Source organism: Granulicella sibirica, from assembly GCF_004115155.1.
Classification (GTDB): domain Bacteria; phylum Acidobacteriota; class Terriglobia; order Terriglobales; family Acidobacteriaceae; genus Edaphobacter; species Edaphobacter sibiricus.
Window position 1 is genome coordinate 801,866 of record NZ_RDSM01000003.1, and the last position, 57,671, is coordinate 859,536.

Below are 57,671 nucleotides of genomic sequence, written 5' to 3' on the forward strand. Positions count from 1 at the left end.
ACCGCCTCAACCTCAAGGACGAGGTCGTCTCCATCAATCGCGTCACCAAGGTCGTCAAGGGCGGTAAGAACATGTCCTTCGCCGCGCTCGTCGTCGTCGGGGATCCCGGCGAAGGCGTCGTCGGCTACGGCTCCGGCAAGGCGAAGGAAGTCCCCCAGGCTATCCGCAAGGGGATTGAAGCCGCCAAGAAGAACCTGCACAAGGTCAACCTCACCGACACCACGATCCCGCACCAGGTGCTCGGTCACTTCGGAGCCGGTTCGGTCATGCTGAAGCCCGCCCCCGAAGGTACCGGAATCATCGCCGGTAAGACGGTTCGCGCCGTCATGACCTCGGCCGGTGTGCAGAACGTTCTCACCAAGTCGCTCGGTTCCGCGAACCCGCACAACGTCATCAAGGCCACGTTCGACGCTCTCATCCAGCTTCGCAACAAGGCCGAAGTCGCCGCCCTGCGCGGTAAGTCGGTCGACGAGCTCTAAGCTCTCGGCGCACACTTTTCGCCCAGATTGTATCAAGGAGCCCCATCATGGCAGACATCGCCAAAATCAAGCTGCAGTACTTCCGCTCCGTCATCTGCACGCCCGTCAAGCACAAGCTCGTCGTCAAGGGCCTCGGCTTCACGCGCCTCAATCAGATCGTCGAGCGCGAAGACACCCCCTCGATCCGTGGAATGGTGGCCAAGGTGCCCCATCTCGTACGCGTCGTCAACTAAGTACCACCCACCATATGCGAGTCGGCTGCTCATAACCGCCGGCGTTTAGCGAGGACATCATGGCAATTCGTAATCTCTCCAATCTCCGCGCCCCCAAGAAGGCGAACGAAAACAAGAAGCGTATCGGCCGCGGTATGGGCTCAGGCATGGGTAAGACCTCGACCCGTGGTCACAAGGGTCAGGGCTCCCGCTCGGGTTCGTCCCTCATGCGCGGCTTCGAAGGCGGCCAGATGCCCCTTCACCGCCGTCTTCCCAAGCGCGGCTTCACCAACATCTTCCGCGTCGAGTACCAGGTGCTCGGTCTAGACCGCATCGCCGAAGTGATCGCCGAGACGGGTGACAGCTCCGAGCTGACCCTCGACCGCATCATCTCGCTCGGTCTGCTCCGCAAGAAGAACGCCCTGATCAAGGTGCTCAACAACGGCGAGATCACCACCGCGATCACCGTGCACGCGCACAAGTTTTCGAAGACAGCCAAGGAAGCCATCGAGAAGGCTGGCGGCCAGGCCATCGTCATCGCGTAAACTGTTCTGAACGAAACAATGTCTGAAGCCAGTACGGGTCTCCCGTACTGGCCTTTCTCATCCGAATTCCAGCCGGTTCAGCCGACCAGAGGTCCCCTTCTCCGATGTTTGAGAAAATTGCCAACATCTTCCGCATCCCGGACCTACGCAACCGAGTCCTCTTCACCCTCGGCCTGCTTGCCGTCTACCGCCTCGGTGCGCACATCCCCACCCCAGGTATCAACGCCGACCTGCTCGCCCAGTTCTTCAACCAGAACTCCGGCTCCGCGCTCGGCCTCGTCGACCTCTTCTCAGGCGGAAACCTCCGCAAGCTGACCGTCTTCGCGCTCGGCATCATGCCCTACATCACCGCCTCCATCATCTTCCAGCTGCTTACGGTCATCTATGAGCCGCTCGCGAAGCTGCAGAAGGAAGGCGAGATGGGCCGCCGCAAGATCACCCAGTGGACCCGTTACGTCACGGTTCTCCTCGCGATCGTTCAGTCCTTCGCCATCGCCCTCACGCTGACCAACACCAGCACCGGTCAGTCGATGGTGACGATCAACAAGTACGAGTTCATCCCGATGTGCGTCATCACCCTGACCACCGGGACGGCGTTCATCATGTGGCTCGGCGAGCAGATTACCGAACGCGGCATCGGCAACGGCATGTCGCTGTTGATCTTCACCGGTATCGTCGTCGGCCTCCCTAAGGGCATCGCCGAACTCTACGACAAGGCCACCACAAGCGCATGGGGCGGACTCACCCCGATCATCCTCGTGCTTCTCATCGTCGCCATGGTGGGTGTCGTAGCCTTCATCATCTTTGTCGAGCGCTCTGAACGCCGCATCCCGGTCCAATACGCCAAGCGCGTCGTCGGGCGCAAGATGATGGGCGGTCAATCGACTCACCTTCCGCTCAAGGTCAACTCGGGCGGAGTCATGCCGGTCATCTTCGCCAGCTCGATCCTTTCGGCCCCCCTTCTGTTCGCCGGCATGAGCTTCTTCGGTAGTGGCCCGCTCAAGGACACCCGCTTCTTCGGCCCGATCCTTCAGGGCCTCGCACCCGGTGAGCCCTGGTACGAGCTCCTCTACATCGTCGCCATCATCTTCTTCGCCTACTTCTACATCTCGATCGTCTTCCGTCCAGACGACATCGCGGACAACATGCGGAAGTACGGCGGCTTCATTCCTGGCATTCGTCCCGGCAAGCGCACGTCGGACTTCATCAACGACGTCCTGACGCGCATTACGCTCGTCGGAGCGATTTACCTGATCATCATCTCGATTATTCCGACGATCCTGATAAGTGGTATTCACTTCAACCACCTTTGGCTCATCGGACCCGTCTTCGACCGGCTCCCGACCTGGACGACGCAGGGTCTCGGCGTGAATTTCTACTTCGGAGGCACGTCGCTCCTGATCGTGGTCGGCGTTGCAATGGACACCGTGAACCAGATCGAATCGCAGCTCATCATGCGCCACTATGACGGCTTCTCTCCAAAGAGCGGCCGCATCCGCGGACGCCGCAGTTGGTAGTTGTAACCGCCGATTCGTGGATCGTTCAGGATTCGCAAATCATCGGAAATCTGAACCGTTTTGCTTAAGGGCACGGCTTTAGCCGTGCCACTTGAGCGTTTAGAGCACAGGGGGCTTTAGCCACCTGAGGTACGCTCTCCAAAACCCCACAGGACCCCGGAACGTTGACCAGCACACACAACACGGTATTAGAGCCCTTCGCCCCCGGACCAGTCCTTCTCCTCGGAGCTCCTGGCGTCGGCAAAGGCACGCAGGCCAAGCAGCTCATGGCCGCCTTCGGAATCCCTCAGATCTCCACCGGCGACCTCTTCCGCGCGCACCTCAAGAACCACACTCCCCTCGGCATCCTCGCGGAAGGCCTGATGAAGCAGGGAAAGCTCGTTCCCGATGACCTCGTCAACCAGATGGTCGCCGAGCGTCTTACGCATCCCGATACGCACAGCGGCTACATCCTCGACGGCTTCCCCCGCACCCTCGCTCAGGCCGAATGGCTCGACAGCAGCCTTTCCGCCTCGAACGACGCCGTCCCCGTCGTCGCCATCAGTATCAGCGTCGACGACACTCAACTCCTCCAGCGCATCACCGGCCGCCGCATCTCGCCAGCCGGCCGCATCTACAACATCTACTCGAATCCGCCGAGAGTTCCTGGGCACTGCGACGTCGATGGGACGCTCCTTACCCAGCGCACCGACGACACCGAAGAGGTCTTTCACGAGCGTATGCGCACCTTCCGCGCCCAGACGGCGCCGGTCATCGACCACTACAGGGCCCAGGGCCGCTTCGAAGAGGTAGATGGCTCGCTCGCGGTCGAAGAGGTCACGGCCGCCATCCACGGAACGCTTATTCGCCTCCGCGCTGCGGCTCAGCAGGAGAAGGCGTAGCTATGGCCATCATGATCAAGTCGCCAGGTGAGATCGAGAAGATGCGCCACTCCGGCCGTCTCCTCCGCCAGGTCCACGACTATATCGCTCCCTACGTTGTAGCCGGAGCATCCACCATGGACCTCGAACTGGCCGCCATGCGCAAGATCGACGAGTTCAAAGCCATCGCCGCCTTCAAGGGCTACCACGGCTTCCCCGCCGCGCTGTGCACCTCGCTCAACGAAGAAGTCGTTCATGGCATGCCGAACGAGAAGCGCGTCCTCAAAGACGGTGACATCCTCTCGATCGACTGCGGCCTTATCGTCGACGGCTTCTACTCCGACGCCGCCGTCACCTACGCCATCGGCAAACCCACACCCGCCGTACGCAAGCTCCTCGATGTCACCAAGGCTTCCCTCGAACAAGCCATTCAGGAAGCCCAGGTCGGAGGGCGCCTTGGCGACATCTCCGCTGCCGTTCAGGAGATGTGTGAGGCCGAGGGTTTTGGTGTAGTCAAGGAGTTCGTCGGACACGGTATCGGCAAGAACATGCACGAGGATCCGCAGGTTCCGAACTACGGGCCTCGCGGTAAGGGCCCACGCCTGAAAGCCGGCATGGTTCTGGCCATTGAGCCGATGATTAATCTGGGCAAGCCTGAGGTTCGCGTCCTGGCTGACGGATGGACCGCGGTCACCGTGGATGGGAGTTACAGTGCTCATTTCGAGCATACCGTCGCGATCACCGATAAAGGCCCGCAGGTTCTTACGCGTTAGTGCGTCATGGCATAAACGACGTAGTTTGTTCCGATTCTCAGGGCTAAATCCGAGAATTTGAGTGGATATCTTGGATTATCCGACCATTCCCAGGCGTCTCCGATGTCGGAGTTGAGGGAGATGGCTACCATGATGCGGCCTTTGTCGTCGTAGATTCCTTCCCAGCGGGCGACTCGTCCGTCTTTCTTGAAGCCGGTGCTGAGGTGTTCAGCTCCGGGGATCTGATATCGGTCATCAAGATCAAAGACGGTGTGGAAGATAGTGTCTTCGTTTGGGATGTCGACGATGTCGCGATCGGGGAAGACGACCTTCATGCTCTTTTCGAAAAAGGCTTGTTCTTCGTGGCCGTGGAAGTCGTCGGCCATGAAAAACCCTCCGCGGAGCAGATAATCCCGTAGTTTTGCTGCCTGTTTGTCGGTTAATCCCCATTCTCCAACCTGGACGGCGTAGAGCCAGGGCCAGTTGTAGATTTCGTCTCCGTCGTCGAGGTTGACGGATTGCTCTACGGAACGGGCGTCGATTCGGGTGAGGCGGCGGATGGCTGCGGCTAGCTTGCGGTCGGCGGCGGGGAAGTCCTGGGTCCATAGGGAGAGGCCTTCGCGCCAGTCTCCGTCGAAGCGGCCGCGGTAGCCGTCGAGGGGGCCGGGAGGGTACATGAGGCGGGCGAAGGTCCACTCGGCCTTGTGATTCCAATCGGGTGGAAGTGGCATGTTTTCATAACCTTCCACCGATGGATACGAATGGAACGGGCGTTGCGCGTAGAGGACGCCGACGATGATTCCGGTCAAGGCGAGAGCGTAGACGGATCGTTTCAGAGAGGTCATGGGCCAGCTTCCCACGTTCTGGTATGAGGCTAGCATGGAGGGCTTCCGAGAGTGCAGGTGCCTTTCGGCCGGACTCATTTGATGGCATTTACCTGCGATTCCTGGTCTTTGTGGTGAGTTTCAGGGTTTCTTCCCATGGTTTTTGGTTTTGATAGCGGTCGCGTAGGGTTCCTAACGAAAAACCGAGACGCATTTAAGCAGGAAAGTGTGGATAGGATGTGGGGCGTTGTACGGTAAGTGTGGTCAGTGACGGTACGTCCAGCAGGTCAGCGGCGCTTAAGGGCTTCGAGTTCGTCGAGGGTGCGAGGCCAATCCTTGCCGAGGAGGCGGGAGAGGCTCCGGTCGGCCAGGACTTTACCACCGGTCTGACAGTTCGGGCAGTAGTTGGTTTCGTTGTCGGCATAGCGGATCCGTTGGATAGGGCTACCGCAGATGGGGCAGGGCTGGTTGAATCGACCGTGGACGGCCATGTCCTTGCGAAAGGCGGTGACCTTTTCGGGGAAGGCGGCGCCAGCTTCCTTCGTGAGGCGGTCGACCCAGAGGTGCATGGTGGCGCGAGTAGCTGTGAAGAGGCGATCCCACTCCCCGGGGGTGAGCTTGTGGGTTTGGAGGATGGGCGAGAGGCGGGCAGCGTGGAGTATCTCGTCTGAGTATGCGTTGCCGATGCCTGAGAGGATGCGGGGGTCGGTAAGGGCTCGCTTGAGGGTGCGGTTTTCGATGGTGAGGGCGGCGCGGAACGATTCGAGGTCGAGAGAGAAGATATCGAGTCCGCCGGGATCGACAGATGCGGCATCCTCGCGGGTGGCGAAGACGTGGAGGGATGCGCGGCGTTTGGATCCAGCTTCGGTGAGAACCAGCGAACCGGAAGGAAAGTCAAAGGCGGCGAGCATGTTCCGGCCGGCGAGCTTTGCGCCGGGCTGCCGCCAGTGGAGACGTCCGGCGATCATGAGATGGAGGACGAGCCACTTCCCGTCATCGAAGCCGATGGCGATCCGTTTGCCGATGCGGTCGAGGGCGAGAACGGTGTGGCCTTCGACGGACTCAAAGGGGGGTTGGACGGTGCGGAGGAGGAAGGGGCTGGCGAGGCGGACCTTGAGAACCGTCTCGCCCAGAACGCGATCGGAAAGAGCGGTGAGATAGGCCGTAATGTCTGGTAGTTCCGGCATGGCGATAGGATACTAGCGAACGCGGAGCGTACCCCGGCGCTTTGCCTGGTCGATGACTGACGCGATCGGATGCATCGGGTATATAGGGACAGAGAAAATTCAATGGCGCTCACGAACACGCAACTTCAGGCAGTCTTCGACAACATGAGGGAAGGGATTTTCGTCCTGGATCGAGATCACAACGTTGTCCAGATGAACCATTCGGCCGCCAGCATCTTCGGTTTATCTGGACAAACGCTCTCCAACGAGATTGCCGAAGAGATCTTTGAGGTCTATCTTCCGGACGGCAGTCTGCTGCCCCGGACGGAATGGGCGGGGGCAATTGCACTGGAGGGACGCTTTCTTCAGAACTATGAGGTTCTGGTTCGGCGGAAGGATACAGGCTTATTGGTCGCCACCGAGGTCAGCTTGGCTCCAATCAGGAATGAGGCTGGTGAAACCGAGCTCATCGTCGTCTGCCACCGCGATGTCTCTGAACGTCGAGATGCGGATCATGCAAAGGCGCGGCTCGCTGCAATCGTCGAGTCTTCGGAAGACGCGATCATCGGCAAGGATACGCAAGGCATTGTGACGAGCTGGAACCTGGGAGCGGAGAGAACGTTCGGGTATACCGCAGACGAGATGGTGGGGCAGTCGGTTCGCCGACTCATTCCTCCCGAATTGCAGCACGAGGAAGACCTGATTCTGAGCCGAATTCGTGACGGCCAGACGGTCCGGCATATTGAGACGCGACGGGTCAAGAAGAACGGCGAGCTGATCGATATCTCGCTGACCACGTCCCCGATCCGCGATACCTCCGGGCGGCTGATTGGCGCCTCCAAGGTGGCCAGGGATATTACCGAGAAGAAAAGACTTGAGAATCAACTTCACCAGAGTCAAAAGCTTGAAGCCGTGGGCCAATTGACTGGCGGCATCGCTCACGACTTCAACAACCTGCTGGCGGTCATCCTGGGGAACCTGGATTTATTGGAACGGCTCGTTTCGAACGATCCAGCGGCACTGAAGCGCGTCAAGACCGCGCAGAAAGCATCGATTCGCGGTGCGGACCTGACACGGCGCCTGCTTGCTTTCTCGAGCGATGGTGAGCTGCAACCTCGACCTACCTCCTTGAATGAAGCAGTGCACACGATCGTGGAACTAGCGGCACGAGGAATCGGTGCCGACATCGTTGTCACGACCCATCTCGACGCGTCCATGCCTTCTGTTCTCGTCGATGTCTCGGGGCTGGAGAATGCGTTATTGAACCTTATGGTGAATGCGCGCGATGCGATGCCGAACGGAGGTTCCCTGCATATCACCTCCGAGCTTCGTGAGATCACTGACGGCCATGCCTCCGTGCAAGCGGGGGATCTGAAGCCCGGGCGATATGCGGGCATCTCCGTCTCTGACTCAGGGGTGGGTATGTCGCACGAGGTGCTGGCCCGGGCTCTCGAGCCTTTCTTTACGACCAAGAAAAGAGGAAAGGGAACGGGCCTTGGACTAGCGATGGTTTACGGCTTTGTGAAGCAGTCCGGAGGCGCGGTCAGGATATACAGCGAGCCCGGTTTTGGAACGACAGTGACCTTCTTCCTGCCCCTGGCGCAGCAAGGGTTTGAAGCGTGGCAACGGACTGTTTCTCCTATGGAAGACGTGAAGCATACAGGAACGGTGCTAGTCGTCGACGACGAGGCAGACCTGGTCGAGATCGCCGTGGCTTACCTAGAAGAGATGGGTTGCCAGGTGCACGTCGCGGCGGATGGTGTGGCTGCTCTTGACGTTCTGGCTCAACACAGGGAGATCGAACTGGTTATCACGGACGTGGTCATGCCGGGCGACGTGAATGGAATTGAACTTGGCCGTAGGATCGGTCTTCTTTATCCGGATACAAGAGTGCTCTATTGCTCAGGATTCCCCGCGGATGCCCTCGCGGAGCGGACGATGTCCGTGAATGGCCCGCTTTTGCGGAAGCCGTATCAGAAGAGCGAGTTCCGCACGGCCGTCAACAGAGCTTTTGAATCTGGAGCCGAAGCAGGTGGGGATTAGCGCCCGCGATGCATGATGCGTGTGCGGAGCGAGTCGACTTTACGCCGCGGAGTGAGAGCGGTGTCTGTCGGTTAGCCGACAGATAGAGCACTGCCCGAGTGCTACACTTCGCGTGTCTTCTCTCGAACCGGTGAGGCGGTTGCGAGACCTTCCTCTGTTATCCAAGGATCGATATTGGTTCAAAACGCAGAGAACAGCCAATGACTAATCTGCCGAGAATCGTCCTGTTGCTTAGGGACGACGGGGAACGCGCACTGGTGAGGGCACTCGCGGAGCAGTGCGGTTTTGACCCAGTAGAACGCCGGGGGCGTTTCTCCGATTCTTCTCGTCAAACAGATGAAGCTGACGAAGCCGGCAGGGGCCGGCGGTCCGGCAGGACTCTCGGCGAGCGAGCTGACTTCCTGATCACGGACGACGCTTCCGACCTGGATCCTTTGGTAGAGCGCCCGGCGCATCGGACTTTTTTTCGTGATGTCCTGCCCCTGATGGTTCTTGTCAGCGATCAAGAGGCGATGCTGCCCGTGCCTCTCGATGACGCCGACGACAGGTGGTTCTGTGTTCTTCGGCGGCCTTTGTCGAGTGAGGCCCTGGGAGTACAGCTTCGACAGATGATTCGATCCGCGCGGGTGATGGAGAACCGTTACAGGTCCGCCGTGGACGAACTCCATCGCATTCGCCGGATCTTTGATTCTGTTCCAGTCGGCATCAGCATTGCGGATGCCACGCTTCCGGACGAACCGCTGGTGTACGTCAACTCCGCCTTTGAAAAGATGACCGGTTACAGGGCTGCCGAAGTCTATGGGCGAAACTGCAGGTTCCTTCAGGGCTCGCTGAGGGGGCAGACTGGCGCGCTGGAGATTCGCGAGGCAATTGCAGAAAAGCGCGAGACTCGTGCCCTGCTAAAGAACTATCGGAAGGACGGTATCTCGTTCTGGAATGATGTTCTGCTTTCCCCGTTCTTCGATACATCGGGCCAGTTGACCCACTTTGTGGGCATTCAAAACGATGTAACGCAGGAAGTCGATGCGAAGGCCTCGCTGAAGCACATGGAGCGTGACCTGGAAGAGACCCAACTCCAGCTTCAGGCGATTTTGGATACGATGCACGACGCTGTCGTGGTGCTGGACCGTGGTCAGAATATCGTGAAGATGAACGAGTCCGCGGCGCGCTTTCTCGGATTGTCCGAGCGAACGCTCTCGAGCAAGAACGTCGAGGACACCTTCGAAGCTTATCTGCCGGATGGAAGCTTGCTTCCGCGGGACGAGTGGCCGAGCGCGCTCGCGCTCAAGGGACACTTTGTCCAGGATTCCGGAATCGTGATCGTGAGAAAGGATACGGGGAAGAGCATCCTCGCTGAGGTCAGCACGGCTCCGATCCTGAATCAAGCTGGCGAGCCATACCTGGTGACCGTCTACTACCGGGACGTGACGGAGCAGAGCGACATCGTTCGGGCACATACCCGCCTCGCCGCCATCGTGGAATCGTCGGACGACGCGATCATCAGCAAGGATCTGCATGGCCTGGTGACAAGCTGGAACTCCGGCGCGGAGAAGATCTTCGGTTACACGGCCGGAGAGATCCTTGGGCAGTCGATCCGCCTCGTGATCCCTGCGGATCTTCAACGGGAGGAGGACGAGATCCTGGAAGGTATTCGCAGGGGCGACACGGTCGAGCATATCGAGACGCGGAGGAGAACGAAGAGTGGCGATATCATCCATCTTTCGCTGACGATTTCGCCGATCCGTGACGCGAACGGCAAGGTGATCGGCGCGTCGAAGATCGGGCGGGACATTACGGAAAGAAGGCGGCTCGAGAGCCAGTTGCACCAGAGCCAGAAGCTCGAAGCGGTCGGCCAGCTCACGGGCGGCGTGGCGCACGACTTCAACAACCTTCTTGGCGTGATCGTGGGGAATCTGGATTTGCTTGAGCGGTTGGTTCCGGACAATGCAGGCGCTCTGAAGCGCGTGCGAACGGCCCAGAAGGCCGCGGAGCGCGGCGCGGATCTGACCCGACGGCTTCTTGCCTTCTCACGCAGAGACGAGCTCAGGCCAACCCCGGCGTCGCTCAATGAATCGGTGCACAACGTCATCGCACTTTCGGCGCGCCTGATCGGACCTGAGATCAAGATCAAAAGCCATCTCGATCCGTCTCTGCCCGCCATCTTCGTCGATGCCGCGGCGCTCGAAAGTGCACTGCTGAATCTTTTCCTGAACGCGCGTGATGCGATGCCAAATGGAGGATCACTGAACATTATGTCGGAGCTACGCCAGGTGAGGGCGAGCTCTATCCCCGTGCAGGCAGGCGATCTTCAGGCCGGGAGTTATGCGGGGATCTCGATTTCCGATACCGGCTCCGGTATGTCGAAGGAGGTGTTGGAACGCGCCTTCGAACCTTTTTTCACGACAAAGAAGAGAGATCAGGGTACGGGACTTGGGTTGGCCATGGTGTACGGCTTCGTGAAGCAATCCGGTGGTACGATTCGGATCTACAGTGAGCCAGGATTCGGGACGACGGTGACTTTCTTTCTGCCCCTTGCCGAGACGATCCCGGAGCCTGTGGTGGTGCCGACCCGGCTGGCGAAGCGCAACTCAGTTGGAGTGGTGCTTGTGGTCGATGACGAATTGGACCTGCTGGAGATCGCCGCGGCTTATCTCGATGGAATGGAGTGCACGCACTTTGAGGCTGTGGATGGCGCCAGTGCACTGGAGCGGATCGCGCTTCACCCGGAGATCGAGCTTGTGGTGACGGACGTTATTATGCCGGGAGGCATGAATGGGTTTGAGCTGGCGGAGAAGATCCTCCAAGTACGCCCCGAGATGAAGATTATTTATTGCTCCGGCTTTCCGGAGGATGCGCTGGCAGAACGGCGATCGCCGCTGATGGGCGCGCCTGTGCTGCGAAAACCTTATCAGCATGTGGAGTTCGAAGAGGCAGTGCGCGAGGCGTTCGCGAGGGAAGAACCGGCGTGACGCGGCACCCATGATGAGATGGATGATGTAAAACGTGCAGTACATTTTCCCAGAGGTGAAGATGGCACCCATGCAGAGAATTCTCGTCATCGACGATGATTATGACTTAGGCCAATTCGTTGCCGAAGGCGCCCAGGCGATGGGAATGGAGTGTGCGGCGACAACGAGCGCAGGGGCCTTTCTCGACGGTCTGAACCCAGAGACGACCCTCATCTTTCTTGACCTTGTGATGCCCGAGATGGACGGCATCGAGTTACTGCGGGTTCTGAGCCAGAAGCGTTGCAACGCCGGCATTGTGCTGATGAGCGGAGCGGATCGACGGATTATCCAGACTGCGGAGGAGTGGGCCGAGGATCTTGGGTTATCGATTGTCGGGCAGTTGCAGAAGCCGTTCCGGCTCGCCGAACTGGAAGTGATGCTGAAGAGGCATCTGGAACTCGGGAGAAGAATCGTGACGGAGCCGGCGGCGCACATCTTCGTTGGCGAGGCTGACCTGCGACGGGCGGTAGAGCGGGACGAGTTCGTCATTCATTTCCAGCCGCAGATCGAGATCAAGACGGGCGACGTCGTTGGCGTGGAAGCCCTCGTTCGCTGGCAGCATCCGGACTTTGGGCTCGTCTTTCCGGATGATTTCATCGGCATGGCCGAGCGGCTTGGGCTGATCGACGACCTTGGGTGGATCGTCATGCGACGGGCGCTGGCCGATATCAGCAGGTTCTCCGCGAAGGCTGGAAGGAATCTTTCTCTGGCCATCAATTTCTCTTCTTATTCCCTTCAGGATGCGAGGTTTCCCAACGAACTCTTTGCGTTGATGGCGGAGTACGGGATACAGCCAGCGACGATCATCATCGAGGTGACGGAGACGGGCCTTGTCCAGAAGCTGGCGAGCTCGCTCGATGTGTTTGCGAGGCTGCGGATGAGGGGGGTTCAGCTTTCGATCGACGACTTCGGGACGGGATACTCCATGTTGAAGCAGCTTCGGCTTGTTCCGGCAACGGAGTTGAAGATCGATAGGAGCTTTGTTCAGGGGATGATCAACGACGATCACGATCGCATCCTGGTGCAGAAGACGATCGAAATTGGGCATGAACTCGGAATGAGAGTCGTCGCGGAGGGAGTGGAAACGAATCAGCAGCTTGCATTCCTTGGGTCGCGGAAGTGCGAGATTGCGCAGGGCTATTTCTTCAGCCGGCCGATTCCCCCAGACGAATTGATGCGCTGGCTTGGCCTTGATTCCACGAGACGAGAGCAAGAGGCTACCGCGCATTAGGTTGGAAAACGTGTGTGGGATATGGGCGGTTGTCCGGTAAAGGTGGTTAGCGGATGGTTGATTCGGGGGCTTCCGGCCGGAGGCCTGCGATGAGAGCGGTTCCGGCGAACATGAGGGTGTCGGCGACGTAGTTCATGCCTTCGATCTGGGCTCCGGTGCCTTTGGCCATGAAGAAGATGGGGAGGTAGAAGGCTACGGTGACGAGCGTGAGCCAGGAGCCGAGGACGGCGGCGGCGAGGGGGATGCGGCGCTGGGCGAGTATGGCTGCGCCGCTGACGAAGAGGAGGATGGCTCCGATGGTGGCGAAGGTGTGGGGGGCGGGGAGCCAGGCGGGACTCAGCATCTCGAGGGGGAGTCCGAGGGCTGTTTGAGGGTGACCTATATAAATGGCGGCGAAGACGATGGCGGCGATGGCGATGGTCGCGCGGCCGAGGGGGGCGAGCCAGGGGGTGCGGGGGCGGTGGAGGGCGGTGAGGATGAGGGCGGTTCCGGCGAAGGCGGTGTCGCGGAGGAGGACGGCCAAGGAGACACGGTCGTGCAGGTGGGCGAGGCGGGGAAGGTGGATGGTGAGGACGAAGAGGAAGATCATGCCGGCGAGCAGGGGGGCGGAGAGCCAGACGACTCGGTTGGCGAGGATGCTGAGTCCGGCGGCGAGGAGTCCGATGCCGACGACGTAGGTCCAGAAGAGGGGGAACGGGATCCAGGTAGGGACTCCTTGCTGGATGAAGCGAGCTACGGTGAAGTGCTCCGTGCCGAAGACGCCTAGGCTGGCTCCGTAGAAGATCGGGCCGATGAGGATGAGGCGGGGGAGGGTGGGGGTGGCGTTCTCGGCGAGGCGTTTGCGGTTCAGGGTGAGGCCGAGGGCGAGGAAAATGAGTCCGGTGAGGCAGGGGAGGAGGACTAGCGGTGAGGGCATGGTGGGCTCCTTCGGGCGTGTGGGACGCGTAGGCTGGCGGATCGCGTATGCGGGAAGGGTAATGCTGGGGCGATGGGTTGTGGCGGAAAACTTTTCGTTTGGCTGGTTCTGGGTCGGATTACCGCTCGCTTGCGAGATGCCCTGGGTTCGATTTCGTAGGTGGTAAGTTGCCGGGGTTAACGCGAACGGGAGGTGTCCATCCTTATAGGGTTTCCAATACCTCTGGGCGGTCACCGGGGGAGCGATGGCTGGGTACTGATTTTGGCGCGGAAGGCTTATCTTGCGTTTGCGCCAAGGACAATAAGGCGGTTGGGTTGGTTCCTGTCACTGGATCTTGACTTAGGGTGAAAAGGAGGGCTTTTGCTTCGGATCTGAATCCCCTAGGGTCTCGACTTCCGAAGAGTTTAAGAGCCTCGTCCATGCAGGCACGTACTCTAGTTCGATGATCCGACGTGCCAATCCCGGGCATGTCTTTAAGAACCGCAATCTCATATGACAACGAGAACGGGCATATTCGCAGCGTTATATCCGTTTTCGCGTTCAGAGATTTCTGGGCAAATGTTTTAAGTTTCAAAAGTTAGTTTTTGAGTTATGCTCCCACCTATCCCCGGGCCCATTTCTGTTTCGCAACCAACTGCGCCATTTCTGACGCCATAGGAGAGTTTCATGCGGCCATTTGTAAAGAAGTTCGTTTTCGGGCATATCTTCGGCTTTTGTCTCACTCAGTTCGTGGGACCCTTGGCTCAGGCTCAAGGAGTCGCACCAAGCGCAACAAAGAATCGTTTTCGATTAAGGCTTGAAGTGTTAAAAAAATCTCCTCCAGCTCAACTGACGCTTTCACCACTACCCATAAACGTCGCTGTTCCCACGGCCGTGGGAAATCTTCTTGTAAAAGCATCCGTAGCCGGCAATGGCGCGGTAACACCGGCGGATTCGACAAGCCCCTTTGCAGTCTGCATTTCCAAAAGCTGTACTTGGACCGCGTCGCCTTGGCCCTTTGTAGGCATCGGCCTAGACGCTAGTACAGGAATCATCCACGGCAAACCCACAAGCGTCGTCCAAGCGCACGTTCAGGTTGTCGCTACGGAGCCGAACGGAAAAGCCCACCAGTCCAATGTCTTTATTAGCGTCGTTCCCACAAATGCGACGGTGATAACTACGTCCATTCCGACTTATCCTGCAGGCCAACCGATTCGAGAACACTTGATCGCCAGTGGTGGGGCTGGATCTTTCATTTGGACGCCGCTGACCTCCACGGATATAACTCCGAATATAACTTTGGATGCTAACGGCCAGCTATCGGGCGTCGCAACGACTGCCGGAACCTTTAAGTTCACCCCCGTGGCCACGGACGCAGCAGGTGCTACGGCCACAAGCACACTGCCTCTCGAACTGACAATTAGTGCCGCTCCCGACTGCGGTAATGCAAAGTACACAGGAACGACTTCTGCTTATTTCAACGGATGGTTTCCTCTATCGAAAAAACGCAATATCAATCCACTCGGGGATCCGCTGGTGCAACACCCAACCGAAAACGATGTTCAGTGTTTTTTCGGTACATCTAAGTTGGTCTCTGTCGTTGGACAGGTGCAGTATCTATATGGTTTTGCTGGAGGTGCAAATACAATTTCTGCCGATATGGTTTCGGTGCAAATGCCCTCACCTGTGGGCACGCAGATATCGTTCGGATCGAGTGTGACGGGTGGCGGAACCGCCTCGTCGGGCACAAGCACGAGTGCTACCACCCAACCGACACTTTCAGCGGCTCTACAGTCAGTTGAGGCCGGCGGAGATTTCTATATCCATGCCCTTTATCCAATAGCTCAGTACACTACTCCGCACCTTAGCACTTACCTGTACGGTGACCCGAAGGTAGGATTTGGCTTCAACGGTTTCGCGGGACAAGCTACTTTGTCACAGGCAACAGAGCAGTACTTCAGCGTTCCAATCGAGGCCTACGCGTCCTACGACGGTATCGGCAATACCGGCGGTGTTTTCTTCGACTACCGTGGAGGGTTTGAATCTGTTCCGGGACATTTTGCGAAGGCAGCAGGTTTATCTCAACACAACTTCCAACTTCATCAACTCACCTTCGGCTTCAACTTCGTAGGCTTTCTCAAAATCGGCGCTCAAAAATATTTCGGCCCAGCCGCAGCATTCAATGCGGTAAGCACAACCGATAGTAGTTTTAACAAGTGGCACTTTGTCATTCAATTCTCACCAAAAGGTTCATAATTCTTGTTTGGCACATAAGCTGGGCATTCCCAACGTATGATCGCCCCCCCTTGGCCGACGGATGGACTATGAGATCCCGTCGGCCGACTTGTTCAATCGTAATGAAAAGGGTCGCGCTCGGCTTGTCTCTTCTCAAAGTTGGAATTTCGCGATACTATAAGAGGTGCTGCGTGGAGTTGTGTGCCTACTCCAGCGCCAGGATGGCTATGGTGCCTCAGGTTTGGGCCGTATGTCACTCAAAAAGGAGATCGTTTGTCGAAGGAAGATGCAATTGAAGTGATGGCGGTGGTCGTTGAGACGCTGCCGAATGCGCTGTTCAAGGTTGAGCTTGAGAACAAGCATCAGGCCCTTGCGCACGTCTCCGGACGTATGCGTAAGAACTTCATCCGCATCCTCCCCGGCGACCGCGTCGCGATTGAGCTCAGCCCGTATGACCTCAACCGTGGCCGCATTGTTTACCGCTACAAGTAGCCCCTTCTAGAGGGCTTAGGCGGCAAGCAGGAATCGTACCTCCCGATCAGTCAAGTTTCGGCAGCCAGGGGAAGAGCCCTGGCCGTCTGCCTGTTTGCAGGGTGTTTGTGGCTTTTGCCCTGTGGAAGCCGTTGTACTCGCTGGAAGAGATGTCAGAAGGGATTTACCCATGAAGGTTCGCGCCTCCGTCAAGAAGATTTGTGACAAGTGCAAGGTCATTCACCGCCACGGCGTGGTGCGTGTCATTTGCGAGATCAGCAAGCACAAGCAGCGTCAGGGCTAATCGCCTCTGCCCTGCCTTACACGGCCCCGGCGGGCTAGTTAGCCGAAGTCAAGGCTTGCGTTGAACCTGCCGGATTTACCCGCAAACCCAGAACCCCGCTCCCCGGATACTCCTAGGAGCCACACCGTAAAGGACACCCATGGCACGTATTGCTGGAGTCGATGTTCCTAACAACAAACAGGCGCGCATCGGTCTCACCTATATCTTCGGCATCGGCGATTCGCGTGCGCTTCGCATTCTGACCAAGGCGGACATCGATCCGTTTGTGAAGATTGCGACGCTGGACGAGGATCAGCTGAACCGTATTCGTCAGGTTATTGAGCAGGAAGGTCAGATCGAGGGCGATCTCCGCAAGGATATTTCGCTCAACATCAAGCGTTTGATCGAGATCCAGTCGTATCGCGGACTTCGTCATCGCCGTTCGCTGCCGGTTCGCGGCCAGCGTACGCACACCAATGCCCGCACCCGCAAAGGCCCGCGCAAGGGAACCGTTGCCGGTAAGAAGAAAGCGACGAAATAAATGGCGAAGACTCAGAATCAGCAGAAGACCGGCAAGGCCGCCGCAGGCAAGGGCAAGAAGTTCAAGAAGCGCGAACGGAAGAACGTTCCGTTTGGCCTCGTGTTCATCCAGGCGACCTTCAACAACACCATTGTGACGATCACCGACCAGGTGGGCAACACGCTTTCGTGGAAGAGCTCGGGCTCGCTCGGCTTCCGCGGATCGCGTAAGGGTACCCCGTTCGCGGCGCAGCAGGCTGCGCAGAATGCAGCGAATGCTGCACGCGACCATGGTCTGCGTGCGGTCGATGTGCGGGTTTCGGGACCGGGATCGGGACGTGAGTCGGCGATTCGTGCTCTCGCGACTGCCGGCATCGATGTTCGGTCGATCCGGGACGTTACGCCGATGCCGCATAACGGCTGCCGTCCTCCGAAGCGCCGTCGCGTTTGATTTTTCTCTTTCCTGGGGAGGGAGTGGGGGTTGGTCCTCCGCTTCCTTCCTGTAACAACTTTTTGGATCGCGATGAAGCGCTGCCAGCGTGTAAAGCGATCGACACTCGTAGTAGGAGATAAATAATGGCTCGTTACACAGGACCTGTCTGCCGCATGTGCCGGCGTGATGGAACAAAGCTCTTTCTCAAGGGCGCGAAGTGCTTCAGCGAGAAGTGCCCGGTTGAGAAGCGCAACTTTCCCCCAGGGCAGCATGGGCAGTCGCGCAAGGTGAAGAAGGTTGTGGGCTACGGTCTGCAGCTTCGTGAGAAGCAGAAGGCCAAGCGCATCTACTTTACGCTCGAGACGCAGTTCCGGGCTTACTACCAGAAGGCCGCGAACCGCACCGGCGTTACAGGCGAACTGCTTCTGCAGCAGCTTGAGACGCGTCTGGACAACGTGGTTTACCGGCTTGGGATTGCTACGAGCCGTCGTCAGTCCAGGCAGATTGTCCGGCATGGACATATCCTGGTGAACGGCAAGAAGGTCAACATTCCTTCCTTCCAGTGCAAAGTTGGGGATGAGATCGCGATTCGCGAGGGTTCGAAGGCTCTTGTGATTCTCGAAGAGGCGAAGCAGTTGGCGAGCGGACAGCGTGCGGTGCCGTGGATCGATATCAACCGCGATAACTTCTCGGGCAAGATCATCTCTCTGCCGAAGCGCGAGGATGTGAATCTGCCGGTGAACGAGCAGCTCATCGTCGAACTTTACTCGAAGTAAGATTTTGATTTTCGGTGGCGGGGAGGGAATATCCTCCTCGCCGCCACAACTACAACCTGACTTGCAACCGAACCACCCGCCCGTTCGCAGAATGCTTCGCGACGTGGACGATGAAAGGAACACCCATGCTTTGGAGAGGTTTTCAAAAGCCCAAGCGTCTCGCAGTCGAGAACGAAACACTTACCGACAAGTACGGCAAATTTTCCGCACAGCCCTTTGAGCGCGGCTTCGGTACGACGATCGGCAATGCCCTTCGCCGCACGCTGCTCTCGTCGATCGAAGGCGCTGCTGTGACCGCTGTTCGCATCGAAGGCGTGCTGCACGAGTTTCAGTCGATCACGGGCGTCGTTGAAGATGCGACCGACATCATCCTGAACCTGAAGCAGATCCCGTTCAAGCTGAATGGCGAAGGTCCGAAGGCTCTCTATCTCCGTGCGGACACCGCTGGTGTGGTGACGTCGGGTTCGATCGAGGCTGATGGCGATGTCGAGATTCTCGACAAGGATGTGTACATCTGCACCATCTCCGAGGGCGGCAAGATCGACATGGAGATGCGGTTGAAGCGTGGGCGTGGATACATCTCGGCGGACAAGAACTTCGACGGCGATCTTGGCCTCGGGTTCATTCCGGTCGATTCGGTTCACTCGCCTGTGCGCAAGGTCAACTACATCGTCGAGGCGGCTCGTCTCGGTCAGATCACCGACTACGATAAGCTCTCGGTCGAGATCTGGACGAACGGCACGATTCTTCCGGCGGATGCGCTTGGCCTTTCGGCAAAGCTGCTGAAGGATCACATGACCATCTTCATCAACTTCGAAGAGGAGATGGAAGCGGGTCATGAGCATCTCGATGGGCCGATGATTCGCAACGAGAATCTGAACCGGTCGGTTGAGGAGCTCGAGCTTTCGGTTCGCAGCTATAACTGCCTGAAGAACGCGAATATTGCGACGATCGGGGAGCTGATCCAGAAGACTGAAGCCGAGATGCTGAAGACGAAGAACTTCGGGCGCAAGTCGCTGAACGAGATCAAGGAGATTCTCGCGCAGATGGGCCTGTCGCTTGGCATGAAGATCGACGAGAGCGGCAACCCTGTCCCGGGACCGACCTCGGTTCTTCCGGCGGCGACGCTGGCGGCTAGCTTCGGCGGCTTTGATGACGACGAAGACGAGGATGAGGACGAGGATGATCTCGACCTCGTGGGCAGCGAGCCGGAAAACTTCTAACTCAGAAAGACAGGCAGCGTGAGGCGCAAAAGCCTTCGCTGCCTGTTTCTGCGTTATAAGACGACGAGCAAGGGCAACAGCAAACGCAGATTCCCTTCGGAATACAGCCAGAAGAGTAAGTGCAACAACGCACGTAGCTTGTGCGAATTTATGTAGTCCCGAGCCCCGCAGAAGCGCCGGTTCGAAGGAGATCACACCATGCGTCACCGCAATGCAGGATTTAAACTAGGCCGCAATACAAGCCATCGCAGAGCCATGCTTCGCAACCTCGTCACCTCGATCATCCTGATGGATCGCGTGGAGACGACGATCACGAAGTGCAAGGCGACACGTCCGATCGTCGAGAAGATGATCACTCTCGGGAAGAAGGGCACCGTTCATGCGAAGCGGCAGGCTGCTGCTTACCTGATGACGCCGGAAGCGGTTGACCGCCTCTTCAACACGGTTTCGCCTCGCTATGCGACGCGTCCGGGTGGGTATCTGCGGATTGTGCGCATCGGTGTTCGCAAGGGCGATGCGGCTGAGATGGCAGTCATTGAGCTTCTTGGGGCAGAGCAGGAGTTGGATGAGAAGCGGCAGAAGCGTGCGGCGGCTCGCGAGAAGAAGCGCGAAGAGCTTGCGAAGCAGCTTGAAGAGCAGAATCCCGGCGAGCAGGGCGATCCTAACGCTGAGGTCTAAATAGCTTCGTACTGACCTATCCGATCGGCGTGCTGCGAATCTCTTCGGGCACGCCGGTTGTGTTTTAAGAATGCTGCCAGGGGTGAGTCGAAACTTGTTCACCGCGACCGTTACACTCATTGCGCACCCTAATCACGCGCAAGGAGCGTTATGAATCGACGAGTGTTCGGCCAGATGATGGCGGCGGCAGCGGTGGGCGGCGCTCTGGCTCGCTCGGGAGCGCAGAATGCTCAGGCTGTTGAGCCAAGATTTTCCTGCGAGATCGCTCTGCTCAAGTTGCCTTCGTTCGATCGGTGTATTGAGGTTGTCGCGGCGGCGGGTTATCAGGGGGTGGAGTTGATCAGCTACTTCCAGCAGTGGAGTCCTGAGGAACAGCGACGGCTGATGGCGAAGATGCGTTCTCTCGGCGTCATGATCGACATGCTGAGCGGGTTGCAGGCTAGTTTCGCCATACCCGATCAGACGGAAGAGTTTGTGTCGCGCGTGGCGAAACATTGCACGGTGGCGAAGGGGCTCGAGTGTCCGCAGATCAATATCAAGTCTGGTAAGAGGCTTGACAACGTATCGCCACAGGCTCAGGTCACCGCCGCTGTCGAGAACCTAAAGCGGGCGGGAGATGTGGCGGCGGAGAACGGGATCAACATCGTGATCGAGCCGATCGACCTGATCGAGAATCCTACGATCTTCCTGTCGTCGGTGAAGGATGGCTTCGATATCGTGCGTGCGGTGAATCACCCGAACGTCAAGGTGTTGTACGACTTCTATCATGAGCAGCGCGTGGGCGGGAACCTCATCGAGAAGCTTGAGAAGAACATCGACTGGGTTGGGTTAGTCCACATTGCAGATGTTCCCGGACGGCATGAGGCGGGCACGGGGGAGATCAACTATGCCAATATCTACCGGGTGCTGGGCAAGTTGAACTACAAGCGTTTTATTGCGATGGAGTATGAGCCGACCTTCGATGCCGTTGCTTCGCTGCGTAAATCAAAGGTTGAGGCGCTGCGGGGGATGGCTGAGGGGCGAAAGGTAGTTGGATAGGTCCTGTCTCGAAGCGTCATTGGCATGACTCCGGACTTAGCCGGAGTCATGCCAATGTTGTTGGGAAGTAGTTGTTAGAACTTCACGGTGAATGTGCCGGTGATGGCTCGTGGAGCTCCGGGCTGCAGGGTGTTGTTGGCGATCGAGGTTGGATCGCTGGCAACGAAGCCGTTGGTTCCGATCGTTCCCCAGTACTTGGTGCTGGCGAAGTTATAGACGTTGAGTTGGAGCTTCAGCTGGTCGAAAGGCCCGATCTCGTCGACGTGGTAGCTGGTCCCGAAGTTACCGAGGAAGCGGCCATCGACGCTGTTATCGTCCGTGTAGGTGAAGTAACGTTTGCTCATGAAATCCGAGCCGATGTGGGCGTCGAAGCCCTTCTTCGTGTAGCTCAGTTCGTTCTTGTAGAGGAACTTGGGAGCGTCGACGACAGTCTTGCCGCCCGTGGGGATCACGGTCGTTGCGCTGGCGTTGTAGTCGGAGTCGTAGGTGGAGTTGCTGTACGTGAGGGCGTTGTAGAAGGTCCAGCCGTTATGGAGGCGCGCCGTGATGGCACCGTCGACACCGTTCGTTGTGACGCCACCTACGTTCGAGAGGATGGAGGCGTTACCAGCGATGCCGGGCCCCTGTTGGATGGCGAGCAGGCGGTTGTAGAAGTTGACGTGGAAGTAGCTGGCCTGTGCCTGGATGTGGTTATCGGTGTGACGGAAACCACCCTCTTCACTCCACGAGCTTTCGGACTTGAGGTTGCTCGTGAGGGCGTTGAAGCCTGCCTGGGTTGTTCCCCAGGGTGAGGTGCCGAAGCCTTTGCCGCCGGCCTGGAAGGCGCGAACGTTTTCTGCGACGTCCGCGAAGACTTCGTTGTTGCCGCGCATTTTGAAGTTGACACCAACCTGCGGGAGGAACGGCTTGCCCGAGGTCAGCTTGCCCTGTGCGTAGTTTGCGGCGCTATCTGTCGGTGCGAGATTGACTCCGACGTTATAGCCGACGAGTGTTCCGGTCGTGTAGGTCTCGCTCGTCTTGAAGCCGGCGGCAACGGTGATGGACGGGGTGATGTGGAACGAGTCTTGCAAATGAACCTGGAAGAGATTGGTGGGGAAGTTATAGGCCCACTGTGTCCAGAAGGGGAAGACGGGCGTGTCATAGATGGAACGGCCCGGGCCCTGGGGGGTGGTGCCGTAGTAGCGGCGGGCGAGGTCGAAGCTTTCTTTCTCGAACCAGAAGCCGCCTTCGAGTGTGTTGCGGCCGGTGTCATAGGTAAGAGCGGAGAGGATACCGCCGCGTGCGATGCGGTACTCGGAGGTGCGCTCGGAGATCGGGGATACGGGGTTGAGGAAGGTGTCAACGGTGGGGACATAAGGCGTGTACCAGAGGCCGGCACCGTTGTTGTGGTGACCGTAGACGGTGGTCTTCGAGGTGAGGTGGCTGGTGATGGCGGTGTTGTATTTTACATAGCCGATGAAGTCCTTGCGGAGGCCGCCGGCGGCGTAGTAGCCAACATCTTCAGGATCGTTCGAGAGGTCGCCGAAGCCGCTCTGGATCTGAGGGATGCTTCCCGGGAAGACAGTTGGTATGCCTGCGAAGACGTGGCCGCCGCCGCCCTGCGCGTTGTATGCGTTGGCTGCCTGCAGAGAGGTGTTCCAGTCGCCGAAGTTATCTGTCTTGTAGCCGAACTGCTTGACCCAGAGCTTGTTCTCGTCCTGGTAGTCGACTTCCTGGCGGTTGGAGTAATCAGCATAAACAGTCAGCACACCTTTGCTTCCGACGAACTGCTGGAGCTTGGTGTTGAACTGGAAGTAGCTCTGACGGATAGGTCCTTCGCCGCGCCACTTATTCGAGGTCTGGTAGACGCCGTCGATGAAGAGCTTGGTGTGGGTGGAGAGAAGACCGCTATCGTAGCGGGCAAAGGTTCGCGAGCCGTTGAAGCTGCCGAAGGATTGCTGCGCCGTGAAGCCACGCTTGTCATTCGGGTCGGTAGAGAAGAACTGGACGGCGCCGCCGAGGTTGCTGGTGGAGGCGGTGTCGAGTGAGCCGGTGCCTTGCGAGAGTGCGGCTTTGCCGAGGTTCTCGTCGATGAGGGCGCGGCTGATGTGGAGACCGTTGAGGTTGCCGTAGGACATGTCGCCGAGCGGTACGTCGTCGAGGGTGAAGCCGAGCTGGTTCTGGTTGAAGCCACGGATCGAGATGCGGACGGCCCACTCGTACGCGCCGTATGGATCGGCCGAGGTGATGCTGACGCTGGGCAGGTGGCCGAGGATAGCGATGGGGCTTGTGCCCGGGGTCGATTCGAGCAGCAGCTTCTGGTCGATGGACTGCACGTCGCGGGTCTCGCCGGTCGCGGTGACGGTGACTTCTTCGGACGACGTCACCTTGGCTGGCGTCTGCGGAGTGGCCGGGGTGTTTGACGATGTCTGGGGGCTTTGCGGCGCCTGTGATGTCGCGACCTGTTCCTGTGCCCCAGCGCCTGCTCCAGCGGCACAGAGCAGCGCTGCGAGGATTGCTACGGACTTTGCTCTCTTTTGTTTCACGGTTCCTCCAAGTGATTCTGTTGCGTTGCCGTCCCACGGAACTTATGGATTTCGCCGCATATCTCGAAGCGAGAGAGGCTCTCAACACGCACGACCGTGCGCTTCCGATCTCACTGTGGGTTGTGTGGCCTGAGTGTTATCGAAGGTGAGCTACTGACTTATGGCCGCGAGGCGAACGAATCCTTTTCCTATGGGATTGGGGTGAGACTACAGAAGATCGTCAGAGGGAACGTCGCAGCTAGTTGAAGATCGCGTTAAATGCTCTGCAGGTATCGAGGACGGCATTCAAATTGATGTCACGAAACATGGTGACGGCAAACTGTTGCGCGACAAAGCGTCTCCGCGCTTCGTTGATCGGGGGAATCTGCCTGGCGCGGGATAAGGGTAAGTCGTGTCCTATTTCGATGCTGTGAGCAGGTGGGCTGCTGAACCGCGGAGGTCAAGGCCGTCGGTGCGTCCAGCAAAGTAGCGCTCGGAGATGGCTGGGGTGTCGAGGTCTTCGATGTGGGTGAAGGTGCTTAGTTCGGCGCTGATCTCTTCGGGAGTGAAGAACAGCTGGAAGGGCTCTCCGGCCTGGGCTACGCGGGAGGCGAGCGAATCGTGGGCTAGCTGTTCGAGGTACGGAAGGGATGTGCGTGGAAGGGCGTAGTCGAAGGTGACGCCGCTCGATGGGGGCATGGACGCGATGAGGCTCACTGTTGAGCGAAAGGCTTCGAGCGTGAGATAGGGGACGACACCCAGCCAGGCGAAGAAGCAGGGGCGCTCGAAGTTGAAGGTTGCGGCTTCGAGGCGGCCGGTGAGGTTCTGGTGCTCGAAGTCGACCGGGACGAATCGCATGGACGACGGGGCTTCGATGCTGCTGGATGCAAGCATCTCTTTCTTCCAGGCCTGGGTGGAGGGATGGTCTACCTCGAAGACTTGCAGGCCCGCGTGTGGGTTGCGGTAGGCGAAGGTGTCCAGGCCTGCGCCGAGGAGGCAGTATTGGCGTACGCCGACTGCGTATGCGGAGGCGAGCTGCTCTTCTGCGTAGCGGCTGCGGGCTACGAGGAAGGCCCGCAGAGCGGCGGAGAAGGGTCTGCGGACCTTGTCGGGCGTGCGGCGAAGATCCTCGGCATATGTGGAGCCGAGGATTCTTACGGCGAGCGGGTCCTCGAAGACGAGGGGTGAGTCAACTAACTGATGTGCGGCGCGGCGCAGGGCTACACGTACCGCCGTGCGAGAGGGAAGTGCCTCGTCCATCTCGTCAGTTTAGTTGCTTAGAAGAGCAGCTTGAGGCCTAGCTGGATCTGGCGCGAGGTTGCGGCTGAGGTGACTACGCCGGCGGTGGGGGAAGCGACTGCGAGGGCGTTCTGGGCGGAGGATGCGCCCTGGGTTGGACCGGACGAGTAGATCACGGCGTTGGGGGTAAGGAGGCTGGTGTGGTTGAGGACGTTGAAGAACTCGGCGCGGAACTGGAGGCGGAGACGCTCGGAGATCTGGGTGGCTTTGAGGAGCGAGAGGTCCCAGTCGGCGAAGCCGGGGCCGGTGAGCGTGTCGCGGCCGAGGTTGCCGACGGTGCCGTAGGCGGGAGCGAGGAAGGCGGCGGGATTGAAGAACTGCGTGGCTCGCGAGGATGTCGATCCGCCGTTGATGATGGTGCCGTGGAAGTTGGGGTTGATGTTCGGACGGATGGGGTTGCGAGTGTCGCCGGAGCCGGTGGGGTTGTAGCCAAGCTGCGGGGTGAAGGGGAAGCCGGTCTGCAGGTTGGCGATGGTGCTGAGCGACCAGCCGGAGATGGTCTTGTCGATGATAGGGCCGTTGCTGCCGAAGAACTTCTTGTTATGGCCAACGGGGAGTTCGTAGGAGCCATTGATCGCCAGGATGTGGCGTACGTCCGTGGCGGCGGGGCCGTAGTCGAGGCGTGGGAGGGTAGGGACGGAGACAAAGGCCGGGGTGTTGGCCGAGACGCTGGTGTTCCAGGCGGAGCCGTTGTCCAGGTTCTTCGAGTACGTATAGTTCGCGCGGAACTGGAAGCCGTTGGCGAAGGAGCGGCGGAGGTCGACTTCGAGGCCGTTGTAGAGGCTCATGCCCTGCGAAAACCATGATGTCGTATTGGCGACGAGTGGGTTGGCCTTGGTGGTGGTCGGGTAGTAGAGGGTTCCGGAGGTGAGGGCGGCGGGGCAGGCGGGGTCGGGGCAGATAACGAAAGCGGGCTCGTTCTGATCGCCGGAGAGGATCTGGTGGTAGCCGTGTGATCCGATGTAGGCGACGGTAAGGGAGGTGTTGGGGGCGATCTGCTGCTCGATCTTGAGGGTGTACGAGATGACGGTGGGGGTCTTGAGGTCGGGCTGGACGTTCGAGGGGGAGATGAGGCCAGCTGAGCCGCCTGTGGGGTTGGCTACCGGCACGCCGCTGTAGGAGAGGGTGGTGTTGAAGGGGGCGGCCTGATCGAGGCGGTAGTCGAGGTTATCGAGCAGGGAGCGGTGCATGCCGAAGCCGGCGCGAATCGCGGTCTTGCCGGAGGCGAAGGGGCTGTAGGAGAGGCCGAGGCGGGGTTCGGGGAGGAATTTGGCGCGGTTGTCGGTGAGAGCGCTGCTGCCGACGGTTGGGTTGGTGTTGATGATGCCATTGGTGAAGCCGTAGACCGCGGCGCGGCCCTGAGTTTCGTTGAAGCCGTTGGTGGATTCGAAGCGGAGGCCTCCGCGCAGTTCTACCTTCGAGCCGAATTTGACGGTGTCCTCGATGTAGCCCGCGCCCATGTAGGAGCGCCAGCCCAGGGCCGTGGGATCAGGAACGACGGTGAAGGTCTTGATGGTGCCTTGCAAGAAGGTCGTGAGGGAGGCGAAGGAGGCCTGACCGTACTGATTCTGGGCCAGGTTGTCGTTCGACTGGAGGCGCTGGAGCCAGCCGCCGGCTTCGATCTGGTGGCGTCCCCAGGTGTAGAAGATGTGGTCGTCGAAGGTGAAGAGGTTGCGGGTGGTGCCGTTGTTGGAGCCGACGTTGCCGCCCGCGCCGGTGATCTGCGACGAGCCGTTCGAGGCGGTGCTTCCGGCGATGACGATGGCTCCTACGGGGGCTCCTGGGATGAAGCCGGGGACGCCGGTAACGGGGGTGCTGCCGAGGAAGTAGAAGTTTGCGCGGGAGAAGCCGGCGCGGGCGGTGTTGAGGAGGCGCGGGGAGAAGACGTGCTGTTCCTGGATGCTAAGGACCTGCTCGCGGAGGGTCTCGTCGATGAGCGAGAGGGGGTTCTGGGTGGGGGTGTGGGCGACGGAGTCGTCGATGGTGTAGACGGCGAAGAGGAGGTCGCTGGGGGTGAGGTTGGCGTCAAAACGGGTGGTGCCGAAGTCTTCGCGGATGTGCTGGGTGGGGCTCGAGAAGGCCTTGGCGATACCGGTGGAGAAGCCGGTTGTCGGGTCGAGGAGCTCGGGGCCGTTGGCTACCGGCCAGAGGTTCAGCAGGGGCGCGACACCGTTGGCGACGCCTATGCTTTGCAGGACGCCCTTGGAGTTCGGGAGCAAGCCCTGGCGGGCGTTGGCGTCGGGGACGAGGGTGACGTCGGTGATGCCGAGGTTCTGGCGGTAGGACTCGTAGTTGGCGAAGAGGAAGAGCTTGTCCTTGCGGATGGGGCCGCCGAGGGAGCCGCCGAAGTTATTGCGCTGGAAGTTGGGGATGCGGGCCTGGTCGAAGTAGTTGCGGGCGTCGAAGAAGGAGTTACGCAGGAACTCGTAGGCGGAACCGTGAAATTGATTTGTGCCGCCCGCGGTTACGATCGAGATCTGCGCTCCCTGGCGCTTGCCGTAGGTGGAGGAGTAGGTGTCGGAGACGACGTTGAACTCGCGGACGGCGTCGACACCGAGAAGCTGGCCGCTGGTGCCTCCGGGGGTGACGTTGATGAGAGAGGCTCCGGTGTACTCGACGCCGTTGAGCAGGTAGAGATTGTCCTGGGGGCGGCGGCCGGAGATGGAGAACATGTTGCCCACGGAAGAGTTCGAGGTGCCGACTGAGCCGGAGCGTTGGGCGGTGTAGTTCACCGTGGCTGGGTTGAGCGTCATGAGCTGGTCGTAAGAGCGGCCGTTGAGGGGAAGCTCCTTGATCTGGCGCTCGTCGACGAGTCCGGAGGTCTGCTGGGTAGAGGTGTTGACGACCGGGGCTGAGTCAATGATCGTTACCGTCTCGGCGGTGCTGTTGATGCCGAGGGAGAGATCGACCTGCGTGCTCTGGCCTACGGTGAGCCCGACGCCGGTGCGGCGCTGCTCGGCGAAGCCATCATGCTTCGCCGTGATGGAGTAGACGCCGACGGGGATGGATGGGGCGGAGTAGCGGCCGTCGGCGCCCGTGATGAGCCTGCGCTCGTTGCCGGTTTCGTCGTTGTGGACGAGTACGCTGGCCCCGGCGACGGCGGCTCCGGTGGAGTCGGTGACGGCTCCGGAGATCGTTCCGCCTACGACCTGGGCGTCGGCCGAGAGCGCGAGGAAGATGGCGAAGAGGGCCGCCAGGATCTTGTAGAAGACGCCGATGGGCTTGCCGGGCGCCGGGAAGCGAGTTCGGATGGCCGTGGTTGAGGGGCGGGAGTTGATTCCAGGTTGCAGAAGGGCGGTACGCATCACAGTGTCTCCGGAGTTGTTCAGGGAAGGCTCACGCACGGCCTTTGCGGCGCGTTACGGGTCTGTCTTGGGAAATGGGTTGAAGCGGGGACTGGGGCTCTACGAACGACAACAGCGAGCGCGCAGCGGGGAGCTGCCAGCCGGGATGAAGTCTTGTGGTGCGATTGCAGGGGGGCGGGTCAACGCGGCACCCCGTGGTTGTAGCTCCAGTAGACGAGGCCGAGGGTGATGAGGGCGATAAAGATCTCGCCGAGGATTCCGACTACGAGTGGACGCCATCCCTGGCCGACGAGGTCGCGGAGGTTGGTGCGGAGGCCGACACCGGCGAAGGCGGGGAGGAACGACCACTTCGAGAGATTCGACAGGCTCGAGAGCTGACCGGCGGAGAAGAAGCCGGAGGTGGCGAGGACAGAGATGGCGAGGAAGCCGAGGATGAACTTGGGGAACTTCTCCCAGAGGAAGCGGCCCTTGTGTTCGACGACGGCTGCCTGTCCGCGCGACGACCAGTAGACGGCGTAGGCGAGGACGACAAAGCCGATGAAGGCGGAACGGGCGGTCTTGGCGAGCACGGCGAAGCGTCCGGCGGTCTCGGAGTAGAGGGCTCCGGTCACCGTCGCTTCGGCGGTGTTGTCGACGGCGAGGCCGGTCCACATGCCGTAGGCCTGGTCGCCCATGTGCAGGGCGTGGCCGATGGCGGGGAAGGTAAAGAGGGCGATGGCGCCAAGGGTGAGGATGGCGGCGATGGCGGTCGAGGTGTCTTCCTCGTCGGGCTCAATGGCTCCCTGCGCGGCCATGATAGCGGTGACGCCGCAGATGCTGGAGCCGATGGCGAGGAGACTGGTGAGCTTGGGAGGCAGCTTGAAGATGCGTCCGAGCAGGTGCATCACCGAGAGGGACAGGACGAGTTCGACGGCGACCAGCATCAGCGAGAGGCCGCCGATGTGGAGAACGTCCTGCATGAGGAACTTCGCTCCGACAAGGACGATGCCGAGCTTCAGCCACAATTCGTAGGTGGCGACGCCGGGACGGAACCAGCGGCTGAGGCCGATGGTGTTCGAGATGGCGAGGCCGATGAGGATGGCCCAGAGAACGTATTCGATGTGGGGGGCGGGGAAATGATGCTTGACTCGAAGATACGTGCAGAGGGCTTCGAGTGCCTTGCCGAGGAGACCAATTCCGAAGAGGAGAACCATTCCCGGGAGAACGCCGAGGAGACGGCGGACTGGGGAGGCCGGGGTCTCAGAGGGGGTGGTGCTCGGCAGGGGAACGGTGGTGGTGGTCATCGGAGTCAAAGGGGGTCTACGGCGAGGGGATGAGGCTAGAAGCTGATATGCGGAATGATGTTGAGGCGGATCAGCGCAGCCAGCGTGAGGGCGATGGTGATGGCGAGGAGGTCGACGTTGAACTTCTTGGCCTTGGCCGTGGTGTGTGTCTTGACGTCCGAAAATTGAATCGACATCGTTGCTCCCGGTTCCTGCGTGCTTGAGATTCGATGTTGCGAGCAAAGGAAAAAGCCCACATATCGCGCTTGTGCGCTGATACGTGGGCTCCTGAAGGTCTTCGGCTCTAGATTTTGCTAGTTTGCCTGAATCAGGGATTGATGCTCGTACGCCACGCAGCAGCAGCTATTGCCCGTACAACAAGGGCAACAGGTACAGGCGTGCATGTGGAGCGATCCCATGAACTGAGAGTAGAGGGAATGGGGTCAAGCGTCAAGTCTAAGGCTTCCTCTATCAACGGAAGCGTCGCCCGAAGAACGAAACCCTCGGCTTAAAGAGGAAACCCACGCAGCGCGGTGGGGGCTGATGCGTGGGTATTCCGGTAAAGCAACGAAGTGGGTGGACTTCGTTAAGGCCGGCTCAACCATAAGGGAGCCTTGCCCTAAAGAAGAATCTACGCTCCCCCCGGATGCAAGTCAACCCCTCGAACGGGGAATGACGGGCAGTTTTGTGGAAAGAGTCTTTCCCGGTTTGGAAGACATGGAAAGATCGACCGGGCCGGGAGAGATTCTGCTAAAGCCTACAAATCAAAAGCTCTCTTTCGTAGATCATCTCGGCGGGGAGGTGGTCGTGTAGAGCGAGAAAGAGTTCCTCGTGGCCCATGACCTCCTGTTTCCACTGAGCGCGATCGACCTTTTGCAGTGAGTCGAAGGTTTCGCGAGGGAAGCTCAGGCCCACCCAATGGAGATCGTCGAAGCCCGGAACCCAACCAATTGCCGTCTCCTTGCCCTGGGCGCGACCACGGACGCGGTCGATGATCCATTTGAGGACACGCATATTTTCCGAGTAACCGGGCCAGAGGAACTCGCCCTCGGGACCCTTGCGGAACCAGTTGACGTGGAAGACACGCGGTGTGACGTTGAGGTCTCGCTGCATCCTGAGCCAGTGCCGAAAGTAGTCGCCCATGTGGTAGCCGCAGAAGGGAAGCATGGCCATGGGGTCGCGACGGACCTTGCCGAGTGCTCCTCCGGCTGCTGCCGTGGTCTCAGAGCCCATGGTCGCGCCGGCGTAGACGCCGCTCGCCCAGTTGAAGGCCTGGTAGACGAGGGGCATCGTGGTGGGGCGGCGACCGCCGAAGATGAACGCCGAGATAGGCACACCCTCGGGCGATTCCCAATCGGCGTCGATGGTGGGGCATTGGCTTGCGGGGGCGGTAAAGCGGCCGTTTGGATGTGCGGCTGGCAGGCCGGTGGCTTTGCCGATGGCTGGGGTCCAGCGATTGCCGCGCCAGTCGGTGCATTCGGCGGGCGGCTGGTCGGTCATGCCCTCCCACCAGACACCGCCTTCGGGGGTGAGGGCTACATTGGTGAAGATCGTATTTTTCGCGAGCGTCGCCATGGCGTTGGGGTTGGTCTTCGCGGAGGTTCCGGGGGCGACGCCGAAGAAGCCGGCCTCGGGGTTGATGGCGCGAAGTTGACCGGTGGCGTCGGGCTTGATCCAGGCGATGTCGTCTCCCACGGTCCAGACCTTCCAGCCTTCGAACCCTGCCGGGGGAATGAGCATGGCGAAGTTGGTCTTGCCGCAGGCGGACGGGAAGGCGGCGGCGACATAGGTCTTCTCGTGTGTCGGGGATTCGACGCCGACGATGAGCATGTGCTCGGCCATCCAGCCCTCGTCGCGGGCGATGTTTGAGGCGATGCGGAGGGCGAAGCACTTCTTGCCGAGAAGCGCGTTGCCGCCGTAGCCGGAGCCGAAGCTCCAGATCTCACGTGTCTCGGGGAAGTGGACGATGTATTTCTCGTCGTTGCATGGCCAGGGGACGTCCTTGTCGCCTGGGCCCAGGGGTGCTCCGACCGAGTGCAGGCATGGGACGACTCGTTTGACGTCTTTGTCGATCTCGGCGAAGACGGGCTTGCCGATGCGCGCCATGATGCGCATGTTGACGACGGCGTAGGCGGAGTCGGTGAGCTGAACGCCGATCTGCGACATGGGAGAGCCGATGGGACCCATGGAGAAGGGCAGGACATACATCGTTCGGCCGCGCATCGAGCCGCGGAAGATCTGTTTGAGCTTGCGGCGCATGACGAAGGGGTCTTCCCAGTTGTTCGTTGGGCCGGCGTTGTCCTTCGATAGCGAGCAGATGAACGTGCGGTCTTCGACGCGGGCGACGTCGTTGGGGGCGGAGCGGGCGTAGAAGCAGCCGGGCCAGAGTTCCTCATTGAGACGGGTGAAGGTGCCTGCGTCGACGAGCTCCTGGCAGAGCCACTGGTTCTCGGCGTCCGACCCGTCGATCCAGTGGATGCGGGCTGGCTGGCAGAGATCGGCCATCTTTTCGACCCAGCGGATGAGGTGCTTGTTGGTCGTGAGGGGGGTTACGCCGGCATGAATCGCTGCGGTCCGGTCCAATCGTTCTGTCTTGATCACCAGGGAAGCCCACCTTTTTGTGTGCTTCAATCTTTCGCCTCCCCGGGAGGACTGTCAATCGGAGGAAATTCACGGAGACTTCGGTGGTGGCGTCCGATAAGATGTTGGGGAGGAAACTCCCCTAAACTCATGTGCAGACTCTCCCACGCCTTCATGGTCCTCGTGGTGCTTTCGGTTTCCCTTATTGCGCACGCGCAACCTGAGAAGAAGCTGAAGATCGAGCTTGTCGGCGATTCGACCCAGACGGATGTCGTGGGCTACGGGCGCGGCTTCTGTGCCAACCTTACCTCCGAGGTTGAGTGCCTCAACGAGGCCGCGCGGGGTTCCAGTTCCAAGAGCTATCGGGAGCAGGGCCTGTGGGACAAGGCGCTGGCGCTTCATCCCGACTACATGCTGATCCAGTTCGGGCATAGCGACCTGGAGGCGAAGGAGCATCCTGAACGGCAGGTGTCCGTCGCCCAGTACGAGGAGAATCTGCGAACCTTCGTCGACCAGGCGCGGGCGGCCAGGATCGTTCCGGTGCTCGTGACGCCGCTTTCCTTGCGGCTATATGGGACGGACGGCAAGGTCCACTCGGATCTTGGGACGTACGCGGTTGTTGTGGCGAAGGTCGCGCTGGAGAAGCATGTGCCGCTCGTCGATCTGCATGCGCAGAGCATCGCCTATCTCGATAACCTCACCGAAGTGAAGGCGGATGGGCTGGGGCTTACGAAGAAAGATACTGACGGCAAGACGGTTTCCGACCGGACGCACTTGAACTGGCAGGGATCGTTCACCTTCGGGCGCATGGTTGCCGTGGGGATGGCGCAGGCGGTGGCGAATCTGTCGCAGTATGTTCGGCCGATGCCTGCCGAGCTTCCGGCGGAGGGTGTGCGGGCGATGAAGTTCTTTGAGGGGGCGCCGATCACGATTGTGCTGGTGGGGGACTCGACCGTGGCTACCGAAGGTGGGTGGGGACCGGGGTTCTGCGCCGTGATGACGCCGCAGGTGACCTGCATCGACGACGCGCTCAATGGGCGATCTTCGAAGAGCTTTATTGATGAAGGTGCGTGGAAGAAGGCGCTTGGCGACCATGGCGACTACTACCTGATCCAGTTCGGCCACAACGACCAGCCAGGCAAGGGGCCTGAGCGCGAGACGGATCCTGAGACGACCTTTCCGGCAAACCTGCGGCGCTATGTCGCGGATGTTCGGGCGACGGGGGCGGTCCCGGTGCTTGTGACCAGCCTCTCGCGGAGGAACTACAAGAACGGCATGCTTGTGCAGGACCTGAAGGCCTACGCCGCTGCTACTCGATTGGTGGCGCAGGAGGACGGCGTGGCGTTGGTCGACCTTAATGCGCTTTCGACGCAGGTTCTTGTGAAGATGACGCAGGAGCAGGCGGATGGCTTCGATGCGGCGACGCACACGGATGCACAGGCCGAGGCAGCCGCATCGGGGAACAAGGCTCCGCTCGACCGGACGCATCTGAATCCAGGGGCACAGAGGTTCTTTGGGCGGATGGTGGCGGGCGACCTGGTTCGCAGCCTGCCGGAACTTGGGCCGGATGTGGTGGGAGCAGCCACACCCGGCCATTAGGCTCAGGCGATGGCGGCTCCGACGAGAGCCTGGGCCTCGCCCTGGATCTTCTTGAGGTGATCCTCGCCGAGGAAGCTTTCGGCGTAGATCTTGTAGACATCCTCGGTGCCGCTTGGACGGGCGGCGAACCAGCCGTTTTCGGTCGTGACCTTGAGGCCGCCGATGGGGGCGTGGTTGCCGGGAGCTTCGGTGAGGATGGACGTAATGGGCTCTCCGGCTAGCTCCTTTGCTGTCACCTGGGCGGGAGAGAGCTTGCCCAGCTTGGCTTTCTGGTCTTTCGTGGCGGCGGCGTCGATGCGCTGGTAGACGGGGGCGCCGTACTTCGCGGTGAGGTCGGCGTAGTGGAGGCCGGGATCCTTGCCGGTGCGCGCGGTCATCTCGGCGGCGAGGAGGCCGGGGATGAGGCCGTCTTTGTCGGTCGTCCAGACCTGACCGTTGCGGCGGAGGAAGGTCGCTCCGGCAGACTCCTCGCCGACGAAGCCGAGGGTTCCGTCGATGAGGCCGTCGACGAACCACTTGAAGCCGACGGGGACTTCGAGCATGGGACGTCCGAGGCCTTTGGCGACGCGGTCGATCATGCTGGAGCTGACGAGGGTCTTGCCGATGCCGACCTCGGGGCTCCACTGGGGACGGTTGGTGAAGAGGTACTGGATGCAGACGGCAAGGTAGTGGTTGGGGTTGAGGAGGCCGGAGGTGCTGGTGACGATGCCGTGGCGGTCGTGGTCGGTGTCGGCGGCGAAGGCTACGTCGTACTTTTCCTTGTTCGCGATCATCGAGGCCATGGCGAAGGGGCTGGAGCAGTCCATGCGGACCTTGCCGTCCCAGTCGCAGGTCATGAAGCGGAAGGTGGCGTCGACGTTGGGGTTCAGGACTTCGAGGCCGAGGCCATAGCGCTCGACAATGCGTGGCCAGTAAAAGACGCCGGCTCCGCCAAGGGGGTCGACGGCGAGCTTGAGGGTCGAGCCTTTGAGGACGTCGAAGTCGATGACGCTCTTGAGGTCCTCGACGTAGGCGGTGGTGTAGTCGTGCTTGTGGGTTGAGCTGGCGGAGAGGGCTTTGGAGTAGGGGATTCGCTTGACGCCCTCGAGGTTCGCGGCGATGAGCTCGTTGGCGCGGTTCTCGATCCACTTGGTGGCGGTGGTGTCGGCCGGGCCGCCGCTTGGGGGGTTGTATTTGAAGCCGCCGTCCTCGGGTGGGTTGTGGGATGGGGTGATGACGATGCCGTCGGCGAAGTTGAACTTGCGGCCGCGGTTGTAGGTGAGGATGGCGTGCGAGAGGGCGGGGGTGGGCGTATAGGCGAGTTCGGGGTCGATCATGGTGTCGACGCCGTTGGCGGCGAGGACTTCGAGGGCAGTGGCGAAGGCGGGCTCGGAGAGGGCGTGAGTGTCCTGGGCGAGGAAGAGGGGGCCGGTGGTGCCGTCTTCCTTTCGGAATTCACAGATCGCCTGGGTGATGGCGGCGATGTGGGTCTCGTTGAAGGAGGTGGCGAAGGAGCTTCCGCGATGGCCGCTGGTGCCGAAGGCTACTTTCTGGGCGGGGATGGAGACATCCGGTTTCAAAGAGTAGTACGCCGTGATCAGGCGGGAGATGTTGACCAGCGTGGAGGGGAGCGGCTGCTTGCCTGGAGTGTTCTTTGCTGCGCCTTCTGCTGCCATATCGTAAGTCTCCGTCTTTCTTTGCGGGCTGTCGATCGGTTGCCCTCTGCACTATAAATGGCTCCGATGTACATCCACGTTATCCCTTCCATGGGATGCGCATCCTGGGTAAGGAGGCTGTCGATCGAAGTGTCGAGAAAAGGTAGCTATCGTGCGGGCAACGATGCGGTCCATACAGATGACAGATGAGAGACACAGATGACAGATGAGAGACGCGAATCGGTTCCTTTCACTTCTGCGAATTCCATTACGGACTTGCGCAACCGCAGGAAACTATCCACGAGACACAACATTCCCGACATGGGAGTGTTGTGTCCTGTGGTGAGAGAGTACGCCTTGGCCGTTTCTTGACGTTGAGACCGGGCCCCTTTACTTCATTGCTCTGTGGGAATCGAGGATAGTATGCCTGTTCAGGCCCGACTCGCTGCCGTTGTGTGCTTTGCGTTCTGCCTCACGTCGTCCTTAGCCTGCACCGCGGAAACTCTCAAGGCAGTCTGCCAGCCGACCGTGAGCAAGCCGGTGGTCGTCGTCACTGCAGCCCAGCGCTTAGCCGCGGGCCAGAGAGCAAGGCCACCCTTGACGGACACCTTCGACTGGCCGGATACCCCGCTGGGCGTCATCAAGACCGGCGCAGGCTATGAGTTCTTCGGCAGCGATGGCGGATTCCACTCCCAGCAGACCTGGGAGGGTGAGGAGGTTGGGAATAACAAGAGCGGCTCTGTCGTCGCGACCTCGGGCACGCTCGACAACCCACTTGGCTCCGGTGATCCGCGTGAGGTCAGTATCTCTCCGAATCCAGATCCCGCTGTCAATCCTAATTATTCCAGCTATGGATACATGGGAGGCGGGCCTGTTTTTCAGATCCCTGAAGGCATGCCGCATTCCGGCAGTTTACTCGTGACGTACCACGCCGAGCTCCCGAACGATTCGCTCTATGCTGCCCTCGGGCTCGCTGCTTCTTCCGACCATGGGCGCCACTGGACAGATCTGGGCGAAGTCGTCCGGCTCAACCAGGCGTACGCCGTCGGACTGGACGGTTTTGAAATCGGGGACGGACCGCTCGTGCTTTCTCCAGACCACAAGTATTTCTATCTCTACTTTCCCGATTGGCTTGCTAACGGTACTCTGCACACCGCAAATGCGACCGGTGCCTCCACGACCACGAACGTTTCCGTGGCCCGGGCACCGGTCGGCTCGGTGCTGGAGGCGGCCTTTGGTCCGGAGCCGCGTTGGAGCTTTGATCAGGGTGAAGCCACTCTGGCGCGCCCACACACCGTTCCCTTTGAGAAGCTCTATGGCGGAGGGTGGAAACTGCAGCCCGGCCTCGGCGGTGCCTCGACCGATCTCAGCGCGAAGTCCGTCTACTCGGGATATATCGATATTCACTTCAACACGGATATCCAGCGTTACATCATGATCATCTCGAACGACACAAACTTCGCCTACGCTGAGTCCGTAGACGCGCTCCATTGGACCCTTCCTGTATTGCTCGGCAACTTCGAGACCATCGCCGCCTACCCGACGGCGGTCGGCCTAGGCGATGATCCCCATGTCCTCGGCCGACAGTTCTACGTCTACTTCACCCACTTGCCTACCGATGGCACGGGTTGGACCAATGGATCGCTGCAGAGGCTTACCTTGACCTGTGCGTCGGGACCCCACTAGGCACGGATCCTCGCATGCGTCACGCCGGCGATGCTGGTATGTGGGAGGGTTGCACGTTTCCATCCGGTATCCTAGGTAGACGTGGAGGAGCGGGCTCCCCCATTCCGCATCCGACATAACAATGCCGCTCGAAACCCCTGATACCGCGCCGCCGACCGAAGGTTTGAACCCCGCGCCTGCTTCCACAAGCGGCCTTGCGCCGTTGTCGATTCCGTTGTTTCGCGACCGGTGGATTGCGAGCACGATCTCGAACCTGGGGACGTGGATGCAGGATACGGCGGGGACTTGGCTGATGACGTCGCTGACGGCGAGCCCCCTGCTGATCGCGCTGATGCAGACGGCGGCGAGCCTGCCGATCTTTTTCCTGGGGCTGCTGGCGGGGGCTACGGCCGATATCTTCGACCGGCGGAAGCTGCTGATCTTCTGGCAGACGTGGATGCTGGTTTCGGTGGCGCTGCTGGCGGTGTTTACGTTTCTGGGGCATATCTCGCCGTGGGCTCTGCTGGCGTTTACGTTCCTGCTGAACGTCGGGTCGGCGATGAATAATCCGGCGTGGCAGGCGATCGTGCCGGAGCTTGTGCCTCGGGCGCTGATTCCGGATACGGTGACGCTGAATGCGGCCTCGAACAATATCGCGCGGGCGGTGGGGCCGGCGATCGGCGGGCTGATGGTGGCGGCGTTCAAGAGTCCGCATGCCGGGGCGGGGTGGGTGTTCTTTTTGAATGCGGCTTCGTTCGCGGGGGTGATCTGGGTTCTGGTGAACTGGAAGCGGATGCCGCTGTTCAAGTCGGCGCTGCCTTCGGAGCGGATCGCGGGGTCGATCCGGTCGGGGCTGCGGTATATCCGGTACTCGCCGCCACTGCAGGCTTCGCTGCTGCGGGTGTTTCTGTTTACGTTTTTTGTGTCGGCGGTGTGGTCTCTGCTGGCGCTCGTGGCCAAGCGGGATCTGCACCAGGGGGCGCTTGGATACGGCATTCTGAACGGTGCGCTTGGGGTGGGGGCTCTGATTGGGGCTTCGACGCTCCCGCGCGTGCGCCGGAAGGTTCCGGCCGACACGATCATTACCTTCGCGACTGTGGCTTACGTCGTCACGCTGCTGATTCTGGCGTTTGTGAAGTCGCCACCCATTGTGATCGGGATCCTGGTGGTGGCAGGGTATGCGTGGACGAGCACGATGTCGACGCTGAATGTGAGCGTGCAGCTTTCGGTCCCGGCGTGGGTGCAGGCGCGGGCGCTTGGGGCGTACCTGATGACGTTCCAGGGTGGGCTGGCGCTGGGGTCGATTCTCTGGGGGTTTGTTGCCGAACATACTTCGACGCCGACTGCTCTTGTGGCGTCGTCGATCGGGCTCACGCTCTCGTTGCCGATCGCTCTGCGGTTCCACATCCTGCGCGGGGCGATGCCGGACCTGACGCCCTACCAATGGAAGAACCCGCCGCCGATTCTCGCGCACTTCGATGGCGTTCCGGATGAGCAGCCGACGGCGGGGCCGGTCCGGATTTCGGTCGAGTATGTGATTCCGATTGCGCATTACGCCGAGTTCACGCGCATCATTCACCAGTTCCGCGATGTGCGGCTGCGGGATGGGGCGATTCGCTGGGGGATCTTTCGCGATGCGCAGAATCCGGAACTTCTGAACGAGACGTTCGTGATGGAATCGTGGCTGGACTACCTGCGCTCGCGGGAGAGGCTGACCACGGCGGATATGGCGATTCGTGATCGCCTCCGCGCGATGCACTCGCTGGACCAGCCGCCGCACATCACGCACCAGCTTTATGCGCGCGAAGTTCCGCTGGATGCGCCACAAACCACCCACTGAGCGATTCAAGACTCTAACGAGCAGCCGGTGTAGGATGCTCTTCAGCCGAGCTGGATTTTTCCAAAAGGGAGCACTGCATGCGGGTTGGACTGATGACGCGGGAGTATCCGCCAAACGTTTACGGCGGGGCCGGGGTTCATGTCGAGTACCTGAGCCGCGAGATGGCGAAACTCATCGAAGTGGAGGTCCACGCGTGGGGCAAGCAGGACATGGATACCGGCGTCCTGAAGGTCATTGGTGAGGAGCCTTGGTCGGCTATCAGCGAAGGGACGACGGCCAAGTTCAAGGCGTCGCTCGAGGCGCTCTCGCTGAACCTGCTGCAGATGACTTCGCTGGGCAAGATCGACGTCGTCCATACGCATACCTGGTATGTGTCGATGGCGGGTTTCTGGGCCAAAAAGCTTTTCGGGATTCCGTTCGTGCTGACGACGCACTCGCTTGAGCCGCTGCGGGCTTGGAAGGCCGAGCAGCTCGGTTCGGGCTACCAGATGAGCTCGTGGATGGAGCGGACCGCTATCCTCGATGCGGATGCCGTCATTGCTGTCTCACATGGGACGAAGGCTGACATCATCAAGGCTTACCCGGATGTTTCCCCTGAGAAAATTCACGTGATCTACAACGGGATCGACCTTGATGAGTATCAGAAGACGGCTTCGACCGCGTCGCTGACGAAGTACGGGATCGACCCTGCCAAGCCTTACGTGCTGTTTGTGGGAAGGATCACGCGTCAGAAGGGCGTCACCCATCTGGTGGATGCGATCAAGTACATGCCGGCGGATGTGCAGGTTGTCCTGTGCGCGGGTGCGCCGGACACGCCGGAGATTGCCGCGGAGATGCGCGCCAAGGTCGAGACCGCGCGGGAGCAGAACCCGAACATCTTCTGGATCGAGCAGATGGTGACAAAGCCGGAGACGATTGAGCTTTACAGTCACTGCGCGGTCTTCTGCTGCCCTTCGGTGTACGAACCGTTCGGGATTATCAACCTTGAAGCGATGGCCTGCCGGGCTCCCGTGGTTGCGAGTGCGACCGGGGGCATCCTGGAGGTCGTCGTCGAGAACGAAACGGGGTACCTCGTTCCGTTCGAGGCTGATCCGGTGACTACGTTCCCGTCGAACCCGGAACAGTTCTCAAAGGATCTGGCCGCGAAGGTCACGGCTGTTCTCGAGGATCCGGCGAAGGCGAAGGCGTTCGGCGAGGCGGGACGGCGGCGCGTTGAAGATACGTTTGCCTGGTCGGCGATTGCTACCCAGACTGTTGCGCTCTATCGGTCGCTGCTGGCGGAGATGGCCGAGAAGAAATAGTCTTTTGCGATGAGGGAACGGCGGTGTATCCGGTTTGCGTTTGTACTGTGCGTGGGGATTGGGTCCAGCCTGGGGGCTTTGGCCCAGGGACCATCCCCGGCTCGACGGATGGCGGATACCGTCGTTGCCAAGTGGCCGAAGGCGTATCTGCCTTCGCTCAACACGCCCGGGAAATGGACGTATGAAGAGGGTGTGCTGCTCGACGGGATGACGGCCGAATGGCGCGTCACTGGCGATCGCAGATACTTCGAGTACCTCAAGGGAACGATCGACCCGCATATCGACGGCGATGCGACGGGTGCGGTTCCGATTATTGGGTATCCCGCTGACCAGCACTCGCTCGACAACATCAAGACGGGCCAGTCGCTGCTGACGCTCTACCGTGTGACGCTCCAACCGAAGTACTACCGCGCGGCAAAGTATGTTCGCGACCAGCTTCGGGAGCAGAAGCGTACGCCAAGTGGAGGCTTCTGGCACAAGGACATCTATCCCAACCAGGTTTGGCTGGACGGCGCGTACATGGCGGGGCCGTTCCTCGCGGAGTACGGCGCGACCTTTCACGAATCCGAGGCATTCGATGAGGCGGTTGGCGAACTCATCCTGATGGACTCGAAGATGCGCGACCCGAAGACCGGGTTGATGCGTCATGGATGGGATGAGTCGAAGCAGATGCCGTGGGCCGACCCCGTGACGGGTCTGAGTCCCGAGGTGTGGGCACGTGCGATGGGCTGGTACGCGATGGCGCTGGTCGATGTGCTGGAGTGGCTGCCGGAAGACTATCCTCGGAGGCCAGCTTTGCTGGCTGCGCTCAACCGGACGGCGCAGGCGATCACGAAGTACCAGGATTCTACGACAGGGCTTTGGTACCAGGTCGTCGATAAGCAAGCGCAGCCGGGGAATTACTTCGAGCAGTCGGCCAGTTCGATGTTTGTTTATGCGCTCGCCAAGGGAGCGCGGCTTGGGTATCTTCCGCAAAACGACGAGGCGAACGCGAGGAAGGGCTGGGCTGGGATCCAAAAGAAGTTTGTGACTTCCGGAGCGGATGGGCTGGTCTCTTTGGGCGGAACGGTGAAGGTCGGCGGTTTGGGTGGGAAGCCGTATCGCTCCGGCACGTTTGATTACTACGTTCATGAGCCCGTGATTGCTGACGACGCCAAGGGCATCGGGGCTTACCTGCTTGCGGGCAGCGAGATGGAGCAGGCGGACACTGAGGCAAAGGCGCAGGGAAAAACGGTGCTCGTGGACGCGTGGTTCAACTCGCAGACGCGCACCAACGCTGCTGGGCAGACGGAACTCTTTCACTACAAGTGGGACGACGATTCGAACAACGGCTTTTCATTCTTTGGGCGCATGTTTCAGCGCTACGGCATGAGGCTCGCCGAGCAGAAGACGGCGCCAACGCCTGCCGATCTCAAGCGGGTGAGCATTTATATCTTCGCGTCACCCGACATTCCATCCAAGAATCCGCGCCCGAGCTACATGGACCCCAAGACGGTTGAGGTTGTCGCGGACTGGGTGAAGGCGGGCGGCGTACTCGTCCTGATGCAGAACGACGGGCCGAACGCGGAGTTCGAGCACTTCGACGCGCTGGGTGACCGGTTCGGGATCCACTTCAATCCGGTCCTGCGCAATCACGTCCTGACGGAAGACAAGACCCCGGGGCTCCTCACGATTCCGGCAGGCGCGGGAGGGATCTTCGAGCGGGAGCACCACACCTACATGAAGGACACGTGCACCATCACCGTCTCCGGCGCGGCGAAGGCGGCGCTGACGGACAAAGGCGATGTCATGATGGCAACCGTGCGGTACGGGAAGGGAATCGTGTACGCAGTGGTCGACCCATGGCTCTATAACGAGTACACGGACGGAAGAAACCTCACCCCATCGATCGACACCTTCGCTGCGGGGCTGGATCTTGTCCACTGGCTTGCAGGTGAGGCGAAGTAATCAGTCGGCGATGCGTTCGAGCGAGAGCGAATCGCGAAGATCGTTCGCCAGGAGACGCAATCGTGCGGGGTCGGGCGCGGAACCGTCTTCCGGGGAGAGCGCTTCCTCCATGAGCCTCGCCAGCCGCGTACCTTCCGTGTAACCGAAGGTGCCGAGCGCGCCTGCAAGTTTGTGAGCCGTACCGGCCGCCTCAAAGCGCATTGCCTCGGTGATCTCGCCGGCTTCGGCTGCCGCGGCGACCGTATTGAAGGAATCGAGACGTGATCGGAGGACAGGAAGGTTTTTCTGCCAGAGCTTCCGCAGCATCAGCGCCATGTTTTCCAACTGCGCGGAGGGCTTGGAAGGGGGGGGAGGGGAAGATGGTGCAGGGGCTCTGTCTGGCGGCAATGATTGCGACGCTCCAGACTCAGGAGTACCGCGGGAGCCAGACTCTTTTTCTGCTTCGAAAGGCATTAGTCGGAGCCTGGGAAGGGATGGCGCGCCTCTAGAGTGCCAGCGGTTCTTTCCAGCCAAGAACATCAGCTATCTGGCTGGCAAGCGTAAGAGGATCGAATGGCTTGAACAATACAGCAGAGAAGCCGAGTCCCGCAAATCTGCGCTGATCGACGCCCTGAACCTTCGCGGTGAGGAGAAGCACCGGGATTCCCGCAACTCCCGGGGTCACCTGCATCTTGCGGAATGTCGTCGGCCCATCCATTTCGGGCATCATGACATCCATCAGGATGGCTTCCGGCTTTGGATCGGACTCGACCGCCATCCGGATGCCCTCCGCGCCTGAAGAGGCGGTCGTAATCGACCACCCGGCCGTCGCCTCGAGGGAGAGTGCGGCTACTTCGCGAATGTCATCTTCGTCATCAATGATGAGGATTCGGCGCATATTACGATTCTCTCACGCATTTGCCAGATATGTGTGTTCCGTGCGCTGCATATTGTCTTAGATTGGCGCGAAGAAGATGGTTCTTTGTCAGCCCAGGCGCAATACCCGGCCAAGCTCCGAGAACAGGAAGTTCTCATTGAAGGGCTTCTGCACCCATCCCTGCGCTTCGTTTTCCATCGCGGGGCGTTCGCTGGAGGAGAGCACCGACAGGATAACGACTGGGATCTTCGCGGTCACGGGACTGTCCTTGAGCCTCTGAAGGGTCTCCCACCCGTTAAGACCGTTCGGCATGTAAAGGTCGAGAAGGATCGCGCTCAGCTTCTGGCGCGACGCGATTTCAAGGGCCTGCTCACCGGTGGAGGTCTCCAGCACGGTATAGCCGCGCCGCCGCAAGTGCTCGGTCACCACCGTGCGGATTCCCGGGTCGTCATCGCAGACAAGAACCGCTCCGGCGTCACGTCCAGGAGCAGGGCTGAGGGGTTGCGGCACCTTCCCGGGAATACGGTCCGTCGAACGATTGCTGCGGGGAAGGTCAACGCACAGGCTCGCGCCGACAGTCGGGTTCCGCTGCGCCCAGATTGCGCCGCCGTGCTGCTGGATGATGCTGCGGCAGATGGCCAGACCGAGGCCGGTACCGCCCTTCTCGCGGGCGTCGGTCGCGTCAACCTGCTGGAACCGATCAAAGACCGTCTCCAGCTTGTCCTGCGGAATGCCTCGGCCCTCGTCGCTTACGCGAAGCTGGAGGAGATCAGGGGACGCCTCGACATAGATCGTGACCGTCGTATTCGGCGGCGAGAACTTGATGGAGTTCGAGAGGAGATTGAGGAGCACCTGGAGGATACGGTCGGATTCGCCGTCGAAATAGAGGGGAATAGGCCCTCCGGAATCGCGGCCCCGACGACGCTCCCCATCGCCTCTGCGTTCCTCACGGCGGCGCTCCAGATACGGCGTGCCCGGGCGTTGCCGCCCTTCTGTGTTGCCATCGAGGACGACGGGAGTGACTTCCGCCGGTTCCGATTCTGGTGCGACGGGAGCAGGAAGAGAGTTGGCCGGTGGCGAATAGACGAGCTTGACGCCGGCGGCATCCGCCATTGGCGACATCGTTTCCATCGCCTGCGTAACCAGATCGCCCAGGAGGCATCGCTGCAACTGCAGAGGCGCCCGGCCTGATTCCAACCGTTCCAGGTCGAGGATATCGTTTACCAAGCGGATCAGCCGGTCCGTGTTGGTGATCGCGATCCTCAGCAGTTTGTTTGCTTTGGCATCGACCGAACCCATCAGACCCGCGGAGAGGAGGCCGAGTGCGCCGCGAATGCTGGTGAGTGGGGTGCGTAGCTCATGGGAGACCGTCGAGATGAATTCGTTCCGGACTGTGTCGAGCTGCGTGCGGCGGGTGGTCTCAAGATCGTCGAGGCGCAGCTTCTCTCCCGCCTCCGCGAGTTGCGCCTTCAACGCGGCGATCCTTCTCCGGGTTCGCAGCCATGCGATGAGCAGTCCGCCGCTTGACGCGGTGAGCAGAAGCAGGGCGATGGGGCCTGAAGAATTCATCAGCGGATGCATGTGATGTTACTCCAGCTACGTCGTGCAGATGGCGAAGGAATCTCTGACGGCACCCAAAAAACCATAACCTCTTTGTAGCCACCACGAAAAGGCCGCCCAGATACTGGGCGGCGGCTTGTTCCTAAAGTAACACGAAGCTCTGGTTACGCGTTGACGACGGCCCGTTCGAGCACTTGCGTCCACTTTTTGCCCGTGCGCTCGGCGAAGGCCTCCTTGTGGAACGCGTAGCCGGCAATGAGGGGAAGCGCGAGCGTCGCTTCGGAGTAGACCATCTGCTCCCACACGGTATCGACCTTGCCCCAGGAACTCGCTTCCTTCAGCGTCGAGCCGGAGAGAGCGCCGTCGCGCGAGTCCGCCACCGTAATCTGAATGGCGTACTTGTGCATCGGTGCGTCGACGCCCAGAATCTCGGCCGCGACGACGATATCCTGGGCGAAGTTCTTGGGGACGCCGCCGCCGATCATCAGAAGGCCGGTCGACGGGTTCTCGATCTTCAGCTTGGTGAGCTCGTAGAAGTCCTTGGCGGAGTCAATCGAGACCATGGGCTTGCCCTGGCGGGCGTGCTGGTGGGCAACGAGGCCGAAGCCGGCGGAGCAATCCGAGAACGCGGGACAGAAGATTGGCACGTCCTTCTCGTAGGCCGCGAGGATGATCGAATCGTTGTTCCCCTCGGCGGGGGTGCGACCGTTCTCGACGAGATAGGCTCCCATCGCGCGGATAAACTCGCGCGAGCTGTAGGGGCGGTGCTCGAGGGAGTTCGTGATCTTCTCCGTGGTGGCGTCGCACTCACGCAGCTCTTCCTCGTCGATGAACGTGTCGTAGATGCGGTCGATCATCAATTCACGCAGGACGCCGTCTTCGTTGCCGTACTTGTACTGATCGCTGGCGATGTAGTGCCGGTAGCCCAGCGCCTCGAAGAAGTCCTGGTCGACGATGTTCGCGCCGGTCGAAACGATGGCGTCGACCATGTTGTTGCGGATGAGGTCGACGAAGACCTTCTGGAGGCCGGCCGAGATCAGCGAGCCGGCGAGGCAGAGGATGACGCCGCAGTCGGTATCGCGCAGCATCATGTCGTAGATGCTGGCCGCACGCGCCGTATCGCGGGAGGAGAAGGCCATGGAGGCCATGGCGTCGACCAGCGGAACGACGTTGTGCTGCTTGATATCAATGTGCTGGATCTGGGCGGCGAGAAGTTCTTTTTTCGTAGGCATATCCCTTTTAGGATACCAAGCCTGTTCCGGGAAATGCTGATTTTCGGTGAATTTCACCGGACGTTCCGCGCTGCGTTTCCTCCTTGCTATGACCTCAGAAAGGCCTGGACGGCGGCGTCGAAGGCCGCAGGCTGGTCATACATGATGAAGTGCCGCGAGTTGTCGATCCGAGTGATCTTCAGGTTGGGCGTTCCGCTGTAGGCCGTGGTGTAGAGCGCGGTTACGGTAGCCGCATCGGGCTGTCTGGCCGGGTCTACGGGGTAGAGAAGCGTCATCGGCGTTTTCATCGCAGATAGCGTGGGCCGGATGTCGGTTGCCAGGTCCTCAAGCATGGCGTTCACGAAGACTGTTCGGTCGGAGGCAATTGAGCTGGTGGTGACGAGCTTCGCGCCTTCCGGCGATTTCACCATCGCGCTGACGATGGCCGGTTGCATCGCGGCGAACTGGTCGGCGGGCATGGCCAGCATCTGCGCCGCCATGGCCTGCGCCTGCGGCTTTACCAACTCGACCGTCGCGACCGGGTTGAAGACGAGACCGTAAAAGGGGAGGGTGTCGACGATGAGCATCTTCGACACGTCTTCCGGGTGAGCCTGGGCGAGCATCATGGCCAGCAGACCGCCGAGCGAATGGCCAATGACGGCGGGATGAAGGTGATTGGCGACGATGTACTGGTGCAACTCTTCGACGACGGGTTCAAGGATTGGGCCGGTCGCGTTCGGTCCGGCAGGCGCACCGGCGAATCCGTCGATCTGAACGAGGTGCAGGCGGTACGAGGAAACGAGCAGTTTCGCCTCGTCCGCGTAGACCGCCTTCGAACTTGCGAGGCCGGGGATCAGAAGCACATCCGGACCTTTGCCTGCGGGCAGGCCCTGGACTTCGACGGTAAGACGCGTGGGCTGCTGGGCGCGGAGCGCGAGAACGGTTCCGAGAAGAAACAGGATGAGGGCAAATGCTCTGTAAAGATTGTCGCGATTCATGGGACCTCCTGATCGTGGTGCAACGGCTGAGATCGATCCTTACAGCGCGCGGAAGCGGTGGGTAGTTGAGCGTGTCACAAAAGCGCCGTGACAGATGTCACCCGGATTCAGGGCCTTCTTCGAGAAAGATCGCCTCGATGGTGGTTCCGAAGAGCTTCGCCAGTCTGAACGCGAGGGGAAGCGAGGGGTCGAACTTCCCCGTCTCGATTGCGTTCACCGACTGTCGGGAGACCTCGAGCTTTTGCGCCAGATCCGCCTGGGACCAGTTCCGTTCGGCCCTCAGGACCTTTAGCCGATTGTTCATGGTTCTCCTTCCCGGATGTTAGCGGTAGCGTAATCGCACAATGGGTGTGGCGATGCCGACGACAAACCAGAAGATCGCAAAGTCGAAGTACCGGGGGAGATGCGGGATAGAGACGTACAGCTCAAGAAAACCCAGGACGGTGGAGAGCGCGAGCGTTCCGCCGATGCCCCAGAGCATCGACTGAATGGTCACGGTCTTCTCGAACTCATCCGTCTGTTCGATCAGGTAGAGCCCTACGACGACAAGAACGGCGAGGAGAGGAATCGCGGGTAAGACCGCGATCGTGTATGCGATCGCTCCACCCGGATGCTGATGGCGGAAGATCCAGGTTGAGAGAAAGATGAGGACGACGTAGACTGCCATCGCTGAGAAGAATCGAAACATGTACCGTTTCATTGCTAAGGTTTGCGGAAAGCAGCTCATGATTGGTCTCCTTTACTGAAAGACAAGTAAACATTACATTGGAGATGTCTGCGGTGTCAAGTGTGCTTGTCATTCTTTGATCCCTGCCCCGAGTATTTGTCGCAAGTTCCCCTACGGGCGACAATCCCAACATGAATGTGAACTTCGCCGAGCGGGCCCACAACCACAACTGGCGTCTGGACCCGATCGTTCGATCGCTGCTGGACACGGATTTCTACAAGCTGCTGATGCTGCAGTTCATCTGGAAGAACTTCCCCAAGGTTGAGGTCGTCAGCGAGGTGGTGAATCGCACGCGGACGGTGCGGCTTGGCGATCACGTTTCGCGTGAAACGCTCGTCGCCCAGATGGAGCACGTCCGTGGGCTGCGCTTCCGCCGTTCCGAACTCGTGTGGCTGGCGGGCAATACGTTCTATGGCACGCGGTTCATCTTCGAGCCGGAGTTCCTGACGTGGCTGGAGAATGACTTTCGCCTGTCGGAGTACGAGGTGTCCGAGGAGGATGGGCAGCTCAAGATTTGCTTCCGGGGCCTGTGGTCCGAGGTCACCATGTGGGAGGTGTACGCGCTCGCGCTCGTCAGCGAGATGCGCACGCGGTCGGCGTTGAGCCGGCTGAGCGAGATGGAGCTCGACGTTCTGTACGCGCGGGCGAAGACGAAGCTATGGGACAAGATTGAGAAGCTTCGGCTGGTGCCGGACGTTCGTATCTCCGAGTTCGGGACACGGAGGCGCCACAGTTTTCTTTGGCAGGAGTATGTCGTCGAAGCCATGCGCAATACGCTTGGGGCTTCCCTCACGGGGTCGTCAAATACCTTTCTGGCTTATAAACACGATCTTGAGGCCATGGGTACGAACGCGCACGAACTTCCCATGGCGCTTGCCGCCATCGCTTCCAAGGGAACGGACGAAGAGCTGCGGGCGTCGCAGTACCGCGTACTTGAGCTATGGGCGAAGAGTTATGGAGGCGAACTCCTTATTATGCTTCCCGATACTTTTGGGACGACTCAGTTCCTTGCCGGGGCGCCTGACTGGGTTGCCGACTGGACGGGCCAGCGCGCCGACAGCAAGAACCCCTTCGTCGCAGGCGATGAGTATTGCGCCTGGCTCGCCCTGCGGGGAAGAGACGCAACGAAGAAGCGTTTTATCGCCTCGGACGGGCTCGACGTCGATGGAATTCTCGAACTTCACCGGTACTTCCACGGACGCATCCGCTTCTCCGCCGGGTGGGGTACGTTGCTGACGAATGATTTCCGTGACTGCCATCCGCGGAACGAAGATGATCTCGAGCCGATTAGCCTCGTGTGCAAGCTCGTCACCGTGGACGGAGTGCCCGCCGTCAAGCTATCGGATAACACGCGTAAGTCCACCGGTCCGGCTGACCAGATCGCGCGCTACCGCCGTGTCTTCGGCAGCGAGGCCGAGGCTGGAGCGCCGGTGCTCGTCTAAGTCGAGTCGAATCTGCGGTTGTTTTTGGCGTAATCCGCCCGGAATATACTTTTCCCATGACGCCCCGCCCAACCCTTGTCCGCCTGGCCGCGATTGCGATTCTGCCGCTTGTCACCCTTCAGCCAGCCTTCTCGTGGGGCCATGACGGCCACATGATGATTAACCGGCTTGCGGCGCAGAATCTGCCGGTCGAGGTGCCTGCCTTCCTGCATAACGGCGAGGCACTCGATCTGATGGAGTATCTGGGGCCGGAGCCCGACCATTGGAACGGGAAGCTCGAGCCGGAGCTGTCGAAGACCCAAGGGACCGACCACTTCATGGATCTCGAGTATGCGGACCTGATCGCGCCGCTGCCCCGCAAACGCTACGACTTCTTCCGCGCCCTGGCCGCTGCTCAGCCACAGCATCCCGACGTCAAGCTCACGCCAGAGAACGTCGGCACCCAGCCCTACCAGGTTGAGGAGGTCTTTCAACGTCTGAAGTCGGCCATGCGCGACTACCGGAAGCTGGCCGCCGCCAACCAGAACGTTCAGCCGGTCGAGACCGTCATCCTCTTTTACGCGGGCTGGCTTGGGCACTATGTCGGTGATGGCTCCAACCCTCTCCACGCCACCTATCAGTACAACGGATGGAATGGCCCGAACCCGAATGGCTACAGCACCGCGCATACGGTGCACGCGGAGTTCGAGTCGGACTTCGTCGCGAATAACGTGCGGAGCGCCGATCTTCAGCCTCTGATCGCAGCCTCCACGCCGACGCTGATGGCTGATGAGTGGACGGAATACCTGGCGTACCTGCATCACTCCAATAGCGAAGTCGAAAAGACCTACCAGATTGAAAAGGCAGGGGGCTTTCTGAAGGCCGGCACTCCGGATGGCAAGGCCTTCGTCGACGAGCGGCTCGCCGCCGGGGCTATCGAGCTGCGTGACATGATCTACACCGCGTGGGTCCGCAGCGGCGACCCGGTGCCTGCGAAGTAGATCAGCCGCTCGTAGCCTAGCGTTGAATACGCTCGTTCAGTCCGTTCAGGATGGGCGTAAGGAGAAGCACCACCATTGGCGCGACGACAATCGAGACCAGTGCCCAGATCACGAGCGCATGCCACTCCCACGTCCACAGCAGCCTGGTTGTGTCGATCGGGTGATGACGCGCCGCGGAGATGAGCGCTCTATGGTGGAGAGGCAAGCGGCCGGTGTGAAAGACCTTGTCTCCAAGCCGGATGAACACGAAGAAGAACGCGATCTCAAGCGGATACGAAAGATGGGTCGCGATCTGCGAGGCTACCAGGTTCAGCCGCAGGAGCGCGGCCACAGTCAGCGAGATGAGCGTCGTCGAGCCCAGAAGCGGGTTGATCCCGATGACGAAACCGATCGCGATGCTCCAGGCCAGCTTTCTCGGCGTGCACCCGATGCGCAGAAGGTCCACCAGCGGGTTGACGATACGCCGGTGCAGGAAGCTCTGCTGCTGCACGGACTTGGACGGGGATGACACCTGTGAACAGGATAGACTGCCCACGGGGTCCTCACTGCACCCGAGCGAACAGAAGGGGTTCAAAACCAGGTGCAATTTTTGCGTACTCTGCGTGCGGTTCGCCGCACGATTGTCCTCGTCGGCGTCTTTATTTACGCCGGGACGGAACTGATTCTTACCCGCCCCAAAGATCGCGTCGCCCGTGCCGACTGGCTTCATCGCTTCTGTGCCCGTGCCATCAAACGCTTCGGGATCAAGGTAGACGTCATCGGGAAGCCGCCTGACAAGGGCGTCCTCATCTCGAATCATCTCAGCTATATGGATATCGTCACGTTCGCGGCGCTGCACCGTTGCGTTTTCTGCTCCAAGGCTGAGATCCGGACATGGCCTGTTCTCGGCTGGATGACGACCATGGCTGGAACGGTCTACGTGGAGCGCGGACGGGGTGGTTCCGCGGTCAAGGCCGCCAAGGGGATGCAGGAGGCCAGCGCCGCCGGCCTTCCGGTCATCTTCTTTCCTGAGGGAACGACCTCGAACGGTGAGGGGCTGCTGAAGTTTCACTCCGGCCTGCTGGCCCAAGCGATGGCGAGCGAAGAACCCATCGTTCCGGCGTTCATCCGGTATCACCTGGATCAGGACAATGGGCCGGACGTGTCAATTGCGGACGATGTGTCTTACTGGGGCAATCGAGACATGCTTGCGCACATCTTCAAGTTTCTTGGCCTGAAGGGGGTTCGGGTCGAGGTGCGGTTTGCGGAGAAGCCCATCCAGTTCTCCGCCGACGTTCTCCACCGTAAGGTTGCAGCCGACGAGGCAAGAGTGGCCGTGGCGCGGGTTGGCGGGATTCGCGTCTGAATTTTTGATCGGGGGGGACGTGCTAACTAATTCATTAGTACCCCGTCCAAACCTCCAGAGCGATGCCGCCGAAGAAATCCATTACGCTGACCGAAGCCGAGCTGAGGCTCATGAAGGTTCTCTGGGCGAGAGGCGAGATCGCCGTCTCCGGCCTGGTGGAAGCGATCTCCGACGAGACCCCCCTGGCGTATACGTCGGTGTTGACGACGATCCGCATTCTTGAGAAGAAGGGGTACGTCACGCATCGGCAGGAGGCGCGTGCCTTCCTTTACAGCCCATGCATCGCCGAGCACGAGGCGAGCCGGTCTGAGGTGCGTCATGTTCTGCAACGTTTTTTTGGGAACTCCCGCGAGCAGCTTCTCCTCTCGCTTCTGGGTGATGACGAGATTGGCCCGGACGAACTCCGCCGTCTGCGGGAAGCCATTGCGAAGGCTCCGGACAATGAGCCAATAGTCCCACCAGCGGCGCGGCCGGAGGAGGCGGGATCATGACTACCCTTGGCCTTTTCTCCGCCGTCGCTTCGGGTTCGCTCCTTTCCGCAGTCTGGCAGGGAATCCTGTTAGCCGGCTGCGTTGCGCTCTGCCTTCGTCTAGTGCCGGGCATCAGCGCGGCCGCTCGATCGGTGATCTGGACGGCGGTTCTCGTCCTCGCGGTCTGTCTTCACTTCGTTCCGCTCTTTGCCGCGCCGGACAGCACAACTCATGCCAGCGTCCACGCCGATCCCCGTTGGAGCTTCGTGGTTGCTGGTTTCTGGGCACTACTGACGCTCTATCGTGGCAGCCAGCTTCTGCTGAGCGGCTTGCGCTTGCACCGGATCGCCCGTCGCGCTACGCCAGTTGCTGATGCCCCGGCGCTGCAGCAGGGAAACCGCCGCGCCCAACTCTGCACCTCGACGGACGTGGATCGGCCGAGCGTTGTGGGTTTCTTTTCGCCGCGTGTCCTGCTCCCGCCGGATCTTCTCGCCAGCCTCAGCCAGCAGGAGCTTGATCAGATTCTCCTCCATGAGATGGAGCACCTCCGCCGCCGCGACGACTGGACGAATCTGCTCCAGAAGCTCGCCCTCGCTCTTTTTCCGCTGAACCCGGTGCTTCTCTGGGTCGAACGGCGTCTCTGCCTCGAGCGCGAACTCGCCTGTGATGACAGTGTTCTCCGGACCACGCGGGCTCGCAAGGCCTACGCGCTTTGTCTCACGAACCTGGCTGAGCATGGAATGCTTCGGCGCACCGCGACTCTCGCTCTGGGTGCGTGGGAGCGCCAGTCGGAGCTTGCACGGCGCGTGCATCGGATTCTTGCGAACCCCGAGGTTGTCATGGGGCGCACACAGGCCCGCATCGTTACTGCGACGCTTCTCCTCTCGTTGGCCGGCGGCGCAACTGTGCTGAGCCGCAGCCCTGAGCTTGTGTCCTTTGCGCCCGTCTCTCATGCCCAGGCGGCGATTCCTTCGACCGAGTTTACGGCTGCGCCGTATCGAGAGTCCGGTCTCACCGGCAAGGTGATCAACACCAAGGCCATCATGCCCGAGCCGGAACGGACGACTCAGCTTCCTGTGATTGCGCCGAAGCATCGTCGGAGCAAGTCCAAGACGGTTAACGCAACGCAGCCCATCCAGATTCGCAGCGCTGTTCGTCCTGGGACGCGTTCATGGGTCGTCCTGACCGAGTGGCATGAAGTCACCCTGCCCACGGGTCACACGTTGATGACCATTCAGCAGAACAACCAGTTCTCGTATGCCGCCGTGCCGACCCCAACCGGCTGGCTGATCGTTCAACTCTAACCAACAAAATACCCAGAAGAGGTTAATGGCATGTCCGCATCAACTAATAAACTAGTAGTATCGACCCGGAAGATCGTCGTTCCTGCCGCCCTCGCTGCTGTTGTCGCTCTCGGCACAGCAGCCTACATGAACCACACCGATGTCCATGCAGCGGGGATCAGCGCTGCCGCACTCGACGACGGCAGCGTCACTGCCCTCACCGCACTCGATCAGGCGATGGAGGCGGTCGCGTCCCGCGTCACGCCTGCCGTCGTCAACATCGCCGTCACGTCGAAGAGCACGGCCGGAGACGGAGAAGAGGGTGGGGACCAGTCTAGCCAGCTTCAGCAACTGCCTCCGGGCCTACGCCAGTTCTTCGGCGGCGGCGGCCAGATGATGCCGCAGCAGCCGCAGATCGAGCACGGCATCGGCAGCGGCGTCATCATCTCGTCGGACGGGTACATCGTCACGAACAACCACGTCGTCAACGGAGCGACGCAGATCCGGGTCACGCTGCACGATCGCCGCATTCTCACCGGCAAGGTCATCGGCACCGACAAGCTCACCGACCTCGCTGTCGTGAAGGTGAACGCAAGCGATCTCCCGCACATTTCGTGGGGTGATTCGACACAGCTCCAGCCTGGCCAGACGGTTCTTGCCTTCGGCAGCCCGTTCGGCTCGCTACAGTTCTCAGTAACGCGCGGTATCGTCTCGGCGCTCAACCGCCAGGATCCCGACCGCAGTGATCCTCGCAAGCCTGGAGCCTATATTCAGACGGACGCCGCCATCAATCCTGGCAACTCGGGCGGACCGCTGGTCAACGCACATGGTGAGCTGATCGGCATCAACACCTCGATTATTACCAACAGCGGATCGTTCGCCGGCGCAGGCTTCGCGATTCCCTCGCAGATCGTTCACGCCACCACCGAGCAGCTCATCGCGCATGGCAAGGTCGACCACGGCTACCTTGGCATCAGCATGAACGATGTGACGCCGGAGAACGCTCACTTCTTCAACCTGCAGGATGCGTCTGGAGCCATCGTCGCGCAGGTCACGCCTGACTCGCCCGCGAGCCGCGGTGGTCTGCGCCAGGGAGACGTGATCACCCAGGCCAATGGGCAGAAGATCCTCAACAGCGGTGCTCTCCAGGTTGCGGTCAGCCAGATCGCTCCCGGAACCGACCTGAACCTTGGCGTCATCCGTGAGGGTAAGCAGGAGACGGTTCATCTGAAGGTCGGGCAGTTCAACGCAAAGACTGAGGTGGCCTCGAATGATGGTGATGGCTCAGCACCGAACAACGGCAAGCTCGGCCTCGCTGTTTCGAACCTGACCCCTGATGCCAGGCAGCAGCTTCAGATCCCGGAGCAGGTCCACGGCGTGGTTGTGCAGAATGTGCGCCCGACCAGCCCTGCGGAAGATGCCGGACTCCAGCCCGGGGACGTCATCCTCGAAGTGAACCGCGCGCCGCTCAACTCGGCGGATCAGTTCGCGACCCAGGTCCATGGAAGCGCTGCGGGCAAGGACATCCTGCTGCTGGTGTGGTCGAAGGGCAATGCAAGCTACCGCACCCTGCGCCCTGACCAGGACAATGGCTAAGTTGCCGCGTACTTGAACCCGATGGGCCGCTTCGAAACTTTGGGGCGGCCTTTCGTTTTCATCATGCAACAGCAGACTGCGGAACGGGATCACATCCATCATGGCCAAGGAACTCGCACGTCGTACGGCGGGGTTAGCAGTTCGCCCTGGAAGCGCTCTCAAGAAGGCAGCAAAGAAGTCGCCGGGGAAGAAGGCTGCCAAGAAGTCGCCTGGGAAGAAAGCCGCGAAGAAGGCTCCGGGCAAGAAGTCACCTGGCAAGAAGTCGGCTAAGCATACCGCCGGCGATCCTAGGCACCTGGAGCAGGGAAGCGGGCCAGCCTTGGAGCATGCTTTTCATCACCTGCAGCGTGCTTCCGCTGTGATCTCACTGCTCGAGCAGGAGTCCGGCGGAGACCTGCGGATGCTGCTTGAGGAAGGGATCAAGAGCTACCGCGTTGCCACGGACAGCGAGCCTTCCAATGCTCTCGACCTTCTTCGCGCCGCCGAACATCTTTCGATGGCCGGCCTCTATGCCGCTCGCATCTCGCATCGCCTCGACGCCACTCCACCCCCGCCCGAAGAACTCGAGCGACTGCTCAGGAAGGCGGCTCACCACCTCGACTCACTCGAACTCCCTGACCTCGAAGGCTTCGAAGCCCGGCTCCCCGCCATGGCCGAAGAACTACTCAACCGCGCGGAAGCCGCGCTTGATCACGATCCGCACCTCTCCTGGGAACTCGCCATGGCTGCAGAATCCTTGTGTGCCGCGCTCGAAGCATAAGCAGTCCTCTTCAGGGACGACCGATGGGATCGTGTTAGTCTACAGCCCTTCGAGCGAGCCTGCTCCCGGACCCTATCCCATGACCAGTCATCTCGGAATCAAGATCTTCCTCTTCTCGGCTGTTCTCGCGCCTTCCGCTCTGGGTCAGGCCTTCGGCCCCTCGAACCCTTTCTATGCCGAGAGCACCCTCCCCTTCCACGCGCCTCCGTTCGATCGCATCCACGACAGCGACTACCAGCCCGCCATCGAGGCAGGCATTGCGGCCGAGGCTAAGGAAGTCCGGGAGATAGCTGATAATCCGGCTCCGCCCGATTTTGCTAACACCATCGTCGCTCTCTCGAAAAGTGGCCGTCTTCTGCGCCGCGTAGAGGCCTCCTTCGGCGCAATCACCTCGGCCAACACCAATCCCGACCTGCAGAAGATCGAGACCGAGGAAACGCCTAAACTCTCCGAGCTTGAAGATGCGACCACTCTCAACACGAAGCTCTTCACGCGCGTCCGAAGCATTTACGACAGCCGTGCGACCCTGTCCCTCGACCCCGAATCGGCCCGTCTCCTTGAACTTACCTTCCAGCGCTTCACCCACGCCGGGGCCGACCTCAACGATGCTGACAAGGTTCGCCTGAAGGAGATCAACAGCCAGCTTTCCGTAATGTCGAACACCTTCAACCAAAGACTTCTCTCCGGAACCAAGTCCGCGGCCTTCGCCACCACCGATCTAAAGGCCCTCGCCGGTCTTTCCGAGGGCCGGATCGCCGCCGCCAGCCTGGCTGCCAAATCCCGCAATCAACCTGGCTACGTCCTTCCCCTCATCAACACCACACAGCAACCCGTCCTCGGCACCCTGACCGACCGCGCCACCCGCGCGGCCGTCTTCAACTCAGGCTGGACCCGCACCGAACGGGGGGACGACAGCGACACGCGGGACATTATCGCCCGCATCGTCAAGCTCCGCGCCGAGAAGGCCAAGCTTCTCGGCGTTCCCAATTTCGCCTCCTGGAAGCTGACAGACCAGATGGCGAAGAACCCCGAGGCCGTTCAAAAGTTCCTCGATGCGCTCGTCCCTCCTGCAACCGCTAGAGCTCGATCCGAGGCGAAGGATATCCAGGACGTGATCGACGCCCAGCATGGAGGCTTCCAACTCGCCGCTCACGATTGGGATCTCTACGCCGAGCAGGTTCGCAAGGCGAAGTACGACCTCGACGAGTCGGCCGTTCGCCCCTACTTCGAATTGAACCGCGTGCTGACCGATGGCGTCTTCTACGCCGCGACAAAGATGTACGGCATCACCTTCCGAGAACGCAAAGATATGCCCGTCTACCAGCCCGACGTCCGCGTCTTCGAGGTCACCGATGCCGACGGCAAGCCACTAGCCCTTTTCTACTGCGACTACTACAAGCGCGACAATAAGAATGGCGGAGCGTGGTCAAGCTCCTTCGTTGGACAGTCGAAGCTCCTCGGAACGCTTCCGGCCGTCTACAACGTCGCTAACCTGCCCAAACCCGCACCTGGCCAGCCCGCGCTCATCAGCGCCGACGATGTCCGGACGATGTTCCACGAGTTCGGACACGCCTTACACGCCATGTTCACGAATGTGCAGTATCCAGGGCAGGGAATCCCCCGCGACTTCGTCGAGTTCCCGTCGCAGTTCAACGAACACTGGGCGCTCGACCCCGACGTCTTCGCCCACTATGCCCGGCACTACCAGACCGGCGCTCCCATGCCCTCGGAGCTCGTCGCCCGCCTCAAGAAGTCCGAAACCTTCAACCAGGGATACGCCTTCACGGAGCTTCTAGCCGCCGCGGAACTTGACATGCAGTGGCACCTCCTTACCGCGGACGCTCCCCTTCAGGACGTGGACGCCTTTGAAAAGGCCGCCCTCGTCACAAAGAAGATCGACCTCGAAGCCGTTCCCCCGCGCTACCGCTCCAGCTACTTTCAGCACATCTTCGCCGGAGGCTACTCGGCAGGCTACTACGCCTATCTCTGGAGCGAGATGCTCGATGACGACGCCTACTCCTGGTTCATGCAGCACGGGGGAATGACCCGCGCGAACGGCGACCGGTTCCGCAGCATGATTCTTTCGCGCGCCAATACCCAGGACCTCGAAACGCTCTATGAAACGTGGCGTGGAGGGCCGCCCTCGATTGACGGCCTGCTGCGCCAGCGCGGCCTCGTCCCGGAGAGCCCTGCGAAGTAGCCTTCCCACCTGCAAAACGCCGGTTAAGATACCTTTCGGGTCAATAGCGAATCGTTCGCAGCACGCCGCTGGCCCTGTAGTCTAACGGTTGAAGGCGGATTCGATTTTGCTCTATTGGC

50 protein-coding genes (2 of these 50 running past the window's edge) are annotated in these 57,671 nt (G+C 60.4%); 32 read left to right on the plus strand and 18 right to left on the minus strand.

Annotated features, from left to right (window positions below):
* From rpsE to map, 6 genes are all read left to right on the plus strand, one after another.
* Positions 1 to 479 carry the 3' portion of a 30S ribosomal protein S5 gene (rpsE, locus tag GRAN_RS20040; RefSeq protein ID WP_128914793.1) on the plus strand. It extends 28 nt beyond the left edge of the window, so the window shows 479 of its 507 coding nt (coding positions 29-507); its start codon lies off the left edge, out of view; the stop codon is at positions 477 to 479.
* Between the two features lie 47 nt (positions 480 to 526).
* A complete protein-coding gene (rpmD, locus tag GRAN_RS20045; RefSeq protein WP_128914794.1) occupies positions 527 to 712 on the plus strand; it encodes a 50S ribosomal protein L30 in 186 nt (61 codons plus the stop codon).
* 59 nt (positions 713 to 771) lie between these two features.
* Complete coding sequence (rplO, locus tag GRAN_RS20050) at positions 772 to 1,236, plus strand: 50S ribosomal protein L15 (protein WP_128914795.1); 465 nt, start codon at positions 772 to 774, stop codon at positions 1,234 to 1,236.
* A gap of 104 nt (positions 1,237 to 1,340) precedes the next feature.
* Positions 1,341 to 2,753, plus strand: coding sequence for a preprotein translocase subunit SecY (gene secY / locus GRAN_RS20055; protein ID WP_128914796.1), 1,413 nt, complete (start codon positions 1,341 to 1,343; stop codon positions 2,751 to 2,753).
* Positions 2,754 to 2,917: 164 nt separating this feature from the next.
* Positions 2,918 to 3,634, plus strand: coding sequence for an adenylate kinase (locus tag GRAN_RS20060; protein ID WP_128914797.1), 717 nt, complete (start codon positions 2,918 to 2,920; stop codon positions 3,632 to 3,634).
* 2 nt (positions 3,635 to 3,636) lie between these two features.
* Positions 3,637 to 4,386 (plus strand): type I methionyl aminopeptidase, encoded by a 750-nt coding sequence (gene map / locus GRAN_RS20065; RefSeq protein WP_128914798.1) that lies wholly within the window; start codon positions 3,637 to 3,639, stop codon positions 4,384 to 4,386.
* Here the strand turns inward: map and GRAN_RS20070 are convergent.
* Both GRAN_RS20070 and GRAN_RS20075 read right to left on the minus strand, forming a co-directional pair.
* Complete coding sequence (locus GRAN_RS20070) at positions 4,383 to 5,210, minus strand: DUF4159 domain-containing protein (protein WP_128914799.1); 828 nt, start codon at positions 5,208 to 5,210, stop codon at positions 4,383 to 4,385. The genes map and GRAN_RS20070 overlap by 4 nt on opposite strands.
* A gap of 266 nt (positions 5,211 to 5,476) precedes the next feature.
* Positions 5,477 to 6,376, minus strand: coding sequence for an Fpg/Nei family DNA glycosylase (locus GRAN_RS20075; protein WP_128914800.1), 900 nt, complete (start codon positions 6,374 to 6,376; stop codon positions 5,477 to 5,479).
* Positions 6,377 to 6,478: 102 nt separating this feature from the next.
* Between GRAN_RS20075 and GRAN_RS20080 the strand changes: the two genes are divergently transcribed.
* The 3 genes from GRAN_RS20080 (at position 6,479) to GRAN_RS20090 (ending at position 12,637) form a co-directional block, all read left to right on the plus strand.
* Positions 6,479 to 8,398: a hybrid sensor histidine kinase/response regulator gene (locus tag GRAN_RS20080; protein ID WP_161571070.1), complete on the plus strand. Its 1,920-nt coding sequence runs from the start codon at positions 6,479 to 6,481 to the stop codon at positions 8,396 to 8,398.
* Positions 8,399 to 9,006: 608 nt separating this feature from the next.
* Positions 9,007 to 11,367, plus strand: coding sequence for a PAS domain S-box protein (locus GRAN_RS20085; protein ID WP_161571071.1), 2,361 nt, complete (start codon positions 9,007 to 9,009; stop codon positions 11,365 to 11,367).
* Positions 11,368 to 11,437: 70 nt separating this feature from the next.
* A complete protein-coding gene (locus GRAN_RS20090; protein ID WP_161571072.1) occupies positions 11,438 to 12,637 on the plus strand; it encodes an EAL domain-containing response regulator in 1,200 nt (399 codons plus the stop codon).
* A gap of 46 nt (positions 12,638 to 12,683) precedes the next feature.
* Here GRAN_RS20090 and GRAN_RS20095 read toward each other — a convergent pair whose 3' ends face one another.
* Positions 12,684 to 13,553: a DoxX family protein gene (locus GRAN_RS20095; RefSeq protein WP_128914804.1), complete on the minus strand. Its 870-nt coding sequence runs from the start codon at positions 13,551 to 13,553 to the stop codon at positions 12,684 to 12,686.
* A gap of 666 nt (positions 13,554 to 14,219) precedes the next feature.
* Between GRAN_RS20095 and GRAN_RS20100 the strand changes: the two genes are divergently transcribed.
* The 9 genes from GRAN_RS20100 (at position 14,220) to GRAN_RS20140 (ending at position 21,188) form a co-directional block, all read left to right on the plus strand.
* Entirely contained in the window at positions 14,220 to 15,788 is a 1,569-nt protein-coding gene (locus tag GRAN_RS20100; protein ID WP_128914805.1) for a hypothetical protein, read from the plus strand.
* Between the two features lie 252 nt (positions 15,789 to 16,040).
* Positions 16,041 to 16,259 (plus strand): translation initiation factor IF-1, encoded by a 219-nt coding sequence (infA, locus tag GRAN_RS20105; RefSeq protein WP_089842793.1) that lies wholly within the window; start codon positions 16,041 to 16,043, stop codon positions 16,257 to 16,259.
* A 169-nt stretch (positions 16,260 to 16,428) separates the two neighbouring features.
* On the plus strand, positions 16,429 to 16,542 hold the full coding sequence (gene rpmJ, locus GRAN_RS20110) for a 50S ribosomal protein L36 (protein WP_089842790.1): 114 nt from the start codon (positions 16,429 to 16,431) through the stop codon (positions 16,540 to 16,542).
* Positions 16,543 to 16,681: 139 nt separating this feature from the next.
* Positions 16,682 to 17,062: a 30S ribosomal protein S13 gene (gene rpsM, locus GRAN_RS20115; protein ID WP_128914806.1), complete on the plus strand. Its 381-nt coding sequence runs from the start codon at positions 16,682 to 16,684 to the stop codon at positions 17,060 to 17,062.
* Positions 17,063 to 17,491, plus strand: coding sequence for a 30S ribosomal protein S11 (gene rpsK, locus GRAN_RS20120; protein ID WP_128914807.1), 429 nt, complete (start codon positions 17,063 to 17,065; stop codon positions 17,489 to 17,491). It abuts the gene before it with no gap.
* A 125-nt stretch (positions 17,492 to 17,616) separates the two neighbouring features.
* Positions 17,617 to 18,249, plus strand: a complete 633-nt coding sequence (rpsD, locus tag GRAN_RS20125) for a 30S ribosomal protein S4 (RefSeq protein WP_128914808.1) — start codon at positions 17,617 to 17,619, stop codon at positions 18,247 to 18,249.
* 125 nt (positions 18,250 to 18,374) lie between these two features.
* Positions 18,375 to 19,472, plus strand: coding sequence for a DNA-directed RNA polymerase subunit alpha (locus GRAN_RS20130; RefSeq protein WP_128914809.1), 1,098 nt, complete (start codon positions 18,375 to 18,377; stop codon positions 19,470 to 19,472).
* 198 nt (positions 19,473 to 19,670) lie between these two features.
* Positions 19,671 to 20,150 (plus strand): 50S ribosomal protein L17, encoded by a 480-nt coding sequence (gene rplQ, locus GRAN_RS20135; RefSeq protein ID WP_128914810.1) that lies wholly within the window; start codon positions 19,671 to 19,673, stop codon positions 20,148 to 20,150.
* A gap of 150 nt (positions 20,151 to 20,300) precedes the next feature.
* A complete protein-coding gene (locus GRAN_RS20140; protein WP_128914811.1) occupies positions 20,301 to 21,188 on the plus strand; it encodes a hydroxypyruvate isomerase family protein in 888 nt (295 codons plus the stop codon).
* 74 nt (positions 21,189 to 21,262) lie between these two features.
* On the opposite strand, the gene GRAN_RS20145 is transcribed toward GRAN_RS20140, so the two are convergent.
* From GRAN_RS20145 to GRAN_RS20165, 6 genes are all read right to left on the minus strand, one after another.
* Entirely contained in the window at positions 21,263 to 23,713 is a 2,451-nt protein-coding gene (locus GRAN_RS20145; protein ID WP_241655037.1) for a TonB-dependent receptor, read from the minus strand.
* 396 nt (positions 23,714 to 24,109) lie between these two features.
* Positions 24,110 to 24,952, minus strand: a complete 843-nt coding sequence (locus GRAN_RS20150) for a class I SAM-dependent methyltransferase (protein ID WP_128914812.1) — start codon at positions 24,950 to 24,952, stop codon at positions 24,110 to 24,112.
* Positions 24,953 to 24,969: 17 nt separating this feature from the next.
* Positions 24,970 to 28,296, minus strand: a complete 3,327-nt coding sequence (locus tag GRAN_RS20155) for a TonB-dependent receptor (protein WP_128914813.1) — start codon at positions 28,294 to 28,296, stop codon at positions 24,970 to 24,972.
* A 179-nt stretch (positions 28,297 to 28,475) separates the two neighbouring features.
* Positions 28,476 to 29,579 carry a YeiH family protein gene (locus tag GRAN_RS20160; RefSeq protein ID WP_128914814.1) on the minus strand — a complete coding sequence of 368 codons (1,104 nt, stop codon included), beginning with the start codon at positions 29,577 to 29,579 and terminating at the stop codon, positions 28,476 to 28,478.
* A gap of 35 nt (positions 29,580 to 29,614) precedes the next feature.
* Positions 29,615 to 29,755, minus strand: coding sequence for a hypothetical protein (locus tag GRAN_RS25605; RefSeq protein WP_161571073.1), 141 nt, complete (start codon positions 29,753 to 29,755; stop codon positions 29,615 to 29,617).
* A gap of 553 nt (positions 29,756 to 30,308) precedes the next feature.
* A complete protein-coding gene (locus tag GRAN_RS20165; RefSeq protein ID WP_277751245.1) occupies positions 30,309 to 32,123 on the minus strand; it encodes a phosphoenolpyruvate carboxykinase (GTP) in 1,815 nt (604 codons plus the stop codon).
* Between the two features lie 165 nt (positions 32,124 to 32,288).
* Between GRAN_RS20165 and GRAN_RS20170 the strand changes: the two genes are divergently transcribed.
* Positions 32,289 to 33,737, plus strand: a complete 1,449-nt coding sequence (locus GRAN_RS20170; protein WP_128914815.1) for a GDSL-type esterase/lipase family protein — start codon at positions 32,289 to 32,291, stop codon at positions 33,735 to 33,737.
* Positions 33,738 to 33,739: 2 nt separating this feature from the next.
* On the opposite strand, the gene pgm is transcribed toward GRAN_RS20170, so the two are convergent.
* On the minus strand, positions 33,740 to 35,392 hold the full coding sequence (gene pgm, locus GRAN_RS20175; RefSeq protein ID WP_128914816.1) for a phosphoglucomutase (alpha-D-glucose-1,6-bisphosphate-dependent): 1,653 nt from the start codon (positions 35,390 to 35,392) through the stop codon (positions 33,740 to 33,742).
* A gap of 402 nt (positions 35,393 to 35,794) precedes the next feature.
* Between pgm and GRAN_RS20180 the strand changes: the two genes are divergently transcribed.
* The 4 genes from GRAN_RS20180 to GRAN_RS20195 all read left to right on the plus strand — a co-directional run bounded on the left by GRAN_RS20180 (position 35,795) and on the right by GRAN_RS20195 (position 42,124).
* On the plus strand, positions 35,795 to 37,057 hold the full coding sequence (locus GRAN_RS20180) for a hypothetical protein (RefSeq protein WP_128914817.1): 1,263 nt from the start codon (positions 35,795 to 35,797) through the stop codon (positions 37,055 to 37,057).
* Positions 37,058 to 37,178: 121 nt separating this feature from the next.
* Complete coding sequence (locus GRAN_RS20185) at positions 37,179 to 38,876, plus strand: MFS transporter (protein ID WP_128914818.1); 1,698 nt, start codon at positions 37,179 to 37,181, stop codon at positions 38,874 to 38,876.
* Positions 38,877 to 38,953: 77 nt separating this feature from the next.
* A complete protein-coding gene (glgA, locus tag GRAN_RS20190) occupies positions 38,954 to 40,177 on the plus strand; it encodes a glycogen synthase (RefSeq protein WP_128914819.1) in 1,224 nt (407 codons plus the stop codon).
* 9 nt (positions 40,178 to 40,186) lie between these two features.
* Entirely contained in the window at positions 40,187 to 42,124 is a 1,938-nt protein-coding gene (locus tag GRAN_RS20195; RefSeq protein WP_128914820.1) for a glycoside hydrolase family 88 protein, read from the plus strand.
* Here GRAN_RS20195 and GRAN_RS25805 read toward each other — a convergent pair whose 3' ends face one another.
* The 7 genes from GRAN_RS25805 to GRAN_RS20230 form a co-directional block, all read right to left on the minus strand.
* Positions 42,125 to 42,439 carry an Hpt domain-containing protein gene (locus GRAN_RS25805; protein ID WP_192898041.1) on the minus strand — a complete coding sequence of 105 codons (315 nt, stop codon included), beginning with the start codon at positions 42,437 to 42,439 and terminating at the stop codon, positions 42,125 to 42,127.
* A gap of 169 nt (positions 42,440 to 42,608) precedes the next feature.
* Positions 42,609 to 43,001, minus strand: a complete 393-nt coding sequence (locus GRAN_RS20205; RefSeq protein WP_128914822.1) for a response regulator — start codon at positions 42,999 to 43,001, stop codon at positions 42,609 to 42,611.
* A gap of 87 nt (positions 43,002 to 43,088) precedes the next feature.
* The gene (locus GRAN_RS20210; protein WP_241655038.1) at positions 43,089 to 44,549 is read right to left on the minus strand and encodes an ATP-binding response regulator; all 1,461 of its coding nucleotides are present in this window, start codon (positions 44,547 to 44,549) and stop codon (positions 43,089 to 43,091) included.
* 155 nt (positions 44,550 to 44,704) lie between these two features.
* Complete coding sequence (locus GRAN_RS20215) at positions 44,705 to 45,772, minus strand: 1,9-bis(guanidino)-5-aza-nonane synthase (protein ID WP_128914823.1); 1,068 nt, start codon at positions 45,770 to 45,772, stop codon at positions 44,705 to 44,707.
* A gap of 86 nt (positions 45,773 to 45,858) precedes the next feature.
* On the minus strand, positions 45,859 to 46,749 hold the full coding sequence (locus GRAN_RS20220) for an alpha/beta fold hydrolase (protein ID WP_128914824.1): 891 nt from the start codon (positions 46,747 to 46,749) through the stop codon (positions 45,859 to 45,861).
* Positions 46,750 to 46,846: 97 nt separating this feature from the next.
* Positions 46,847 to 47,053: a helix-turn-helix transcriptional regulator gene (locus tag GRAN_RS20225; RefSeq protein ID WP_128914825.1), complete on the minus strand. Its 207-nt coding sequence runs from the start codon at positions 47,051 to 47,053 to the stop codon at positions 46,847 to 46,849.
* Between the two features lie 18 nt (positions 47,054 to 47,071).
* Positions 47,072 to 47,437, minus strand: a complete 366-nt coding sequence (locus GRAN_RS20230) for a hypothetical protein (protein ID WP_128914826.1) — start codon at positions 47,435 to 47,437, stop codon at positions 47,072 to 47,074.
* Between the two features lie 170 nt (positions 47,438 to 47,607).
* Between GRAN_RS20230 and pncB the strand changes: the two genes are divergently transcribed.
* Positions 47,608 to 48,918: a nicotinate phosphoribosyltransferase gene (gene pncB / locus GRAN_RS20235; RefSeq protein ID WP_128914827.1), complete on the plus strand. Its 1,311-nt coding sequence runs from the start codon at positions 47,608 to 47,610 to the stop codon at positions 48,916 to 48,918.
* 56 nt (positions 48,919 to 48,974) lie between these two features.
* Positions 48,975 to 49,898: a S1/P1 nuclease gene (locus GRAN_RS20240; protein WP_128914828.1), complete on the plus strand. Its 924-nt coding sequence runs from the start codon at positions 48,975 to 48,977 to the stop codon at positions 49,896 to 49,898.
* A gap of 16 nt (positions 49,899 to 49,914) precedes the next feature.
* On the opposite strand, the gene GRAN_RS20245 is transcribed toward GRAN_RS20240, so the two are convergent.
* Entirely contained in the window at positions 49,915 to 50,433 is a 519-nt protein-coding gene (locus GRAN_RS20245) for a DUF2062 domain-containing protein (RefSeq protein WP_241655039.1), read from the minus strand.
* 54 nt (positions 50,434 to 50,487) lie between these two features.
* Here GRAN_RS20245 and GRAN_RS20250 point away from each other — a divergent pair, with 54 nt between their 5' ends.
* The 7 genes from GRAN_RS20250 to mraY form a co-directional block, all read left to right on the plus strand.
* A complete protein-coding gene (locus tag GRAN_RS20250; RefSeq protein WP_128914830.1) occupies positions 50,488 to 51,243 on the plus strand; it encodes a lysophospholipid acyltransferase family protein in 756 nt (251 codons plus the stop codon).
* Between the two features lie 62 nt (positions 51,244 to 51,305).
* A complete protein-coding gene (locus GRAN_RS20255; protein ID WP_128914831.1) occupies positions 51,306 to 51,734 on the plus strand; it encodes a BlaI/MecI/CopY family transcriptional regulator in 429 nt (142 codons plus the stop codon).
* The gene (locus GRAN_RS20260) at positions 51,731 to 53,017 is read left to right on the plus strand and encodes a M56 family metallopeptidase (RefSeq protein WP_128914832.1); all 1,287 of its coding nucleotides are present in this window, start codon (positions 51,731 to 51,733) and stop codon (positions 53,015 to 53,017) included. Before GRAN_RS20255 ends, GRAN_RS20260 begins: the two co-directional genes overlap by 4 nt.
* A 30-nt stretch (positions 53,018 to 53,047) precedes the next feature.
* Entirely contained in the window at positions 53,048 to 54,592 is a 1,545-nt protein-coding gene (locus tag GRAN_RS20265; RefSeq protein ID WP_128914833.1) for a Do family serine endopeptidase, read from the plus strand.
* Between the two features lie 100 nt (positions 54,593 to 54,692).
* On the plus strand, positions 54,693 to 55,352 hold the full coding sequence (locus GRAN_RS25810; RefSeq protein WP_192898042.1) for a hypothetical protein: 660 nt from the start codon (positions 54,693 to 54,695) through the stop codon (positions 55,350 to 55,352).
* Between the two features lie 79 nt (positions 55,353 to 55,431).
* Positions 55,432 to 57,552: a M3 family metallopeptidase gene (locus GRAN_RS20275; protein ID WP_128914834.1), complete on the plus strand. Its 2,121-nt coding sequence runs from the start codon at positions 55,432 to 55,434 to the stop codon at positions 57,550 to 57,552.
* A 106-nt stretch (positions 57,553 to 57,658) separates the two neighbouring features.
* Positions 57,659 to 57,671 carry the beginning of a phospho-N-acetylmuramoyl-pentapeptide-transferase gene (gene mraY / locus GRAN_RS20280; protein WP_128914835.1) on the plus strand. The gene runs 1,124 nt beyond the window's last position, so 13 of the gene's 1,137 nt are visible here — the first part of the coding sequence; it begins with the start codon at positions 57,659 to 57,661; its stop codon lies off the right edge, out of view.

Excerpts from the sequence above, each read along its gene's own strand:
- rpmD (WP_128914794.1), top strand. The coding sequence starts at position 527 with ATGGCAGACATCGCCAAAATCAAGCTGCAGTACTTCCGCTCCGTCATC.
- rplO (WP_128914795.1), top strand. The coding sequence starts at position 772 with ATGGCAATTCGTAATCTCTCCAATCTCCGCGCCCCCAAGAAGGCGAAC.
- secY (WP_128914796.1), top strand. The coding sequence starts at position 1,341 with ATGTTTGAGAAAATTGCCAACATCTTCCGCATCCCGGACCTACGCAAC.
- map (WP_128914798.1), top strand. The coding sequence starts at position 3,637 with ATGGCCATCATGATCAAGTCGCCAGGTGAGATCGAGAAGATGCGCCAC.
- GRAN_RS20070 (WP_128914799.1), bottom strand. The coding sequence starts at position 5,210 with ATGACCTCTCTGAAACGATCCGTCTACGCTCTCGCCTTGACCGGAATC.
- GRAN_RS20075 (WP_128914800.1), bottom strand. The coding sequence starts at position 6,376 with ATGCCGGAACTACCAGACATTACGGCCTATCTCACCGCTCTTTCCGAT.
- GRAN_RS20080 (WP_161571070.1), top strand. The coding sequence starts at position 6,479 with ATGGCGCTCACGAACACGCAACTTCAGGCAGTCTTCGACAACATGAGG.
- GRAN_RS20085 (WP_161571071.1), top strand. The coding sequence starts at position 9,007 with ATGATTCGATCCGCGCGGGTGATGGAGAACCGTTACAGGTCCGCCGTG.
- GRAN_RS20090 (WP_161571072.1), top strand. The coding sequence starts at position 11,438 with ATGCAGAGAATTCTCGTCATCGACGATGATTATGACTTAGGCCAATTC.
- GRAN_RS20095 (WP_128914804.1), bottom strand. The coding sequence starts at position 13,553 with ATGCCCTCACCGCTAGTCCTCCTCCCCTGCCTCACCGGACTCATTTTC.
- GRAN_RS20100 (WP_128914805.1), top strand. The coding sequence starts at position 14,220 with ATGCGGCCATTTGTAAAGAAGTTCGTTTTCGGGCATATCTTCGGCTTT.
- rpmJ (WP_089842790.1), top strand. The coding sequence starts at position 16,429 with ATGAAGGTTCGCGCCTCCGTCAAGAAGATTTGTGACAAGTGCAAGGTC.
- rpsM (WP_128914806.1), top strand. The coding sequence starts at position 16,682 with ATGGCACGTATTGCTGGAGTCGATGTTCCTAACAACAAACAGGCGCGC.
- rpsK (WP_128914807.1), top strand. The coding sequence starts at position 17,063 with ATGGCGAAGACTCAGAATCAGCAGAAGACCGGCAAGGCCGCCGCAGGC.
- rpsD (WP_128914808.1), top strand. The coding sequence starts at position 17,617 with ATGGCTCGTTACACAGGACCTGTCTGCCGCATGTGCCGGCGTGATGGA.
- GRAN_RS20130 (WP_128914809.1), top strand. The coding sequence starts at position 18,375 with ATGCTTTGGAGAGGTTTTCAAAAGCCCAAGCGTCTCGCAGTCGAGAAC.
- rplQ (WP_128914810.1), top strand. The coding sequence starts at position 19,671 with ATGCGTCACCGCAATGCAGGATTTAAACTAGGCCGCAATACAAGCCAT.
- GRAN_RS20140 (WP_128914811.1), top strand. The coding sequence starts at position 20,301 with ATGAATCGACGAGTGTTCGGCCAGATGATGGCGGCGGCAGCGGTGGGC.
- GRAN_RS20150 (WP_128914812.1), bottom strand. The coding sequence starts at position 24,952 with ATGGACGAGGCACTTCCCTCTCGCACGGCGGTACGTGTAGCCCTGCGC.
- GRAN_RS20155 (WP_128914813.1), bottom strand. The coding sequence starts at position 28,296 with ATGCGTACCGCCCTTCTGCAACCTGGAATCAACTCCCGCCCCTCAACC.
- GRAN_RS20160 (WP_128914814.1), bottom strand. The coding sequence starts at position 29,579 with ATGACCACCACCACCGTTCCCCTGCCGAGCACCACCCCCTCTGAGACC.
- GRAN_RS25605 (WP_161571073.1), bottom strand. The coding sequence starts at position 29,755 with ATGTCGATTCAATTTTCGGACGTCAAGACACACACCACGGCCAAGGCC.
- GRAN_RS20170 (WP_128914815.1), top strand. The coding sequence starts at position 32,289 with ATGTGCAGACTCTCCCACGCCTTCATGGTCCTCGTGGTGCTTTCGGTT.
- pgm (WP_128914816.1), bottom strand. The coding sequence starts at position 35,392 with ATGGCAGCAGAAGGCGCAGCAAAGAACACTCCAGGCAAGCAGCCGCTC.
- GRAN_RS20180 (WP_128914817.1), top strand. The coding sequence starts at position 35,795 with ATGCCTGTTCAGGCCCGACTCGCTGCCGTTGTGTGCTTTGCGTTCTGC.
- GRAN_RS20185 (WP_128914818.1), top strand. The coding sequence starts at position 37,179 with ATGCCGCTCGAAACCCCTGATACCGCGCCGCCGACCGAAGGTTTGAAC.
- glgA (WP_128914819.1), top strand. The coding sequence starts at position 38,954 with ATGCGGGTTGGACTGATGACGCGGGAGTATCCGCCAAACGTTTACGGC.
- GRAN_RS20195 (WP_128914820.1), top strand. The coding sequence starts at position 40,187 with ATGAGGGAACGGCGGTGTATCCGGTTTGCGTTTGTACTGTGCGTGGGG.
- GRAN_RS25805 (WP_192898041.1), bottom strand. The coding sequence starts at position 42,439 with ATGGCGCTGATGCTGCGGAAGCTCTGGCAGAAAAACCTTCCTGTCCTC.
- GRAN_RS20205 (WP_128914822.1), bottom strand. The coding sequence starts at position 43,001 with ATGCGCCGAATCCTCATCATTGATGACGAAGATGACATTCGCGAAGTA.
- GRAN_RS20210 (WP_241655038.1), bottom strand. The coding sequence starts at position 44,549 with ATGAATTCTTCAGGCCCCATCGCCCTGCTTCTGCTCACCGCGTCAAGC.
- GRAN_RS20215 (WP_128914823.1), bottom strand. The coding sequence starts at position 45,772 with ATGCCTACGAAAAAAGAACTTCTCGCCGCCCAGATCCAGCACATTGAT.
- GRAN_RS20220 (WP_128914824.1), bottom strand. The coding sequence starts at position 46,749 with ATGAATCGCGACAATCTTTACAGAGCATTTGCCCTCATCCTGTTTCTT.
- GRAN_RS20225 (WP_128914825.1), bottom strand. The coding sequence starts at position 47,053 with ATGAACAATCGGCTAAAGGTCCTGAGGGCCGAACGGAACTGGTCCCAG.
- GRAN_RS20230 (WP_128914826.1), bottom strand. The coding sequence starts at position 47,437 with ATGTTTCGATTCTTCTCAGCGATGGCAGTCTACGTCGTCCTCATCTTT.
- pncB (WP_128914827.1), top strand. The coding sequence starts at position 47,608 with ATGAATGTGAACTTCGCCGAGCGGGCCCACAACCACAACTGGCGTCTG.
- GRAN_RS20240 (WP_128914828.1), top strand. The coding sequence starts at position 48,975 with ATGACGCCCCGCCCAACCCTTGTCCGCCTGGCCGCGATTGCGATTCTG.
- GRAN_RS20255 (WP_128914831.1), top strand. The coding sequence starts at position 51,306 with ATGCCGCCGAAGAAATCCATTACGCTGACCGAAGCCGAGCTGAGGCTC.
- GRAN_RS20260 (WP_128914832.1), top strand. The coding sequence starts at position 51,731 with ATGACTACCCTTGGCCTTTTCTCCGCCGTCGCTTCGGGTTCGCTCCTT.
- GRAN_RS20265 (WP_128914833.1), top strand. The coding sequence starts at position 53,048 with ATGTCCGCATCAACTAATAAACTAGTAGTATCGACCCGGAAGATCGTC.
- GRAN_RS25810 (WP_192898042.1), top strand. The coding sequence starts at position 54,693 with ATGGCCAAGGAACTCGCACGTCGTACGGCGGGGTTAGCAGTTCGCCCT.
- GRAN_RS20275 (WP_128914834.1), top strand. The coding sequence starts at position 55,432 with ATGACCAGTCATCTCGGAATCAAGATCTTCCTCTTCTCGGCTGTTCTC.